We start from the raw sequence: 57,671 nt of genomic DNA, 5'->3' as shown, positions 1-57,671 counted from the left end.
TTATCTTTTTTAAATGAAAGCCCCGCTTCTTTGAGGAGCGATCTCATGATGGGCAAGGATGCTGGTCCGATTCCATGCATATTCAATATTTCCTTCTCTGTATAGTTTGAGAGCTTTTGCAACGTATCAATCCCTTCGTGAACTAATGCGTTTCTTGCAGGAGAGCCTAATTTCGACAGGAAGCCAAATTCGGGCTTATTCTCTGCGTTGCAGATCGGACACGTTGGGCAATCACTGGTTTTATAATATTTATGTCCCTTTTCACAAGTTCTTAGATTTGCTCTCTCAGTCATAAATAATACCTCCGACTACTTTCTACACTCTGTTTTAGAGATCGGATTCTACTCATTGATCGATCTTACTCTCTTGTCATCAAGACGACGGTCTCAACGTGGAACGATAGCATCAGATTGATGTCTGGTCTGTATTTTACGTTTTGTCCGTTCTCGGGAACAAGTCAATAGTGGTTTTTATGGGGTGTTCTGTTCGAGGGAACAGTTCTATTGTTTTTATTCATTCGCGGGAATAAGTCAGTACATAGGGTTAAAGTCCTGTCATCTACGGTGGCAAAGTAAATACTTATTGCTAAAATACACCGCTCAAATCAAATCGTTAAAAGATGCACCGCTTTTGCACAATTTCTCCCACATTACTTTTATGTCTTTTCGGTAAGTCTCAAAATGACCAGCCTTCTTTTTCGGCGAGTTCGGTCACGTTATAGCACGGGATATTGTACGCCGCGCATATTTTAGGGATTTTCTTTGGCGAGTCTTTGTTTTCCTCGGTAATCACGGCAATCCGATACTTCATTGCGGTCGCAATGAGGAAGGCATCACCGGAAGACTTCATGTTCGTAAAGTTCAACAATTCTGGGTGTTCGTTCACGATTTTAGTGACATTATGTTCAATTCCAGCATCAACGTCTAAAACGGTGCATTGTTGAATCCAAGGTTTCAGAGTGTCGTCCTCGACCTCATCTTTGATTTCAGAGCATAAAACGATTTCCGATGACTTAACCAACTCATCAATCTTTTGCCACAGGGTACTGTACACGCTGCGACGGTGAGGCTCGTCCGCTTTTTGGGAAAGAATCGAACATGTGTCAATTATATAGCGGTAGGGCGGTGGTATCAGAGTCATTTGCTCTGAGTACATATTGTTTACCATCTCGCCACCTCCGCAAGGAACTTCGGAATGTGTTTTTCTTTTATCCCAAGAAAACCTGAAACTTCCTGTTTACTGAAATACCCGTCGCTATAACCCATTAGCAGAATACGGCAAATCGCCGGGCTGGTCTTGTCAATTGCTTCTCTGCTGACGTTTTTAGGAATTGACTGTCTTCGCCCTTCCTGCCGGGCCATTTTTTCTGCTTCTATCTGCTGTACAAAGTTTTGTCGGATTTCGTTTGCAAAAGTGTCATACTCGTCCTGAGTAAACCGCCTTGTGTCGAGTAGTCTCCTAATAACGACTTCTTTACTTATGCTGAATCTACCCGCCATAGTTTCTACATCATCCAAGGTGATTGAAGTGATTTTCTTTGCGGACAGATACGCGTTTAACGAGTCTGTAGGAACAAGCACCTCACCAGCCACAGCATTGCAAAACACCTCTTCCGTTGCGGAAGAAAACGACGAAACCATCTCATTGCAGAGTGTGGACTGGCGCTTTAGGATATGAACCAACTCGTGGATTATTGAAAACGTCTTGGCTGGATACCTGTCATTTTCGTTAACGCCAATAATCGGAGCGGTTTCATTGAAGATTGATATACCACGAACAGTTTCTACATCAACGCCTGTAAAACAGTGAACGAAGATGCCCTTGCTCTCAATTTTTTGCCGCACATAAAGGTAGAACTGTCGTGGAGAGGTCAGCTTAAACTGGTCATCCAATTTAATACCGAAAAACACTCTTATGGTTTTTGCATATTCAATAACGCTGGCGTTGTCGGCAATTGCAGGCAGCGACAGCGGTAGTGCTTCAATTATCATGTCCGATTCTGAAGAAACCAAAAAATCGTGGTAGCGAATGAGTTCAACAACCGCAAGGTTCAAAGAACTATCGTCCATCGCTATATCATAAGGTAGTGTCCGCAAGTTCCTCAAGGCAGGTAACTGTTTAATGGGCAAGATATTCTTATTCATATACAGCCCGGCAAAAGGGACCTTCAGAACCTTCGCAAGCCCCTTAGCCTGATTTATTGTCGGATAATCGGTGTTTGAAGTATCCAGCCACGCGCTGACCCTTTCCTCTGTCTGCCCTGTTCTCTGAGAAAGGTAAGCAACCGTGACGCCTATCTGTGAGCAGATAAAGCTAAGGGTCTCCTTATTAATATTTGCGTCGGCTCGTGCCATCGGTAATCCTCCCTTCTCCATGGGTTATTTGCGCATTTGGTTAAGATGCAACCCTGTTCCGCATAGTAACCATAACAGCCTCCGTTTAGCTATCAAGATTGGGGCGCACTATGTACAAAGAGTCAGCGTCAATTCCTCCTTTCAAAAATAATTCCGGGGTGTTTTGTTCTGTCGGGCTTTCGAGCATTAAGGCGCCTTTGGCTTGTTCAAATGCCTTTTGAACAGGAAGCCCAAACCCCAGAGACGAATAAAACTGAGCAGCAAAAGCTACCGCTGCAGTATCTCCAATGGAAGCTGTCATGCCAATAGCGGCATCAACATATTCCGTAACAGCTTTTGCTTGCTCATAGGAAAAGCAGGCGTTGAAAATGAGCAGGCGAATTTTATCCGATGAAGTCATTATGGTCTGCGCAATGGCTTCCTTGGTGACATACTTTGCTGTGCCATCAGCGTTTTCAAGCACCAATTCGCCTATGTCTGTACCATGACCGCTAAAATGGACGACATCAGGGTTGAGTTCATTGATCGCCTGCAAAATGTCAAGCGGTCGCACAGCCCATCGGCTTTCAAAGACGATAGAATCCCTGTGTGCGGATTTGCGAATCATTTCTTGAATTGAACGGACCTCCTCGTCCAAACGAAGTTGACTTGTCCCGCGAGGATTGGTCGCAAACAGCAATACCGTAATCTTTTCTGGGACATACTTAAGTTGTTCGATTTCGTATGTGAGCTGCGATTGAGTAAAACTATGTTGTTGTAAAGATTGGTTAACCTTTCTCATCTGCTGCTCACTCGCCTTTAAACGGGCTTTTTCCTCTTTATCTCGTTTAGTATAGATTTTATCTTGCTCTTGCCTGACTCTTTTCTCTTCGGTGGCAATTTCTCGTTCTTTGGCTGCGATTTTACTATCTATTAGAGCGATGGCTTTATCTATAGCCGCAAGAGATTTCTCATGACGCTCGATTTCAGCTAATTTTGATTTCTGTGTAGAGGCTTGTTTCGTTCTTGCTATCGATTGCTTTGCAGATAATATCTTAGATTTTAGCGGTTGAATTTTTCCGCTTTCTTTTGCCCTGTCGGAAGACAATTTGGCGAGTTCCTGCCTTTTCCTCGCCAAATTATTTCTGTAGGTATCAATCTGGGCCATATCTTTTCCTCCTTTGGAACCTTTTGTAATTCTATCTATTCCACACCCAAAGCCTTAAATACAGCCTCCTGCGGAGTGCTATAGAATATCAAGCTATTGCTCCCCTGATTAAACCTTGCGCATATTAAGAGGCATATTTTGTGGTTTTTGAATGGAAGAACCCCCTGATTTTATTAGGACGCAATTGCACAGTTTTTAAATGAGATCGAACATTATGTTCAAGCTCCTCATCGCTCCTGGGACTTGGTTTTTTACTTATGCCACGTTTGAGATCGCTGTTGAGCAATTCATCAGGATTGTACTCTGGAGCATACGGTGGCAGGTAGAATAGAGACTGCTGAATGGGTCCGGAACATAGTGTTCAAGCCACTTTTAACTGGTTTCTGGTATAATAAAATTATAAGTTTTCATTAAATTTCAGCATTTTTGCTCGTATTCAGGAGATTTTTATGGGTTTTAAGAAGAGAAATCGTCAAATTTCGGTGTTTGAATACCCAAGTGGTTTCCATGGGGTCAGCATTGATCCCTCCAATCGATGGGTGAAATTATCCCATCAAATGCCCTGGGATCTCATCGAAGAAATCTATGCCACTAAGTTCAATGGGTCCCGTGGCAACCGGGCATACTCATCCAGACTGGCCTTTGGCGCTCTTTTTCTCAAACAAGCCTTGAATGTCTCTGATGCGGATTTGATTGAGCTGGTTCGTGAAAATCCATATCTTCAGTTATTCCTTGGATTCGAAGAATTCTCAAGTGAATTGCCCTTTGATACCAGCTTGATGTCTTACTTCAGGCAACGCTTTCCAGCCGCAGAAATTTGCCAAATCAATGAAGCCATTATTGCTCAGAATCCCTTAAAGAAACCATCGTCCAATGATGATAGTGATGATGATTCGAGCGGCGGCCAATCGGGGGAAAGCGATCCCCAAGGCTCTGAGTCAAGCACTTCTTCGGTCAATGACTTGGTACAGACAAACAGCGGTACGTTGATCCTGGATGCTACCTGTGTTCCACAAGACATCCACTTCCCGACGGATATCCGCCTCCTGTATGAGGCGGTCTGTTCAGCCATGCGTCATCTAGAAATAACACGAGGAAAACCCATTACCAAAACTCAGAAGTCATTGTTGAATCATGCCAGACAGGCTTATTTGAGCATCTCCAAATCGAAAAAAAATACTCCAGCCCAGTTCCGAGAAAAACAGGGTATTCTCTTGAGATTGCTGAAACGCTGCCTGGGATACTTTGACTCACCAGCCATGAACAAACCCATCAGCCCAAAGACGATGGATGCACTCAAGACACTGTCTTTGATTCATGATCAGCAGTTTGAGATGTGGAAGTTAAAAATTAACCGGATCGAACGTCGAATTGTCAGTGTGTCCCAGCCCTGGGTAAGGCCTATCAAGCGGGGCAAGGCATCCGTCAACACCGAGTTTGGTTCGAAAATTGCCCTCTCAACGGTGGATGGGTATGTGCGAATGGAGTATTTTTCGTATGAAAACTTCAATGAAGCCCTGACCTTGCAAGAGAGTGCTGAGCGTTACAAAGAAAGAACAGGATCATATCCTGAAAGGATCCTGGCAGATAAGATATATCGAAACAAAGCCAACCTGGCATTCTGCAAAAGCAAGAATATCCGAATGAACGGTCCGGCACTTGGCAGACCCCCAAAGGATCCTCAGGTGCGCCAGCAGCAGCGAGCAGCAGAGGTCCAGGAGGCTGGCGATCGCAATATGGTGGAAGCCAAAATCGGAGAAAGCAAACGGAAGTATGGTCTAGACAGAATTATGGAGAGAACACAGCAAGCCACTGAGGTGATGATCTGTGTTAGTTTTGTTGTGATGAATTCCTTCCGCAACCTAAGGAAGCATCTTGCTTCTTTTTTTGACAAAAACCAAGTCTTCAATTTCTACATATCTTTCGAGGTTTATGCAATTGCTTCCTGAAAAGTAGCAATTATTCATAACCCTCTAGAATAGCTCAATTTCTTCCTTGATGTATTTCTCAAAGGCTGGCTGCATCCAGAGCATGTCGCGGGTCGGCCGTTGCATCTACAACGGGCCGATGGAAGGGTTCTTGGGTATCCTGAAGTGTGAGATGTTCTACCTTAAGACCTTCCACACTTACGAGGAACTCAAGCAGGCGGTGGATGACTACATCCGCTTCTACAACACGAAGCGGTACTTGAGAAAGTACAAAGGTCTGGATCCTCTTGAGGTGAGGAACCAGGCACTGGCTGCATGATCTTGTTTTGGTTATTTCACTGTCCACTTGACAGGAAGCAGTTCAGAAGCGGCTTTCTTCTTTTTTTGCCTTTTTGTTCAACTGTATTTTATGCGATTTTTCCAAGGGTTATGCAAAGATAAGCTGAAACCAGAATTAATCAGAGGCCCCTAACTACTTGGAAGATTAATACCCCAACTAATGTATCCATTCATCCTTCGGAATGATGAGAACTCAGTTAGTTATTGTTTTTGTCTTTTTTCTGTATGATGTTATTTTTTAATCAATATATTTTCATTATGTGACTCTAAATATAAATTTAATTCTTGTTGTTGAGTTGTATTCTCATATTCCGCAAGATTGAAATAAAAAATTTCAGTTTCTTTATTATTTATAACTCCATACATATAAAATTCTGTAGTTGGGTGATATGATATTTGAAACAATATGACATTATTTTCTCCCTCACTTTCTCTAAGTAAAGGTTTTTTAGTGTTATTCTCGAAAGTTCCGACTTCAAAAAAATCGACAGGGAAATTCTGTGTGTTATTAATTTTGATCTGAACGAGGTATTGTATATTTCCTCCTTTGGAGGTATGAGGGCTTGAGATATTTAAACATGAAGTAAAAAGTGATAATAAGATTAAAAGATAACTTAAAAAAACTTTAGAATGTCTCATGATTATTCTCCTATAGTTTTTAGGGAAACAATAACTAGGCCTTGTTTGAAAAATCGACCCGCATGATCACTGCAACAGGATCATGATCGAGGCAAGGTAAACAAAGGCCAGAAAAGACTGGTCCTGTTTGTCATATCGGGTCGCGATCCGGGGAAACCACTTCCTTTACGAAAGGTTAGCATATTATTGCTCCCCTGATTAAACCTTGCGGATATTAAGAGGCATATTTTGTGGTTTTTGAATGGAAGAACCCCCTGATTTTATTAGGACGCAATTGCACAGTTTTTAAATGAGATCGAACATTATGTTCAAGCTCATCATCACTCCTGGGACTCGTTTTTTTACTTATGCCACGTTTGAGATCACTGTTGAGCAATTCATCGGGATTGAATTTCTGGGGCATACGGTGGCAGGTAGAATAGCTCAATTTCTTCCTTATGCTTTTCTACCCACACCATGACTTTTTTAGCATGATGAACCCGCAGATTATCGAGCACCAGGAACACTTTCTTTTTGCTGTCATGCACCAACCGCCGCATAAAATCAATCAGTTTGTCGGCGTTCATGTTGTCTTTATAGAGGACGAAGCGCAATTTTCCTCGATTGGAAATTGCTGAAAGCATGTTGATCTTGATATGCTTTGCTTCGGTTCGAACCACAGGCGTTTGACCGATCGGCGCATACCCACGCAAGCAAGTTGACTGGTTTTGCAATCCGGTTTCATCTCCAAAGAAAATCTCTGCATTCTCAGCCTCTGCTCGTTCAGTAATGCCAGGAAACTCTGTTTCGACCCAATGCTGCACCTTCTCTTCGTCTTGCTTGTAGGCACGTTTCATCGGCCGCTGGACTGAAAATCCCCACCGCGCCAAGTAGACCCCTAAAGTAGATACAGGCAGGCTGATTTTATACTTTTCATAAATGAGCTCTGCAATGGTTTTTCTGCTCCACATGCAGTCTTTGAACTTCAGTTGATCGGGCGTCTTATCAACCAGAATCTGCTGAATTTCCTTCTCCTGGGCAGGAGTGAGGGTTCGTTTGGCGCCTTCTCGGCGACCGCGCTTTTGGGGCTTTATCCCGGCGATTCCGCCTTCCTTGTACTGTTTTTTAGTGTTCTGGACGTGCCGTAAGCTTACATCTAAGATTTCCGCTATTTCCTCGTTTGATTTGCCCTTTTCTGATAGTCGGATGATGTTCTTGCGAATCTGATATTGCTCTTCCGGACTAAGCCGTACTGCTTGGGTTTTTAAATCATTATTCATAAGATTATCATATCAAAAATTATCAAGAAACGCAAGGTTTATTTAGTGAGTCAATATCTAAATCGCTCTGTCACGTTCAAAATCATGCCTTTGGACTTTTTTCCTTGAGCCGATATTTTCACGATTTCTATTCATCGGATTATTGAGCTCAAACCCCGGAAAGCCTTTATTTACAGGCTTCTTATTACACTTACTTGTTAACCCTTGACATCAATACAACCGTCTCAACGTGCTGGGTCTGTGGGAAATTGTCATAGGGCTGGATGTGTGCGGGGTGAAAGCCGAAGGTGCACAGGATCTTCGCATCACGGGCCAGGGTGGCGGGATCGCAGGAGACGTAGATCAGGCGCCGAATGCCGGAGTGGCCGATGGCCTGGAGAAGGGATTCGTCACAGCCTTTCCGGGGGGGATCCACCACCACAAGATCGGGTTCTCGGGATTCGGTCATGAGCTGCTGGATCAGCTCTTCTGCTTTGCCGTGGATGAACTCGACCTGGGGGAGGTTGTTGAGGGTCTTGTTATAGTTGGCATCTGCGATGGCTTCGCGGACGATTTCTACGCCGGTCACGCGGGCGGCATGGCGCGCAAGGTATAATGCGATGGTCCCGGCGCCGCAGTACAGGTCGAGAACATGTTCGTCTCCGTTTGGCTGAGCCAGCTCCACGACTTTGTCGTACATGCGCCGGGTCTGCTCCGGATTGACCTGGAAGAAGGAATGAGGAGAGATGCGGTAGCGAATATCGCCGATGGTATCCTCGATGGTTGCCTCGCCCCAGACCGTGTGGTTGATTTCGCCCAGAACCCGATTGGTTACGGCGTCATTGAGGTTCAAAACAAGTCCCCGGATCTGAGGTACGGCCAGGCGCAAATCACGAACCAGTTCTTCCAGATGAGGCACTTCCGCTGATGTGGCCACCAGAACAACCAGCATCTGGCCGGTATAGCGCGCTTCCCGGATGAGCAGGTGCCTGACTGCCCCGGGAATGATCTCGTCTTCCCGGTCCAGTACCGCAATATTCCGTTCTTTGATCCAATGGCGCACGGCTTCGGCGATTCGGTCGGAGGGCTCGTTCTGGATCAGGCATTCCTTGATATCGATGATCTCATGAGAGCGTCCGCGGTAGAATCCCACCCGGACTTCTCCGTCTCGGCGTCCGATGGGCATCTGGACCTTGTTGCGGTAGCGCCAGGGCTGCTCCATGCCAATGGCCGGTTCCACGACGGGATCGGCCAAGCCGCCGATGCGCTGGAAGCAATCCTTTACCCGCTCCGTCTTAAAAGCCAGCTGCGCTTCATACGCCTGATGCTGCAGATCACAGCCGCCGCAGCGGCCGAAATACGGACAAGGCGGCTCCACCCGATCACTGGATGACACCAGTACTTCCTCCAGCCGGGCAAAGCCGTGACTGCGGTTGACCCGGACCACCCGGGCCCGGATCTTCTCCCCGGGCAGCACCCCGTTAATAAACAAAGGGAAGTCCTGAAGCCGGACGACGCCTTCCCCGCCGACACCCTGTGCCAAAACCTGCGTTTCAATCACATCATTCTTCTGCACGGGCGCGGTAAAGTCAGCGGCAGTTGGACTGCCGGGATGATTCCTGTTCTTTTTTTTCTGGCGGGCTGGCCGCTCCTGTGTTTGCTTCATTGGTTTCTCCCTGTATTGGTTCAATCATTTTGATTCCGTTCCCGGATTGTCACGAAAATTTCGTCGCCCGGTCCTTTTCCGATCTTCTGCCGGATTTCCTTGCGAATTCCGATGATGTGGCAGGCAGTGCCCATGCGGACCAGCTGTCCGTCATAGGGATAGCCGTCAAAGGTCGCATGGACCGCCACCCGGCCCTTGCCAAATTCCCGCCGTACATCCCAGGGGAATTCCACATAGGCCGCGTCCATCTCCGGATTGGGATGAATGATGGCCTTGAATTCATAGAGCCGGCTCATTCATCCCTCCGCCCGAACTTCATCTCCTGCCCGGCCTGATCATATTTCTTGCGCTTGGCGCTGACCTGTTCCATGGATAGGGCAAACACCCGGGTAAGAGCCATTCCCGAGACAGCAGCCGCCTCAAAGTACTTCATCTTGTCCGGCGTATATTTTTGGCAGATCCGCTCCAGAGCCCGCTTCTTCTCCGAATCATCGCTGACCTCCGTGATGGTTCCGCCCACCATGGCCAAGGCAAACTCCGTGGTGAACACGGAGGACACCAGCTGGCCCGTCTGCTCCGGATCTGCCAGCATGGCATCCAGCTGGGACTCCTCAAACAGTTCAGGTACCCTGACTCTGGATACAAACACGACCCAGGCGGCAGCGCCCTCCCTCACCCATTCCAATTTATGACCGGCCCTGGCGGTATGGAACAGCAGCCGGTCACCATCCCGCACCAGGGACAGGGGCAGTCCGTAAGGCAGATCATCCTTTGCCAGGGCCATCACCCCATAGGCTGCCTCATCGATGATCTCCAAAGCAAAGGCCCGATCCATTTCCCGGTCTTTTCGTCTCATGCCGCTTTCCTCCCTGACGCTGGATCCGGCAGCGGACTACACACTGAATCGATGGTTCCCTGCCTGCCTGATCCCTCTGATAATAAAAATTATACCATTGAAACACCCTCTGCATCCTTCGCCTCAAATTGTTTCATTGACAAGCCCACTCAATCCGCTAAGATTAAAGTATCGAATAAAAACTTAGGAGAATACTATGGAAAAACAACCTATGGCCTGTGATGTGGAGCTCGGGACCTGCGATGTCATGACCCCTATGTCTGATTCCGTTCCGGCAACGGAAGGATCGGCAACCATCCAACTGCCGGAGTCTTCCAAAGCGATCCAGATGATCTATGTAACGGATCCCCTCTGCTGCTACTGCTGGCAGGCGGAACCCGCTTTAAGAAAATTCACCGCCCTGTACGGGCAGCACTTTGATTCCCATATTCTCATGGGCGGACTCCTGGAGTCCTGGGATGGCTTCTCGGATGAAGGCAATGACATCCGTCAGCCCAAGGACGTCGGGATTCACTGGCGCGAAGCTGCCGCTCAGTTCGGCATGCCCATCGACGGCACGCTCTGGGACAAAGACCCGGTGCGCTCCTCCTACCCCGCCTCGATCCTGTTCAAGCTGGTTCAGCAGATTTCCGACACCTCCTCGCGGCGATTCCTGAGATCCATCCGCGAAGAAGTTATGGTGAAAAACCGCAACATCAGCCGGGACGATGTCCTGGCCAATGTCTTGGACCTGAACGACCGCAACGGCCGGAAAATGGTGGAAGACATGAAGACCACTGAAGCCCGCTCTCTGCTCAATCAGGACCTGACCCTTTCCCGCCAGCTCGGCGCTACCTCCTTCCCCACCGTGATCTTCCTGAAGGAAGGCACCGAAGGAATTCGGGTTGCCGGCCTGCAGGATTTTGAAACCTACGAGCAGGCTCTCCTGGACATCGCCGGCGAAGAGCTCGAAGCCGCCCCGCTGCCCGAACTGAAAGACATGTTCAAGCTCTCCCGCACCATCTTTTTCCGGGAGATCGAAGTCATGTATGACCTGGAACCCGAAGCAGTGGAAGCCTTCATTCAGCTCAACCTGCCGGAGGACAGCTACGAAATCAAGGAACATCTGAACAGCCGCTACATCGTTCGCAAATAGACCAGATCAACTCACGGCCGCCCGGCGGTCGCTACCCAGGAGGCTCTCATGACAAAGAAAATAATCACCATATGGCTTCTAGCTGGCAGCCTGGCTTTGTCTGCCTGTGCCGCGCCCGTGGCAAAGCCGCAGACAACGCCCCGCACCGGGCAGAGCACCGACACCGCAAAGAGCTCCGGCCAGACGGTAACCCTGGAGGAATACGACACCCTGAAGCAGGAATCGGACGAAACCATCTCTGCGCTCAAGGATGAAATCGCCAGCCTCAAAAAAGGCGCCGATGACAAGACGGCTCCGGATAACAGTGCCATTGCTTTCCGGCAGCGTCCGGCCGGCATGCTGTATTTCCCCGTCTTTACCCTGGATGCGGAGATGAAGACAGAAACCGCCGGTTATGTCGCCATCAAACCCCAGGCTACCCTGACCACCAAGCTGAAAGACCTGACCAGGGGAATCTCCCGGATTCTGTTTGAGAAGCGCGACATGGAAGTGGTCTCCATCAAGACCGTGAACAACAAAAAAATCGTGACCATCAACCTCAAGGGACAAAGCGAGTGGAACCAGGTATTCCAGGGAACCACCAACGGCGGCGTCAACAGCCAGGCCCTGGTGCTGAGCTACCTGCAGAAAGACTACCGCAACGGCTGGATCGACGGCGTCCGCTTCCTCATGGATGGACAGCCCATCGAACTGGAACATGCCCCGCTCCTGGAAGAAACTCAGTTCAGAAAATAAGTCCACATCCTAAGAACAAGAAAGCAGCCTGTGTCACGCGACACAGGCTGCTTTCCTGTTCATCTTATTTCATCTCATGTTTATCTTATTCATCTCATGTTTATCTTATTTCATCTCATATTCAGCTCATTAAAGTTCAGTACAGCTCATTTCAGCTCAGTTCATCTCAGCTTCCATCCGGTACGGCCTGCTCAGAGCCTTCAGCTGGTTCGCTCCCGGGATTATTTCAGCGAAACCCGGTAGCTCCGGTCGGACTGTGGTCCTTCCCGGAACTCGACCCGTAGATCGGGATTGGCCGTATCGCAATCCTCCAGGACCTGGAGCAGTGCCTGACCGTAGTCCGGCTGGTGCTCCAGAAGTGCCGCCGTATCGGACAGAATGATTTTCACAGGGGCACCGGGCTCCGTCAGCAGATCGTACAGGGCATCCAGATTCTTGCCATAGTAATCCGGAAAGTCCAGGGCCTCCCGCAGGTAGTGATGCGTGGCGGAACGGTCTGTCATGCGGGCCCCATCCAGGCGGATGATCCGGGTAATGCGTTGTTTCATCGGATGATTGTGATCCATCAATTCCCTCCTGCCGGTCCGGCCAGCTGTTCAAAGGTCTCGTAATGATCCCCGGTATAGAAAATCAGCCCGTCGTTGGAATAGACGATGCGCTTGGCGCCCCGGGAACCTCCACGGTAGTCAATGTCACATTCGTAATACTGCCGGCCCGATTTTTTCGGAAGAAGACCTTCATTGTTCCCAAATCGGTCCCCGCCGATGCTCATTTTCTTAGTGACCTTCCACAGGTTGCCCTTCGAAGCGACCCATCCCCGATCCCTGGCCTCTCCCTTCGTCAGGTAATTGGAGGGCAGTTTCCCGAACTGATAGAGATAGGCCGCTACTTCCAGTTTCGTGGTATAGCGTCCGTCCTCTTTGACCGGGACGGCTGCCAGGCCCGCTCCCAGAACCGGTGTCGTGTTTTGCGGCGTCGTGACCGCCTTGGTACCGGGACTGGTCTGCGCCTGGGTCTGGGCTTTGGTTTGAGCCCCAGTCAGAGTCGGTTTCGTCAGCTGAGTGATCGGCTTACTTAGATCCTGTTCGATCAGCCTGCCCAGCTTCTGGCAGCCCGTCAGGGAAAACGCCGCCACCAGCACCAGCAGGACCGAAATATAATGCTTCCATCGTTGTTTCATACTTAACTCCCCGGCAGAAATCTGCCGATTCATTCTTTTTCTCTATTTTACCACGTTTGGAATCATTCTGAATCCACCTTTCACAATGGGTGCAGCCGACGCTTCTTCAGCGGATCCGGATCTGGTCCGAAGAGAAGAACTCCAGGACATGAAAGAAAGCGGCAGCCGCAGCTCCCGGTTCCTCGTGGAACCAGATGCTGCGGTTGCCGCTGAGAGTGACTCGCGGATGATTGACTCGCTGAGAGTGACTCGCTGAGGATAAGGAAACACTGCTTCAGTATCTGATCAGGAAGCCAGTGAGCTGCCCTTTTCCACCATGGTGCGGTACACCGAAGCGGTGGCCATGAGCTGGTCATGGCTGCCCTGCTCAATGATCCGGCCGTCGGCCAGAACCAGGATCAGGTCGGCGTTGCGAATGGTGGAGAGCCGGTGGGCGATGATGATGGTGGTTCGTTCCTGGGAGATGGTTTCAATGGCCTGCTGGATCAGGATCTCCGTCTTGGTATCGATATTGGCAGTGGCCTCATCCAGGACAAAGATGTCCGGGTCATGGGCCAGGGCCCGGGCAAAGGACAGCAGCTGCCGCTGCCCCATGGACAGGGTGGCGCCGCGTTCCATCACGGGTTCTTCCAGTCCCTGACTGAACTGATCGATCATGGGGCGGGCATGGGATTTATCAATGGCGTCTTCAATCCGTTCCTGGGGAATTGAATCATTGAGGGTGATATTCTCCCGGATGGTGCCGGAGAACAGGAAGACATCCTGCAGCACGACGGCGACCTGACGGCGCAGATCCCGTTTTCGGATCTCCCGGATATCGATGCCGTCGATGAGAATCTGCCCTTTCTGTATGTCATAGAAGCCCGACAGGAGGGATATGATGGTGGTCTTGCCCGACCCGGTCTCGCCGATGATGGCGAAGGTCTCGCCCGGCCTTACATGGAAGCTGACATCCTTCAGGATCCAGTTCTCCCCTTCGTAGGCAAACCAGACATTGCGGAATTCAATGTCGCCCTTCATGCCCTTGAGCTCCTGTCCCCGGTCCAGCTCCTCCAGAATGGCGGTCTGATCCGTAATCTCGAAAATCCGGGTGGCGGAAACCAGAGCCGATTCAATCTGGGTGAAGGACTCCGCCAGGTCAGCCAGCGGCGCAAAGAACTGCCGCACATAGAGCGTCAGCGCAATGACATCGCCCAGGTTGACGCTGCCCCGGCGCAGCATGTTCATTCCCACAATCAGAATGACCGCAGTGGCCAGACTTTCGAAGACGTTGGCCGAGGGGCCGGACAGGGAATGCATTTTGAGCTGGATCAACGAGCGCCGGAAATACTCGTTGTTGAGATAGCTGAAGCCCTCGAACTTTTCCTTCTTGCCGTTGAACAGCTGCACGATCTTCATGCCCGAGATGTTTTCGGCGATGAAACCGTTGAGCCGGCTGGTAATGGCCTTCAGCTCAATCCAGTTGTCATGGATCATCTTGCGGATGTAGAAAATGACAAACAGCATGGGCGGAAGCACGATCAGCGACCACAGGGTGAGCTCGACATTCATCTGCAGCATGGCAAAGATGACGCCGGCCAGGAGAATGACGTCCTTGACCAGACTGACCAGAATGTCGGTGAACAGCTCCGACACTGCTTCCACGTCATTGGTGGTTCGGGTGATGAGCCGCCCGGCACTGGTTTTATCCAGGTAGCTCAGGGGAAAGAGCTGAATCGAGGTAAAGACGGTTTCGCGGAGCCTGCGCGCCACCAGCTGTCCGACCTTGTTGATCAGGAGCACCTGGAAGTAGAAGGCCGCCATGCCCAGGATCATGATGGCCATATAGATCAGCGCCATGCCCCACAGCGGGAGCCCCTGAGAGCTAACCAGACGGCGGGCTACCAGGTACTCGTCCGTGATGATCTTGATGAACCAGGGCTTAAGCAGCGTTGTCAGATTCACCAGCACGATCAGGATGCCGATCACAATGACCTGGACCAGGTGGGGCTTCAGGTAGCCGAGCAGGCGGACAAAGGCGCCGGAGCCATCAGGCGTCGGCTTCTTCGGTGTCTTTGATTCGGTCTTTGTACTGTGAGTTGTAGATGTCAAAGTAGAGTCCCCTCCTTTCCAGCAGTTCCTCATGAGTGCCCCGTTCCCGAATGGTGTGCTCGTCCAGAACCAGGATTTCGTCACAGGCCATGACCGCGGAGATGCGGTGGGCCACGATGACGGTGGTGCGGTCGGCCCGCAGCTTGCGCAGCCTGGCCAGAATTTTGGCTTCAGTGACCGTATCCACCGCCGACAGCGCGTCATCCAGGATCAGGATCATCGGATGGCGGATCAGCGCCCGGGCGATGGAGATGCGCTGCTTCTGGCCGCCGGAGAGATTAACCCCCCGCTCCCCCAGGATCGTATCATAGCCGTCCGGCAGCCCCGCAATGCTCTTGTTGATGTGGGCGTCCTTGGCCGCCTGGATCACCTGATCCCGTGTGTAGATGTCCTTAAAGAACCGGATATTGGCGTCAATGGTGTCATGGAACAGGAAGTTGTCTTGTGGCACATAGCCGATGTGGTCCAGCAGGACCGGCAGGGTGTAGTCGTTGATGTCCTGGCCGTCCAGGAAAATTTTTCCGTCAGGCACGTTGTAGACTTTCATCAGCAGGTTGACCAGGGTGGTCTTGCCTGACCCGGTCTCCCCCAGAATGCCCAGGGACTTGCCGTTGGGCAGGTGGATCGTCAGATCCCGCAGCACCGGCACCTCGGTTCCCGGATACATGAAATCCAGATCCACGATATCGATCTGCCCCGTCTTCATGTCCGCGGCCAGGCCGCTTCCGTCCGTGATTTCGTGGGGATAGTCCAGCAGTTCATCCAGCCGCCCCATGGAGGCCATGCCGCGCTGAATCACGTTAATGATCCGTCCGATGAACATAACCGGAATCAGCATCATGTTCAGGTAATTGGCCACGGCGGTGAAATCGCCCAGGCTGATGGTTCCGTTCACCACCAGGGGACCACAGACCATGAAGAACAGACCATAGCTCACGGCAAAGCCGGCCTGAACCATGGGGTTAAGCAATCCGGATACCCGAACCATGGACAGGTTGCGCAGGGCCATGGTCTGAGACAGATCCATGAACCGCTCCATTTCCTGATCTTCCTGGACGTAGGCTTTAATAACCCGGATGCCGTTGATGTTCTCATTGACCCGGTCCGAGATGGAACCGAAGGCTTCCTGCACCTTGCGGAACCGGGCCCGGATCTGCTTGCCCAACAACACCATGGCCACAACAACCACAGGAATCGGCGCCAGGATTTGGAAGGTCGTCCATCCCCCCAGGCGCTGCACCATGCCCAGGGTCGAGATCGAGATCATGGCAAAGCCGTTGATGGACATGATCAGGGCCGGCCCGAAGGCCATGCGCACCGCGTTGACATCGTTGATGTTGTAGGCGATCAGATCGCCGGTCTTGCGCTTGTTGTAGAAGGACTGGGACAGCTCCTGGAAGTTGGAGAACACCAGCGCCGACAGCTCCCGCTGCAGTTTGCGGGCATTTCCCACAATCAGATAGCGCCAGACATAGGCCCCGGCAAAGGAAATCAGCGCCACGGCGATGAGCGGATAGATAAAGCGGGACAGTCCGGCCCAGTCCGCACCGCCCGATGCCAGATAATCCGTCGCGTCCCCGACGTATTCCGGGTAGTACAGCCGGATCCGGGTGGAGATCAGCATCAGCGCGATACCCGCCAGATAGCTCCAGGCATTTTTACGGAAAAACTCCCGCAGAAATTTTCTTCCCATGTAGTTCACCTCTTTCATACACTCCCCATTATACCGACCCCTTCCAAGAGTATTCTGCAAAACCATACAGTTTTCCGAAAAGAGAAACACTAATTAAGAATCCCAACTTTGCGCCACGATTATCTTGAGTAGCTAGACGATGGGGAGTGCCACCCTCCTCTTTGCTCTCACAGAAGCCTAAGTGCGTTTTCTGCATACAGTTCATGTAGGATCTATCCAACCGATTTTCCCTCATTTCAGATTCATTGAGTTATGTGTTTCATTACCCCTGTGCTTCTTCAGCTTCTACACGTTCTAGATGCTCGTCATCTGAAAAGCGCTTCAGTCCTTCGCATCTGAGGACAGCCTTTGAGTTTCATCAGTTACCGTGACTTCATGCTCGGTATCCCACAGTTTATGTCCTCAAGGCCGTTACCAGCTTTCAACTGAGGTTTCTCACTACTATGACTTCATCTGGACACTGCACCCTTCCTGGACTCTTGCTTGCGCTTGAACCCAGATAAAGAAAGCATCGGATACAGTGCTTCCAAGAAGTTGCTCCGCATGAATCGATTAACGACCATCCAATCGCCATGACTCAGTCCAGCTATCGGACGTCTCGACTTTTCGAAGAATTGCCCAATCATGTCGCCAACACTGGTTCACTTTCGGTCCGTTCCCTATACCGCCATCAGCTTCCTTCAGACCTCCCCGTCACCTGTGACGCCCTTGCTTACAGCTTGTCTTCCTGTTAATAGGGTGAGAAGATTTCTTTCATACCATCAGCTCGGCACCATGCCCCGCATCCAAAAAGCAGGCCGGGATCATTGTCCCAGCCTGCTTATTAGGATACTCAACGCAGCCCACCGTCGGAAAAAATCAGGAAGAATCTACCGATATACATCTCTTTCCTAGACTCTCTCTCGCAATGTCCAGGAAGATACTACCTCACTCAGGCGTCCCGAAGACGACCGTTCTGGCATTGTCAAACTCATAGGAGCAGGTACTGAGGGCAATGATCGAATCGCCAGGAGTCCAGATCCCCTTTGCCTGAAGCAGCGCATCGTGCCAAATCCAGTTCATGAATGATTGCTCCCCCAGCTCATGGTATCGTTGCAGCAAGTCATTTCCCTCCCCGGGAAGCACCAGGACTGCAAATGCCTTGAACCTGAACGTATCTCCCTTGGTCTGAACCTGAATTACTGGAGTCTGGGCAAAGAAATCAGCATCCTTGAAACGTTCCAGATCACTGAACATGGTGCCATTTTTCAGATGGTGGCCATAAATCACACTGAGGCGATCCGTGAATCCTGCATTCCGGTGATCCAGGAAAATCGCCCCCATTTTATTGGGCTCACCAGTGATCAGGTGCTTCAGGTAATAGGCATTATCTTTTCCCTGAGCAACCGGATAGTCAATATTCGTTCCCGTCACCCGGATCCAGCCCATCGCATTAGGACAGGATTCGGATATCATTGCCAGATTACGCTGTTTTAGGGAATCCGAGGTATTGATTGTGCTGGCATCATTGGTTCCGGTACCGACACCGACGGCCATTTGAATTTGAGCGTAGGATTCGATTGCTGCCTGTTCATTCAAGTCCTCGAGCCACAATACCCCAGCCGATCCAATGATTCCCATCAGACATAGCGCCATCAGTATTTGGAGGATGTTCCGGGACAGATTTCGGGAATGAGGAGGAATGAAATCATGTTCGAGATTTTCAAAGCTTCCCCCCCTGATTTTCTTTTTGATTCTGTTCATAAGCGTCCTCCGATAGGTATCTGTTGATCCTTAAGGTGTGCGGTGCTGCAGCACGCGGCGTTCCGCCCATTATCTGTAACTTCAGTAATCATTCTCTTTTCGACGCTCTTGCATCCTGATGCCAGATCCACTGTATGAAAGAAAGGCAGAGTGGCGTGCACTCTGCCATGAGAGGGATCAATGCATGTTAAGCTTCATTCTTTCGCTTTCTGATCATAATCACACTCAGGAATCCAAGCGCTGCACTGAAGAAGATCAGTGACAGCTTGGCCGTCGAGCGAACCTGGTCTACTCCGGTTTGAGGAATGTTCCCTTCCTGCTCCGGTCCATTCGGATCGGTTGGGTCCGTTGGATCCGTTGGATCGGTTGGATCGGTTGGATCGGTTGGATCGGTTGGGTCCGTTGGGTCCGTTGGGTCCGTTGGGTCCGTTGGATCCGTTGGGTCCGTCGGGTCCGTTGGGTCCGTTGGGTCCGTTGGGTCCGTTGGGTCCGTTGGGTCCGTTGGGTCCGTTGGGTCTACCACCGTTTCGTAGTAGTTCGTGAACTCAATTCTAACATCTTGGTTCAACAAACCACTGGAATTTTCTGAGGTGGCCGTTGTATAGCCTTCTGCCGTATAGTCTTTTTCTTTGATTTCATAAAAAGTACCCTCCGGTAGTCCGTGGATTGTCAGATTTTCGTCATGAGTCAGCCAGATGGACTCTCCACTTTCAATCGTCCCTTCCTCACCGGTGGAATGTGTGGTGTGATACCGTCCTGGCGCCGTAAAGGTTACGATGAATTCGAAGGCTTTGGTCAGATTGCCGTCTCCGCTGACGATCTTGGCGACCGTGAGTTCATGAACCGGCTTAACCTTGTTTTTGGTATTGATAAAGAGCGCGGTCTTCGTTTCATCCTCAAGGACGACTCCTTCCCCGTCGGTGACTGTGGTGACGTAACCAGACTCGCTGTAGTCCTCTTCTTCCACCCGGTAGGCAGTTCCAGCCGGAAGATCTTTAATGAGGATGCTTTGTCCGTGAGCCAGTTCAATTACATCACCGTTCTGAACCGAACCATCCGGGCAGCCGAATCCTTCATAGTCATAATTTCCAGTTGCATCCAGGGTAATTCGGAATTTAAATTTGGCTTCCCGGTTCCCGTCATCTCCTGCTACCTGCTTCTCGATTTTCAGGTTTCCTCTGGGATTATGTCTGGTATTGGTAAAAATGGCTGCCTGTTCTGTATTGACTTCAATCAGACCCTCATTCCCGATGCTGGTGGTGACATAGCCCTGAGCTGAATAGTCTGCTTCGGTAATCCGGTAGGCAGTTCCTCCAGGCAATCCTTCAATGGTCAGCTTCTCGCCGTGGGCCAACTCAAAGGTATCGCCGCTTTGGATGCTTATCCCGCCGAGTCTGGAGTGAATTGCAGGATAAGTGCCTGACTGATCCAGTGTCAAGGTAAAGTTGAATGCCTGTTCCTGATCGGAATCGTTGCCGCTGACTTTCTTTTCGATGGTAAGCTTTCCCACCGAATTCGGAAGATAGTTGTAAATTTTGGTTCGCGGGCTTTGTTCGCCATCGATCCAAACTACGGGTACCCCCGCTTCGGTTCGCACAATCAACTGATGTGTTTTCTCTGACAGTTCGTAGCCCGATGGGGCCTGAATTTCACGGAACAGGTATTCTCCGTCCGGAATGACCCGGAATCTTAACAATCCCTTACCATCCGACGTTGCCTGACGCAGTAGAACCGTTCCATCCTTGGTATAAAGGCCAAAGACAGCTCCGGCCAATGGCTGGCCCTGTCCATTCTGTTTTGTGATTTCAATCCAGGCACTTCGTTTCATGGATGCCTCGCCATCCGCCTTGGTGATGGCATATGACTGAGATGATTCCTCCAGGTCTCCTGTCGCTCCCATCAGACGCACACTGTTAGTCACCGCTCCCGGTTCTCCGGTAACATCGGTGGTATACGTCAGGCGATATGCCTGAGAAGAATCTGGCAAGACAAAGGTCAGTTCCCGAGTGGATGGGTCATACGTCAGAGGTTCTTCCCTTTGCAGCGGAAGTTCATCTCCCTCCACATAGGATCCATCAGCCTGAAGAATCATTTTCTTTATTGAGACAGATCCTGTTAAGATCAATTGACCCGATGAATCCGTCCGAAGCTCAAGTCCACCTGGAATAGTATCCACAATTTTTGCTCCAGAGTGCTGTAAATCATAAGGCTGATAGTCCACCTGCCAGGAGAGTTCTCCGGCTTTGGTAATTTCAAGCGTTTTTTCAAGGACCTGGGAGTTAATGGTGACATTCTGCTGGACTGAAATTCCCGGTTCCCAGCGTTCTGAAATGAGCTTCAGCTGATTCTGCACTGTCACTGACCCATTGTCCTGGAAATATTCCTGAGCCAGCTCATCCTTTGGTCCGGCTTTCACCAAAATGACATAGGGCTTATCGAGGGATTCAAACCGGAAACTGGCTTTGTCTCCAGAAATATCGGCGACCAGTCCATCAACCTGGATTGGTCCTTCCCCGAGGGTTTTCACCGAGCTTCCTGATGAGGGTGCTCCCTGGTAAATCCGATAGTATTCACCGGGTGAAAGTTCACGGAACACCCAGCCTTCTGGCAGAACATCCGTCAAAGTGACCGCACCCAGGGACTCACCGGTTTCCCGTTCGATCCCAGAAACCATGAGTGCGTCGGCATTGACGCTGAGCCTGAACAGAACAGCCTGCTCCTGGTAATGAAACCCCAGGGAGGCATCGGTCGTGATATGGGAGTCAATCTGAGCATCGGGATCGGCAAAGGCTTCCCGCCGCAGCAGTTCCTTGGCTAGCATCCGGCTGGGATACTGCACCTGGCTGGTGGAGGCATTCACCAAATTCTGTCCGCTCCAGAGCTGGGCGGTGTTCCACACCTGGCTCGTTCGATTGCCCACCACGATGTCGGGATTCAGAACCTGACTCTGAAAGTGAAAGCTGCGTGACTGATTCTGAACAAATCCCCGAACTTCGAGAAGATCGGCGATGCGAACTCCGTCCCGGGTAATGGGATGCACAGTCAAAGTCAGGCCTTCCCCGGCAAAGGATCCTTCCACATAGCGCTGATCATACCGCGGAACCAGCTGCCCGGCCGCAAGTCCTGCCGGAAGTCCGACAGTCCCGGCAGGCGTAAAGCCTTGAGCGGACGGTCCGTACACCAGTAAATCATACACTGCGACATTCGGCACCTGCTGCCCCTTTAAGTCCACCGCGACTGTCCAGTCGATCCGCTGGCTGGCTGGATTGACCTTGCCGGATTTGGCAATCGCATTGAACCCGACAGTTACGCCCGCCTGATTCGAGGCGATACCCGAAGCAGGTCCATCTTCCCAAAAAATCTTTGCCTGGTTTCGATACTGCTTGGCGGATACCGAGTAATCTTCGTCCGGAACCTTCGTGACGATGGTCAGTCGAATCCGTGAATCAATTGACCCGATTGAGTAGGCTGATCCTTCAGGCACAATGGGCTGTTCTGCTCCCCATTCGCCATTTTCGAAGGCTTGCCAGTAAGCCGAGTCAAACGTAAGCCCTGTGGGGAGCGAATCCTGAATAACCACATTTCGCAGTGAAGCTTCCAGGTGATTGGCTACAATGGACCAGGTAATGGTCCGATTGGTGGGGTCATAGATCCCGTTGACTGGTCCGTCACTGGCTTTTCCTGATTTTTCAATCCATTTGGGTGTAAATCGAACCAGAGCTTCTCCCTTGCCAACGATTTCCTCCAAAGCATCTGACAGCTGCACCTTGTTCAGCAGTGTCTGCTCCCGGGAAGAGGTCCAGGCTGCATCCGGAATCCTGGTACGCAATGTGACTGTAATGGGGCTTGTTGACCCTACGGGGAATAAGTACGTCAGCTTATCCTCGTCCCACTGCGGAACCGCAGCCTGGCCGTTGACTTGGAAACTATCTGGGAGATAGCTGCCGACACTCGACAGGAACTCGGTCAGGGTATGGCCTGAGATGTCCACCGGACGGCCTCCCTGGTCCGCAGTCAGCTTGATGGTCCATTCCACAGACTGGTCGGACAGGTTGACCGCTCCGGATTTGACTACATTATATTCAACTGCCTGAGGAAGAACTACCACCTTGTAGGTCTTGTCGAGGATTCGCACGTCATGGGAACCCTCTGCTCCGGCGTCGCCGCTTTTATCATACTCCAGGTCAAGACCAAACCGGGCAGTGACGGTGTTGTATGTACCATCAAAGACTTCCGGATCACCGTCAAAGGTCACCAGAGCGTAGACCATGCCGTTTTCGTCTGTATCGATGCGGGCATGCCCTACCAGTATGTCCCCCATTTTCAAAGGGATCGTCTCTTCCGCCAACAGCCGGAATGAGTCACTCAGTTCAATACGGGCTGTATCCCCTTGAACGACAGGATTCGACGGCACAGGATCATCCCCCGCCACAGGAATTTGAAATGACACATCCACCCGTACCGGCTGATCGGCAGACAGCTCTCCGCCCTGAGGCACAAGATCGCCATTCTGTCGAACCACCGCAGTCAAATCCGTTAGAAGCGCTTCCTCCGATGCAGCCTGGGCAGTACCGGGAGTGATCAACAGTCCCATCAGGAACGCCACGATCAGACTCAAACTCAAAAATCTTCTTGTTCTTCTCATAAAATACCTTTTCTTCCTCCTGAAATTGCTCAAGTCCGCAGACTCTTGGCATGAATAATTTTAGAATCATTCTATCCATTCTATTATTAGCACAAGGGCTTAACGGGAATCTCTTCATTTTTTTCGGATCCATCGGAAAGAACTGACCTGCATTAAACAAGCCTCTCACCGGTTTGTGAAGCTGTCGGAATGATTTATCACGTTCCCGCCTTCATTACTATCAATTTGTTATTGTATAATGATTATGAGGTGAGATTTTTGAGAGAACTCTTAGACGGTTCCGCTCAGCGGATCATTCGAATATTGGAAACCCTACTGGAGGAAGATGGATCAATGACTTTGGACCGTCTGGCCCTGACACTCAATGCCAGTCAGAGAACTCTGGCGGATGATTTGAACCTGCTTCAGGACCGTTGGGGTAACCTGCTCCATCTGGAAGTTACCCGAAAAAACGGGATTAGCCTGCATAATCACAATATTTCTGCCATCGGAGTCGTGTGCCGCGACCTGTTCAACGAATCTGTCGGATTGCGCTGGCTGCGTGAACTGCTGTTCCATCCCAGACAAACAATGGAAACCTATGAAAAACGACTATTTGTGAGCAATTCAACGCTCAGGCGACTGCTGCCCAGAATTCAGAATGTCCTTAGCCAAAAAGGAATGACTATCGCTCAGGAAAACGGGAAGTACTGGTTCGAGGGAACGAATGAGCAAAATCTCCGAGATTTTGCCGCCTCGTTCCTGCTGGAACTGAACGGTCTTGACCTGTCCAACTTCGATGTCTCCATGGATCTTGATGTACTTGAAAGCATTATACGCTCCCTGCAGGAGCGCAATACCGACCCGCAGCACCACGAAACCCTGGCTCAGGATGATGTGGTATTAGCTTATCAAATGATGTTCTATCTGATTTCATTGGTCCGGGAACGAACCGGTTTCAATGTCCCGTCCACCTACCCGGCAGTCAATGAACTCACCTCACAGCAGCTGAACTGCCTGGCCAAATTCTTTCCCGATGTCCGACCGGCTCAGCTGGCTCCGATCCATGAACATCTGAGGTCGTTCTTTCACGCCTTTCCCGATCCGAAAGAGCAAGCATATGTCCAGGACGTTATCGAGACTTTTCTCTCCGGCCTGCTTCGTGACCTGAGACTCACCCCACCCCCACCCATTCGTACCAGATTAAGCTTCATCATGCACAGCATCCTGTGTAACCTGAAAATGCGTCCCTATAAAACATCTGAACTGTTTGATCGAATCTGGTATTTTTCCGAAAACATCCAACGACAGAATCCTTTCCTTTACGATACCACTCACCATCATCTGGAACTGGCTGCCTGCCGGCTGAATCTGGACCTACCGCTGCGCATCGCCGATGTTCTTTTCTGGATTTGTCTGACCTATCCGGATATTACTGCTGCAGCGCCTCCGCTGCGCATTCTGCTTCTGAATGATCTTGGCAACAAACATGCCCGGTTTCTCGAGACCCTGGTTCGGTTCCAGCTCAAAAACCGCTCCAGTGAAATCATCATAGATGCTAATCCCAGCAAACTCCACCTTAATCCAGATGATTGCATGTCCTATGATCTTGTGCTGAGCACCTGCCCCGAACCTCCCCCTCATCCTCGTTGCCTGATTCTGAGCGACTATCCGCAGGATTCCGAATGGCATGCCCTGCATTCTCTGTTGCGTGAAGTCCCGGAACGGCAAGCCTTTCATCCGGAATTACCCTTAGCCTGATGCGCCCGTTAGTTAGACTTCAATTCTTGCATTCGCTGAACCGATCATCACTTCTCAAGGATCCAAAACCCACATCGCCTGGTTCAAGGGGGCGCATTCCATCCGGTTCAATCGATTATTCCAAGATAGCCCTTAATATGTTAGAAACAATAGATGCTCAAGCACTGTGGCACCATTTGCTCCCAAGGGACGGTGGGTGCTGCAGTGCTAAAGTTTTCCATTCTCCAAAGCATTGCCTGTTCTTAGGTCTTTTTTTGAACAAACCGCTTATCAGGTCCTGATCATTCTGTATCGGATCTTCAGTTTCATCAGACTTCTCTCCAATCGGATCTATGCTAGCCAGCGAAAGCCGGGACCATCGGCCCCGGCTTTCGGTTTGAATTGTGTTCTGTGATTCGGTCGGCTTATTTGGCTCCTGCCGCGTTCTGTCCGGCGATTCGGCCGAAGACGTTGATATCAGCCAGGGCATTGCCGCCCAGACGGTTGGTGCCGTGAATGCCGCCCGTGACTTCTCCGGCTGCGTACAGACCGGGGATGGCCTTGCCGTCCTGATCGAGCACATGAGCCTGAGCATCGATGGTGATGCCGCCCATGGTGTGGTGAACGGTCGGGACACGGGCTCCGGCATAGAACGGAGCGGTGTCGAGCTTTTTGTCGAACAGCGTCCGGCCGAACTCATCCTTGGCGCCGTCAACGGCCTTGTTGAAGTCCTCAACGGATTTCACGAAGGCAGCGGGATCCACGCCGATCTTTCCAGCCAGCTCTTCCAGGGTTTCGCCCTTGAAGGCGCGTCCGGCCGCGACCAGATCATCAATGGATTCGTTGAAGTTGTTGATGGTGTCGCCGGTGGGATAGGAGTTCTTGTCGACGATGACCCACATGTAGGAGTCCGTCTGTTCCATCAGCGCCTTGGTCATGACATCGCGCCGGGCCCCTTCATCCACAAACCGCTTGCCTTCCTTGTTGACGAAAATCCGGTTCTGCACGCCCTGCTCAATGTTGCCGCTGAGGGATCCGGTCTCCGGATCGCCCATGGGCAGAAGCTGAATGTATTCCATTCCGGTAAAGCCGGCATTGACCTTTTCCGCCATGGCGATTCCGTCGCCGGTGGCTCCGGTGTGGTTGGTGGTCTTGATGTTCGTCAGATCCGGCCACAAGGAAGTATTGTACTTGTTGCGCATTTCCACATTGGCACCAAATCCGCCGGTGGCGATGATGACGCCCTTGGAAGCCCTGACGGTGACCTTGCCGGTCTTGCCCTGAGCGATGACGCCAACGATCTTGCCGCCTTCCATGACCAGATCTTCGGCCTTGGTATCCAGCAGCACTTCGATGTCGGCCTTGTTCTTTTCGATGTAGTCCTCATAGGTCTGGACAAATCCGGTTCCCAGCGGTTTCTCTGGCTTGTGCGCCCGGCTCCACAGACCGCCCAGAACGGTAAAGATATAGTCTTTGAACAGCATGCCCTTGGCTTCCAGCCACTCGATGGTGGGATAGGTGTTTTCACACAGGACATCGATCAGCTCCGGATTGCCCTTTTTGTCTCCGCCCAGATAAGTCTGCAGCTTGTGCATGGAGGGGGAGTCAAACAGTGTGGTCTTCTTGGAATCCGTGAATTCCTTCCATTCCTGCTTCAGGGTTTCCTGCCAGGTTTTGACCTTGGCATCGTCAAAGGTCATTTCCAGAATGCCTTCCACCGTCTTTTTCTCCAGGTCAGTCATCGTCAGAGCTGCCTGGCGCTTGGGATCCGCCGCATTGTAGGCCGCTCCGGAAATGATGGTGTTTCCACCCAGTCGGGACATCTTTTCCAGAACAATGACTTTCGCGCCGTTTTCATGGGCTGACATGGCCGCCGATAAGCCGGCGCCGCCGCCGCCAATGATCACGACATCCGTCGTCTTCTCAACATCGCCGGTTGTCCCCCCGGGTCCGGCCGTCTTGTTCTTGAGAGCTTCAATGTCTGCGCCGGCACTGGTCAGGGCAGCCGTTACCGCTTCCAGGATTCCTTTGCTGGAGTAAGTCGCGCCGGACACCGCATCCACTTTCAGGGTTGTGCCGGACTTGATCAGCGCCACGATGCTCTCAATGGCCTTATCGCCGACACCCTCCGTCTCCGTCTGCTCCACCTTGATATCCGTAATCGCCGTCTCCGACAGCGTTACTTCCACCTTGATCGGTCCGTGGAAGCCTTCTGCTTCTCCCTTGTAAGTACCCGGCTTGAACTTAATCTCACCGGTTGGGGCGGTCGTTGCCGGCGGGGTGGTTGAGGGAGTAGTGGTCGCCACTGCTGTGGTAGTCGGTGCCGCTGTTCCAGCCGGTGTGGTGGTAGGTGGTGTTGTCGTACAAGCCGCCAGACCGGCGGTCATCAGACCAGCCACCATCAGGCTCATCATTCGCTTTTTCAGATTCATCTTCTTTCCTCCTTAACACGACCGAATATGATATTGTTTTCACGTATAATTATACATTTGTCATAACTTCAATTCAACGAAAAGACCTTATTTGATAAGTTATGTCAATGTTTTTTTCAGAACCTATTAAAAATTTAGCATCCCACTCTCATGAATACTATTGCATGCCCCAACCTCCATCCCTCCCCTCCATCCATAAGAATTCCGCCCGATGATTCGGTCCCTCCGTTCCGCGAATCGGTTCCCTGTGAACCAGATCCTTCGTTCCGTGAATCAGGAAAATGATGATAAATAAAAAAAGCACCCGGGTTGGGTGCTTTTTTCAGGGTGAATAGAATCAGTTGCCATTGATTCGACTTCGTACTAACAGAATAACAAATGGAGAACAAAGATTCGAGAGGTAAATGTAAATCTTTTGATAACATTTTGTTATATTTTTGTTAACGATAGGATTTAATCTTGATTTATCGTTGCTACGACTCACTTTTTCTTGATTTCAGTTCAAATGTTAATTTTTTATGAATGAGCGCTGCTCTTGCCGCTGGTGACGATGCCCACCTTGCCGTCCACGGTGATCATGGTGCCGTCCTTGAGGCGATGGGTGGCTTCGCGGGCAGCGTACACAATCGGGATCTCCATCTTCAGTACTTCGATGGTGACTTCCGGGCTGATGGATTCCGCTTCCACGACGACGCCTTCGGCTTCATGCAGATGGGGCAGGTAGTCTGGAATCAGATCATGGACGACCAGGATGGAACCCGCTTCTACGCGATTTTCCGCTTCCAGGGGAGAGTGCACGATGGTGGCAATGCCGGAGACCTGGCGCTTGATGGGCTCGAGCCCCTTGCCTTCCAGGAGGACATCCCCGATGATGTGGATCTTCATCATGTTGGTGGAGCCCTTGAAGTTAACCGGAATGCCGGCGGAAATGACAACCAGGTCGCCGTCCTGAACAAAGCCCTGAGCTTTGGCTGCGGCTGTCGTCTTTTCGATCAGTTCATCGGTGGATTCAAAGGTCTCGGATACGATGGGATAAACACCCCAGGTACAAGCCAACTTGCGGGCCACTGCTTCCACAGGGGTTACCGCAATGATGGTGGACTTGGGCCGGAACTTGGCAATGTTGCGGGCGGTTGAACCGCTGGTGGTTCCGGTAATGATGGCCTTGGTTTCCAGCTTGTTGGCGGTGGTGCAGACCGCGGCGGAAATGGCGGACTGAACTGTATTGGTCTGGTTTTTCAGCAGCTGGGTCAGCAGGTTATTGTAGTTGATCTGAGACTCAGTGGCCAGGGCGATATCCGTCATGGTCTGAACCGCTTCCACCGGCCATTCGCCGGAGGCAGTTTCGCCGGAGAGCATCACGGCGTCGGAGCCATCCATGATGGCGTTGGCGACGTCTGAAACCTCAGCCCGGGTCGGACGAGGATTCCGCACCATGGAGTCGAGCATCTGAGTGGCCGTGATCACCGGTTTTCCAGCCGCGTTGCATTTTTCAATGATCATTTTCTGGATCATGGGCACCCGCTCGATGGGAATTTCCACCCCCATGTCGCCACGTGCCACCATGATGCCGTCAGAGTACTTGATGATCTCATCAACGTTTTCCACGCCTTCTTCATTCTCGATCTTGGAATAGATGTGGATGTGGGAAGCATTCAGCTCATGGAGCACCTTGCGGATCTCCAGAACATCGGAGCCCTTGCGGATAAAAGAAGCGGCGATAATGTCCACGCCAAACTCCGCGCCAAAGGCCAGGTCTTTCTTGTCCTGTTCGGTCAGCGCCGGCAGATTGGTTTTGACACCGGGCAGATTCGAGCTTTTACGGTTGCTGATCTCTCCGGTGTTGCGCACAATGGTTTTCACCTCATTGCCGAAAATCGCAGTAACCTCCAGATCAACCAGACCGTCATTGAGCAGAATATGCTTGCCCGGTTCCATGACTTTGGCCAGATCCTTGTAGGTGACGGCAAAGCGGGTTTCATCCCCGAGGAAATCCTCACCGCCGACTACCGTAACTTCCGTGCCTTCCTGCAGGATCACCTTGCCGTTCTTGAAGTCCCGGGCCCGGATCTCCGGTCCCTTGGTGTCGAGAAGGATGGCGTAGTTGAGATGCTTCTCCCCGGCTACCTTGCGCACCCGCTCCATGGTGACGCGATGGGAGTCATGGTTGCCATGGGAAAAGTTATGGCGGGAAACATTCATCCCCGAATCAAACAATTTTCCGATCATTTCCTCGGAATCCGTTGCCGGTCCGATGGTGCAGACAATCTTGGTTTTTCTTAACATAGGTTCTCCTTCGCTTCTTAAGATATTTCCTGGGCGATGGTCAAAAGCTTCTCATCAAAGACATTCTCCATATCAAGGGCTTCGTGGATATCCATATCGATGATGTGATTATCCCGAATTCCGACGACCCGGCTGGTTTTCCCTTCCATCAGCAGTTCCACTGCCCGATGGCCGAACTTGGCCGCCAGGATGCGGTCCGCCGAAGAGGGCGCTCCGCCGCGCTGGATGTGACCCAGTACCGTGATCCGGGTCTCCAGACCCGTCACTTCCTCGATTTCTTCCGCCATTTCCTTGGCTCCGCCTACGCCCTCCGCCATGACGATGAGGTAGTGGTGCTTGTCCCGGGAACGCCCCTCCAGGATCAGCTTGACGACATCATTGACCGAATAAGGCTTCTCCGGAACGACCACCAGCTCGGCGCCGCCGGCAATGCCGGCATAAAGCGCGATGTCGCCGCAGTGCCGGCCCATGACCTCTACGATGGAACAACGCTCATGGGAGGCAGAGGTATCCTTCAGCTTGTTGATGGCTTCCACCACTGTATCCACGGCGGTGTCAAAGCCCAGGGTAAAGTCGGTGTAGGCCAGGTCATTGTCGATGGTTCCCGGAATGCCGATGGTATTGATGCCCAGTTCCGACAGCTTGGCCGCCCCGTGGAACGAGCCGTCGCCGCCGATCACTACCAGTCCTTCAATGCCGAAGATCCGCAGGACCTGAGCAGCCTTTTCCTGGACCGCCCGGTCCTTGAAGGTTTCCAGCCGAGCCGTCTTCAGGATCGTTCCGCCCTTGTGCACGATGTCCGAAACCGAGTTCCGGTCCATTGGCTTCAGCTCACCATTGATCAGTCCGTAAAAGCCCCGCTCCACGCCCATCACCTCGATGCCGTTGTGCAAAGCGGTCCGCACCACCGCGCGGATGGCAGCATTCATTCCGGGCGCATCGCCCCCGGAGGTCAAAATCGCTATTTTCTTCATTCGTTTTCCTTTCCTCTGTCAGCCGGCGGCCCCCGGCACCGGGCAGTTTTCCCGCCCCGATGTTCCTGAATGGTTATGCCGGATATTACCTCATATCAAGTTTATTGTATCGCATTCGAAGACCCCATCTCAACTGCAAAGGTGTTAACAATCCGCGGGCAAACGTCTTCATGGCATATCACGCAAAAATATTCTTTTGATCTTTCCAATATCACGCAATAAAATTCGTCCTTGTCCCCTCCAAAAAGAATAAAGCGGCCAACGCCGCCGATCATACCTTAGGTGTCCCTATGCTCTGGTGTTAATCAGAGCTTTTCTATTGTTCAAATGCCATTCCGATCCCGCTTATTATGATCTTCAACCTGCAACAGGAATCAACGTCAACCTGAAGGGATTGGTTATTGAGACTACTGATTTCAGGCCTATATTTTTAGCATGAAGGATAATTTTGACTCAGTTGACCGACTGAACATAAATCGAGTCCCCAGCCCGATTTCGGTATGGGAACTCGAATACAGGAAATAATCATCGTAAGTCCTACTTCAGGACTACATTGTCCTTGCCGATTTTCTTCTCCAGCAGCTCCAGAATATTGGTGTCAAGGTCCAGGCACTGCCGCTCGGGCAGCTGATAGCTTTGCTTTTCACTGGCGGCGTAGATAATCACCGGCGTCGAGCCCTGATGGGCTGTCAGCAGGGGGGATAATCCGGCCAGGATTGCCCTGGCTTCCGCTAAGTCATGGAAGCGCAGATAGAGCTTGCCCTGAGCTCCCTCCTTCCCTTCCTTCTTGCTTGGCCGGACCCGGCCCGGCTGAACGCCAGCCCTATCCGCTCCGGAAGCTGTCGGTGAGGCCAAGTCTTGGCCATTCACCGGCTGGCTGGTGCTCCTTTCTCCCTTTGCCGAACCCTCATTGACCGATCTGCCGTTGCCTGGACTGCCGTTGGCTGAGTTGCCATTGGTCGGGCGAGAACCGGCTGAAGGCCGGCTGCCCGGTTTCTCCGTGGGGGGCGTGCGCCGCTGACTGCGACCGTTGCCGAACCGGTCCAGATCCGGACGCATCTTGAACTGAGGCAGCTTGCCCTGCTCGATCAGGCTCATTTCCTCGGCAATGACCTTAGTATTCTCATCTTCCCGGACCTGGAGCCGGCCGGAGACGGCAATGACCAGATCCTCCTGGAGGAAGCTCTTAAGCAGGTCATACGTCTTGGGGAAGACAATCAGTTCGACTTCGCCGGTGGGATCCTCCAGGGTGGCGAAGGCCATCATGGCATTGTTCCGGGTGATCTTGCGGGTGATGGAAGTCAGGATGCCGCCCATGGTGACGCGCTGACCGTCGTGCAGCACCCGGTCCGAGGCCATCTGACTCTCGGCCTGCAGCGCCGCCTCGTCCCGGACATCATCCAGGAGGTCATTGGCGATGATGTCCTGGACGAAGATGGTGCACAGGGCATCCAGCTCCGCCGCGTATTCATCCAGGGGATGACCGGACAGATAGAGACCGGTCATTTCCTTTTCCATGAACAGCCGGTCCTTGAGCGGGAACTCCTCAATCTGAGGCAGGTTGATGGCAAAGCCGTCGATGTCTTCGGTGCCGTCCCCGGCTTCGGAGCCGAAGAAGGACATCTGGCCCTTGATCAGCCGCCGACGCTCACTGGAGAAGCTCTCCAGAATCCGCTCATAGACGGCCAGCAGGCGGGACCGCTCTACTCCCATGGAATCGAACGCCCCGGCTTTGATCATGCACTCGCAGGCCCGCTTGTTCAAGCCGGCTTCATCCAGCTTGCTCATAAAATCATGGAAGGAAGTAAACTGCCCCTTCTTCTCCCGGGTCTGGATGATGGACTCAATGACGGAAAATCCAAGGTTCTTGATTCCGGCCAGACCGAAACGGATTTTATTGCCGCTGACGGTGAAGCGGGCACCGGACTCGTTGATGTCCGGCGGCAGCAGCTCGATGCCGATGGACTTGGCGTAGCGGATATAGAAGCTGGCCTTTTCCGCCGAGCCGATGAAGGAATTGAGCATGGCGGCGATGAATTCCACCGGGTAGTAGCGCATCAGGTAGGCCGTCTGGTAGCCGATGACGGCATAGGCGGCGGCATGAGCTTTGTTGAAGGCATAGGAGGCGAAGTAGGACATCTGATCAAAGATCTTCTGTGCGGCCTCGTCGGAAATGCCGTTGCGCCGGGTTCCCGGTACAATCACCCGGCCGTCTTCCACAATGCCCTCAATGAAGTTCTTGCGCTCCTGTTCCATAACATCGTGCTTCTTCTTGCTCATGGCCCGGCGCACCAGATCCGCCCGGCCCAGCGAATAGCCGGCCAGATCCTGAACGATCTGCATGACCTGTTCCTGGTAGACCATGACGCCGTAGGTGACATCGAGGATATGCTCCAGCTCCGGCGTCAGGTAGCTGACCTTATCCGGATTCTTCTTGCTCTCGATGTAGCGCGGAATTTCAGACATCGGACCCGGCCGGTACAGGGATATTCCGGCGATGATGTCCTCCAGGCTCTCCGGCTTGAGTTCTTTCATAAAGGAAGTCATGCCGGCAGATTCCAGCTGGAATACTCCGACCGTCCGACCTTCCCCGATCATGTCATAGACCTTGGGATCGTCAAAGGGCAGCGCATCGACCTGGACCTGGATGCCGCGGTTTTGCCGGATCATGGTCACGGCATCCTGCATGACGGTGAGGGTGCGCAGCCCCAGAAAGTCCATCTTGAGCAGTCCCAGTTCCTCCAGGGTGCCCATGGGGAACTGGGTGACAATGGCTTCCTCGTTGCGCTGCAGCGGGACATACTCCACCAGGGGGCGGCCGGAAATCACGACGCCGGCGGCATGAGTGGAGGAATGGCGCGGCAGGCCTTCCAGGCGCAGGGCAATGTTGATCAGCTCCGTCACCCGGGGGTCGGTCTCATAGGCATTCTTAAGCTCCGGATTCATCTCCAGCGCCTTCTCAATGGTAATGCCCAGAACGGTGGGGATCATCTTGGCAATCTGGTCCACCTCGCCGTAGGGATACATCATGGCGCGGCCGACATCCCGGATGCAGGCCCGGGCCGCCATGGTCCCAAAGGTTATAATTTGGGCCACGTTGTCCTTGCCGTACTTGTCCACCACGTAGTCAATGACTTCCTGGCGCCGTTCATAGCAGAAGTCCGAGTCAATATCGGGCATGGAGATCCGCTCCGGGTTCAGAAAGCGTTCAAAGATGAGATTGTACCGGATCGGATCGATCTTGGTAATATTCAGGGTATAGGCGATGATGGACGCGGCGGCCGAGCCCCGGCCGGCGCCGGTGGCGATGCCGTGGTCATCGGCAAATTTGATGAAATCCCAGACAATCAGGAAATAGTCGACATAGCCCATCCGCTCGAGAATCCCCAGCTCATAGGCCAGCCGCTCAATCAGAATCCGGCTGTTGCCCGAATCCAGGGCATCCATCCGGGCCATGACCGCTTCCGACATCGGCAGATCCCGGAACTCGGCAAACACCGGATACTTGCGGGTCAGGCCCTCATAGCAGCGCTGCTTGAGATACCGGGCATGGTCCGTCCCCTCCGGCAGGTCAAAGGCCGGAAGCCGGGACACATGGAACTGGTAGTCAAACTGACACTGCTGGGCGATCTTCACCGTATTTTCCAACGCTTCGGGCACATGGGCAAACAGCTCCCACATCTGCTGCGGACTCTTGAGATAGAACTCCGGCGACGGATACTTCATCCGGTCCGACTCATCCACGGCGGCCGCGGTCTGAATGCACAAGAGGACATCATGGCTGCGATGGTCATCCCGGGCCAGATAGTGCACGTCGTTGGTAGCCACCAGCGGGATGTCCAGTTCGCGGGCCAGTTCGATGTTCAGGGCATTTACCTTTTTCTGCTCGGCCAGGCCGTGGTCCTGCAGCTCCAGATAGAAGCCGTCCCGGAACGCATCCCGGTAGAAGATTGCCGCGGCGCGGGCCTTCTCCGGGAAGCCGTGATTCAGATTCTCCTGAACCTCACCGCCCAGGCAGGCAGACAGGGCAATCAGGCCCTCACTGTGACGGGCTAGAAAGGCGTGGTCCACCCGGGGCTTATAGTAGAAGCCCCGGATCGAGGCCTCACTGACAATGCGCATCAGATTCTGGTAGCCCGTTTCGTTCTTGACCAAAAGCACCAGATGATGAATGGTGTTGTTGGCCAGGGTGCGATCCTCCATATTGCCTGAACAGACATAGATTTCCGAACCGATGATGGGCCGGATGCCTTCCCGCTGACAGGCCTTGTAGAACTCCACCGTACCGTACATGGTTCCATGGTCGGTGATGGCCAGCGCCGGCATGCCCAGTTCCCTGGCCCGGGCCACCATTTCCGGAATCTTTCCCGAGCCGTCGAGCAAAGAAAACTCGGTATGGGCGTGCAGATGCACAAAGGGATATTGTTTTTCAGTTGGTTGTTGGTTATTCAGAATCTCAGTCATATCAGTCTCTTTCTCGCAACCCGGTTGCGTGGTCGGACGGGGAAGTCACGTCTTGTCCTACTATTTTACCATCATTCCCGCCCAAGGGGAAAACCTTCCGATTTCAGTCCGAAAAGCAGCAGACACGACTCGTCCTGGAAGGTATCGCCAGCTTTTCCTCCCCCGACTGCGGATCCCGACCTCTCCTTGAGAATGCCAGAGCTTGAAGTCTGTATTCTCGGTTTGAAATCCTCCTGCACCAGGACCAATCTGGATTCCCAAATGTACCTCCTGTCTGCGCAACATGGTAAGATATGAATATCAGGAATCGCTGCGGCGATGGAATTCAAAGAAAAAAAGTACCCAAAGCATGTCTTGTTGTTTCCTCTGAACTTAATATTAAGCGGAAAAAGAATGATCCGAGTATGATCCGAAATTGATCCGAGTATGATCCGAAAATGATCTGCGAATGATTTGAGAATGATCTGAGAATAAGCAGAATGAAGACCATCGAATCCATCTCATTGACCGGGGTGATAAAAAATGAACGTGAAAGATACCGCCAGACGCTGGGGACGAAGCGAGAAGGTCGTTCGAACGTACTGCCAGGAAGGCATTGTTCCGAGCGCGGAGAAAAAAGGCAGGTTCTGGGACATTCCACAGAACGCGCCGGCACCGCCTTTAACCAGACACGGGCTGGTGCTGCTGCTCGAGAGCATCCTGCTCCAGGCTGACGGAGCCGCTGTGAATGTCCGTCGGATCGGTTATCCAGAAATCGAGGTGGTCCTGGGCTACCGCTATCTGTCGGATCAGCTCTTTATTTCCGGATTCAGCGAAACGGAGCCCATTGAAAAGGCTCTGGCACAGGCAAAGTGCACCCAACGCGGACGAAAGCTCATTGCCGCACACGAGGAGTCGAAAAATAAGGGCAGGAAAATGATCGCGGGTGAAATCGGAATTAACGCGGGCAAGCCGCATATCCTCGGAAAGTTTGAGAAAGACGATTCCTAAGACACTCAGACAATTCAGATCCCCGAGAAATGGGAAGATTAAGAAAAGTCCTGGACATTGTCCGGGACTTTTTTGAATGAGCTGTTTTATGAGGATGACATCGAAATTTCAACCGAATTCCTCAAATCACCACAAAGTTCAATAATCCTCGCGTATCTGTTTTTGGGTCACGATTGATCAACGGATGCCTGTTGTTTTGTCTCAGGTAAGGACGCGGGCTGATCTCCGATCAGCTGGTAAAATCGGCAGCGGCTGATTTGGCCAGCAGGGGCCGGATGTGTGCCAGAACCTGGTTCTGGTGATAGTCACAGATCTGGTAGGCTTCCATTTCTTCCCGGGAATCAAACCGGGTGATGAGGATGACATCGAAATTTCGGTCGGATTCGACTTCATTGATTCCGACTTCAATGTCCCGCAGTTCCGGAATCCGGCCCTCCATGGAGCGCAGAATTTCAGCCAGGCGCGGGATATCCTGGCGGTCCTTGACATTCATCATGACGACATGAGTAAACATAGCATTTCCTCCTGCAGGATGGATTTGGTTCGACAAGGGTTTAGTGGACGGCTGATACCATGCCCAGGGCGACGCACTCACTGTCGCTGTTCATGACGCGGACCTCCACCTTGGAATGGCTTTTGGAGGTAAAGACCAGCTCCAGCTCGACGCTGAAATAATGCTCAGGCTGAATTGGTTTGATGATGTTCATGCTGATGTTGTCGATCTCGGTGTAGAGATTGCGGTTCTTCAGGATGATGGAGGAACATTTGACCATGATCATGGATAGCAGACTGCGGGACAGGGTCCCCAGGGGATCCAGCATTTCGCCGGTGACCCGGCCGGAGAAGATGAACTTGCCGTTCTTTTCCTCATAGCTGAAGTGCTCGATGATGCGGTCCTCCAGGGATTCCACGGTCTTGTGGGACATCCAGCGTTCCTTCAGCCCCTTGAGCACGTCGCCCCGGGAGATGATGCCCAGGAATTTGTCCCCTTCGGTGACCGGAATCTGTTCCACATCTTCCCATTCCATGATATGGGCGGCATAGGCCACCGTCGTTCTGGGATTGACCTGAACCGGCTTTTTCATGTACTTGCTCAGGGGTTCCGCGCCGTCCTTTCCCAGGACATCGCGGGGAGTAATCATTCCCACCACTTTGCCCTTTTCATCCACCACCGGGAACCGGTCAAAGCCGGTTTCTTCCGCCCGGCGCTTCCAGTCGTTCACTGTCTCGTAGTCATTGAGGGAGACCGGCGCGGTCTTCATGATGTCGGACACATAGAGAATGCGCTGCCGGATCAGGTTCTGGGACAGAGCCTTGTTGATCAGTGCGGCGATGGTATAGGTATCATAGCTGGAAGAAATGACCGGAATGGACAGACGGTCTGCCATTTCCCGGATCTTCTCGGTGCAGCCGAAGCCGCCGGAGATCAGGACACCGTTTTCGTTCTTCAGGGCCATATTCTGCGCCGCTTCGCGGTTACCCACAATCAGGATGCCACCAGGTGTGATGTATTTTTTCATCGCGTCGAGCTCCATGGCTCCGATGACGAACTTATAGATCGGCTTTTCAATGCCGGCTTCTCCCCCCAGGAGCTCGCCGTCCACGATCTTGAGAACTTCTTCGTAGGTCAGATTCTTGATCTTCTTTTCCTTGGGCGATTCCACCCGGACGGTGCCCGCCCGGGGCAGGGTCTTGAGGTAGCCTTCCTCTTCGCATTCCTTGATGGCCTTGTAGGCCGTTCCTTCGGAGATCCCCAGCTCCGAAGCGATGGAACGAACCGAGATCTTTCGACCGATCTCCAGGTTCTTAATATGATTCACCACGAGATGAACTTTTGCCATTGATTTCCCCTATCCTTTCGATTTCCTCTTACCCTTCGATCTCTTGAGCGATGGTTTCTATTTTTCTCAGGCGATGATTGACGCCGGATTTCCCCACCGGCGGTTCCATCATTTCACCCAGTTCCTGCAATGTGGCATCGGGATAATTGACCCGCAGCTCCGCGACCTGGCGCAGAATATCCGGCAGCCGGTCCAGTCCGATGGTGCGCTGGATCAGCCGAATGGCATCCATCTGCCGCACCGCGGCATTCACCGTCTTGCTCAGATTGGCTGTCTCGCAGTTCACCAGACGGTTGACGTTGTTGCGCATCCCCTTCATGATCCGGATGTTCTCCGTTTCCAGCAGCGCTTGATGGGCGCCCATGACATTGAGCAGATCCACGATCTGTTCGCCTTCCTTGAGATAGACCACGTAGCTGCCCTTGCGGCTGATCACTTTGGCGGTCAGGTCATAGGAAGCCAGAAGGCGGACCAGCTCACTGCCGTAGTGCTCCGAATGGGTGACAAATTCCAGATGGTACTGTTTCTCCGGATTGGAGATGGAACCGGAACCTAGGAACGCGCCTCTCAAATAGGCCCGCTTCAGGGTATCGGTGCGGATCCAGCGTGCCGGAATGGAATCATCGATCATCAAATGCTGGCCCTGTGTGGACAGGATGCCGGTTTCAAACAGCAGTTCCTTCAGATCCTTCACCTCATCAAAGCTGATGAAATAGAGGTTTTTCTTTTTCATGGTCGCCCCCCGGCTGACCATGACCTGAACGGCCGGATCCACCAGTACTTTCAGCTGCCGGGTTAAAAACCGGGCAGTACCGGCATTCTCCGTCGCAATGCGGAAACCGATTCCCTTCCCCGGCAGAAGCGACATCGTGCCGGATACTTTCATCACGGCAGACAACAGGGCCATGAATTCCGGCCGGGCCATATCCAGCTGCTGGATGATTTCTGATTTGACTTTCGCCGAATAGGACATTCGCTTCTCTCCTTCCTTTGGAATTGTTACAGCTTGCGCTGATTCCGAATAATACAGACTCACCACAATTATAACAGATTTTGTGCTTTTTTTAGCAAATAATGCGGGTGCTGTGTCACAAAAACTTCAAGCATTTCGCAAAAAAACAGATGCATTCACAGCCCCTGGCTTCATTTTTCCATGTTCGGCCCGAAAATAGTACACCCGTCGGCCTTGCCGCTCAGGCCGTTGCTCCGGCAATGGCTGGCGCACAAACAGAATGGCACAGAATCCCTGTACATCAGAAAGCAGTGCCCCAATAGAGCAAAGGCAAGCCGGGCGGCCTGCCTTTGCGGTGGATTGATTCAATTTAACGTTCGAATCTATTCCCTGGATTCGGCATGATCATCACTCTGCAGCCGGACGATCTTGCGGGCTTCGGCTTTCACCATTTCCTCTTCCAGGAGCTTCTTCTCATTGGCCAGCAGATAGCCCAGGGCCGTGAGGGAATGCTTCAGCTCATTGTCCTGCATGATGGTGTGGAACAGGGTATTGGCCAGTTTTTGGGGATCATGCCGAATCTGACGGCCAATCACCTTGAGGAGATCGGCTTCTACGATTTGAACGCCCAACGCCTCCACTTCCCCGCGATTCAGGGTAACTTCCTTGGCGCCGCTGTCCATATAGTTTTTGATCGCAACAGCATCTGACAGGGGCTGATTGTTGACCACCACATAGTCGATGGTTCCGATGTCGGAATGCTCCAGAATCTTCTTCAGGTGATCTGCCACCGTCAGTCCGTCGGTCTCTCCGGGCTGTGTCATGATGTTGCTGACATAGAACACAATGGCATCCGATTCCCGGATCGCCCGGGCCACTTCCCGGATCAGCAGATTGGGCATGACGCTGGTAAAGAGCGAACCGGGTCCCAGAATGATGGCCTGCGCCTCCCGGATGGCGGAAACTACGCTCTGGGGAGTCCTGGCATCTTCCGGGTGGATGGACAGACGGTCAATGGGATTGTCCGCGGTCACCGCGTGACCGATATTGGATTCGCCCTCAATCATGGTGCCGTCCGTCATGCGGGCAGTCAGGCGCAGGTCTTCCAAGGTCACCGGCAGCACCTTGCCGGTGATGGCCAGGACCTCCGACATCTTGCCGACCGCGTCCTCGAAGTCCTCGGACATGCCGTTCATGGCTGCCAGAAACAGGTTGCCGAAGCTCTGCCCCTTCAGGGTTCCTTCCTGGAAGCGGTACTGCAGCAGTTCTTCCATGACTGAGTCGGTGTTGGCCAGCGCCACCAGGCAGTTGCGGATGTCGCCCGGAGGCAGCATGCCCATTTCGGTGCGCAGCGTCCCCGACCCCCCGCCGTCGTCGCCGACGGTGACGATGGCGGTCAGATTGCTGGTATAGTATTTCAGGCCGCGGAGCATTGTGGACAGGCCGGTTCCCCCGCCAATGGCCACAATCTTCGGACCTTTCGTCTGCATTTTCTTCTCATAGAACAGGTTGTTGATTTCCCGGGAATCCAGATTGACATGGAACATGCCCTCCCGCACCAGCTTGACGAAGTTTTTCATCCCCTCATTCACGCTGATATAGATGATCAGAAGACCCGAGAAAATCAGAAAGCCAAAGTAGATCATGTAGCTTCTGGAAAAAAAGCGGTTGTCCAGGATCTCCGTGATCCCCAGAATCACAAGCAGGAAGCCAAGGGTGGCAAACAGCACCCAGCGCTTCAGCCCCATGCCGAACCGGGTCAGGTCCTTCAATGTTTTGATGATCAAGTTGTTCACCTCTTACAGCCGGTGTTTACGGGCCACGTCTTCCTCCGAGTCGCGATGGAACGAGGCAGCATGGAAACCCTGATAGCGCAGCTGGCGCGTGATTTCTTCGGTGATGGCGACGCTGCGATGGCGTCCACCGGTACAGCCGATCCCCACGATGAGCTGCTTCTTCCCTTCCAGAATATAATGGGGAATCAGGAACTTCAGCATATCCAGCACCTTGGTCATGAATTCCTTTGTCACATCATTGCCCAGGACAAACTGGCGCACGGGCTCATCCTGTCCCGACAGCGGACGCAGTTCATCAATGTAAAATGGATTTTCGATAAAGCGCACGTCAAAGATCAGGTCGGCATCCACCGGCACGCCGTACTTGAAGCCGAAGGATACCACGTTGATATTGAGGCTTTCCGAAGCCTCCTGCATAACATAGCGGTTCTTGATCTTCTCCTGGAATTTGCGCAGGGGCAGGCCGGTGGTATCAATGATGAAATCCGCCCGGTCCTTGATGGGCTGCAGAATTTCCCGTTCCTTCTGAATGCCGTTGAGCAGACGCTCCCGGGAAGAGAGCGGGTGCACCCGCCGGGTTTCCTTGAAGCGAGTGACGATCTCTTCATCTTCGGCGTCCAGGAACAGAATCTCAAAGGCGATGTTCTTGGCTGCCAGATCATCGATGGATTCATCGATGCCATGGAAAAACTGGCCGGACCGGATGTCCATCACCAGTGCCGCATCCGTGATTTTACCCTCAGCCGAAGTCAGGACATCGATGAACTTTCCCAGCAGATTGGGAGGCAGGTTGTCCACCACATAATAGCCCAGGTCCTCAAATACCTTGACAGCCTGGCTTTTTCCTGCACCGGACATTCCGGTGATGATGACGATTTTCATTCGGTTTACCTCCCATGATTTTTCTCCCTTCATTATATCAGAAGAAGAGACCGCTGATTTGCGGGCATCCGGCAATAGTCCTGAGGATCTGGCATGGTACACTCTGAAATTCAGATTTTGTCAGTTTTTTCCATCTCCAGGCTGAACGTTGAACGCTGGTGGTTGTAGGATACAATCTCTGGCCGTCTCCAAGCCTCCAAGTGGAAGCTGGACCTTTAATTTTGTCGTTAGTGTAAAGTTACTGTAGGTCGAAAATGAAAGAGAATAAGCCCAAGTGCTAGAATGTTAGTAACAACCAAAAACAAACTACACGAAAGGACTTATTCTCATGCCTATCTTAACAGATTTCAACTCAATGTTCACCTCTCTCAGACAAGGTTTTGATTCAAGAATGGCAAGCGGTACCCTCACCATGGATCAGGTGGTCCAGGAGACTCACGAGCTGACGGATCGGATTGCCCGTGAGCAGATCCAGGATTATGTTCAGGTACTCGATGAGCGCCTGAGGAACTCACAGTTACGGAAAAAAGACTACACCATCGAACGGCGCTATCAAACAAAAACCATCGCTACTACAGCCGGACCTGTGGTCTTTGGCCGGACGTACTTTCGGGATAAAAAGACCAATCACCATGTGTGTCTGGTGGATCGTCTTCTGGGCCTTGAGCCCCATCAGAGAATCAGCCGGGAACTAGCCTCGTGTCTTCTCTCCAGTGCTAAAGATATTTCTTACCAGGGGACGGTGGAGCGCTATGCAAGCAGCGGAATTACCAGCCGCACTACGGTAATGAATCTGGTCCATCGACTGGGGAACATTGAGTCTTCTGAGGGACCCCTGCCTCAGAAAAAAGTGGCATCTCGGATCTATATTGAGGCCGATGAGGATCATGTAGCTATGCAGGACGGTTCCAATCAGCAGATGCGGCTGATCTACGTCCATGAGGGGCAGCAGAGTGTCGGGAAGAGACGCAAGGCCTTAATGGGTGTACGTCGATTTGCAGGCTTCTACAAGGGCAACTCGGATGAACTGTGGTACGAAGTGTTCGATTACCTGAACTCGGCTTATGAAGTGGATAAGATCGAGGAAATCTCCTTATCAGGGGATGGGGCGTCCTGGATCAAGATGGGTGCCCAGATTCTGCCTCGATGCAAGCTCTATCTGGATAAGTTCCACCTGGAAAAGGCCCTGCGCCAGGCGGCAACGCCGATTGATTCCTACAAAGGGACAAAGGATGAATATTACTGGTACCTCAAAGACGCCATCAGCATGGACTCCCTTGAGGACATCAACACATTCTTCGAATCAGCAGCGGGATTGCCGCTTAAAAAGACCCAGGAAAAGAAGTTAGGCGAGATGCAAACCTATCTTGTGTCCAACTGGGAATCGATCCAGAACGCGGCCAAGTCGGGCTATCAGGGCTGCAGTGCGGAAGGGCATGTCAGTCATGTGCTTTCCTCACGGTTATCTTCACGCCCGATGGGGTGGAGCACAGTAGGTGCTGAGAATATAGCGCGCATGCGAGTTTTCGTCCTCAATGGCGGGGATCTCATGGGCTACTTCGCTGCCAAAGAGAAAGAAAAGAAGAAGGAAGCCCGACTTTTGAGGCTGGAAAAACGGATCGTGAAGAAGAGCCGGGTCTACCCAGTAAAACAAGGTTCAATCAGCTATGCAACGCCTCATTTTGGGTGGTATAAATCGTAAAACCCGGGCTACCTGGAATCCGCACGGCAGGCCTATTCAATTTTTGAACCGAAAGTAAGTTGACACTATCAATTTTGTCTTGGATGGTTGGCACTATGACATAGTGACTGTAAAATAATAAAGTGGCAGAACTCCCTTCTAGGAAGTTCTCATACTCTGAAAATATTGGGAGGGGATTCTTATTAAAAAATATAAAGTCACAAGAATTATAAAAAACTATTTATCGATTGGAACGATATTTATAGCAATTTCAGCATGGCAAGGAGGATTTGCTCCTGTTGTAGTATACTCAGCTATTTCACTATTGGTTATTTTAAAATTAAAAAAACTAGAAGGTAATATTATTGATTTAGATTCGAATAAGTAACTAGTACAAATAATCATTTGCTGCATTTGAGAAATGTTTATAAAGGTATAAAATTGAAATCACATCACAATCGCTAAATTTTATGCAAAATAATATTCCAACTCCGTTAATAGAGTTGGAATATTATTATTTTATATCCAGTGTAAGAATAGCTGCCCAAATAACCAGTATGATTGTTATACTTGTAAGCTTCCAAGTTTGTTTTCATCTTAGTTACCATCAACTGGAGCTCCAGCTTGACCCGATGGCATCCGGCTGCTTTTCTATTCCCAATCACAAGAATGTTTAAATTAGGTTACGTGAACAGGAAGTTTCTTAAAATCTAAGAGTTTTTTATCACACCCAATAAGATATCGAGATTGTTTTTTCTCTGAAATGATGGGTAAATCACAAAAACTGTGGGATTTTCCCAAGTTGACATGGAGCCTCTGTCGGCGTGGTTCCGCCAGCCTTGCCGCTAGGCTGCATAAATGCTGGGCTAGTCGGCCAGTCAGGCTACCACGTCGACCTCTCCGTGTAAACAGGGAAAATCATAATCCCACATAAAAAGTGATTGAGCCGAAAAGATTATTATTGATAGCGAAATAAAACTATTTTAATTGGTGTGAACGAGTTAGCGAATCACCTGATCTAACTCAGAATGAATTGGCTACACAAGTTTCTTTCTACTGGCAGAAACTCCTGCTTCATTATAGAATGAAAAGGAAATAGACATTGCCTGGAATACTTAAGTTAAGACTTCGGAGGACTTCCCATGTTTCGAAACCGACTCCTTGTTATACCGCTGCTGCTGCTCACCCTCACAGGGTGCGCCAGCCGGAGCAAGCCCGAACTCAAGCCGCAGATCTACACCTCGGCTCCCATCGCCACCAATCTGAGGACATCCACAGTCCCTGAAGGCATGTTTCCCTATGATAACCTGCCGGCCATGAAAAAAGCCCGGCTGGATCAGGATCCCAACCTGGGCGAAATCAATGCCGTTCCGATCCTGAGCCCGGTTCCCGACGGACTGAAGCCGGCCTATCGGGCCAATCCCGATGAAGTCCTGGTGGAATATCAGGATGAGCTGGCGAAGCGTACCATCCGGGTCTATGGTTTCTTTACCGAAGAGCCCACTTCTCTCCTGGAAGAACACATCCAGGAAACTTACTTCCATAACACCACCATTGTCGGCCGCAGCTTCTATATTCTGGCGGAATACAATCCCGACCAGGAACGGGAAGCTTATACCCTGGAAGGTCAGTGGTTCATCCACGTGTTCGCCTCCGGCATCGAAGAGGATGAGTTCAAGCGGCTCCTGGGCACCCTGAAGCTTTCCTCACTGGATTAGTCACATCTGGCTCGGAACCCTGTGGCCACAAGCCCGTCGTGCCATCACCGGCGGTTCGGGATCACAGCTGCTCAACCGCTCAACATTCACTGTTAAATGTTCAATGCGCAAAACCGGACAGCCGATCCCGCAGGATCGGCTGTCCGGTTTTTTGCAGCTTCCTGGCGGCAAGTCCTCCGCCAAGGGAACGGGAGCAGGGTCCTAGAACTGAAAGCGCTTGGGGAAGAGTCCGAACAGTCCGCCGGTATGGATGAACAGAATGTTTTCGGCTCCCTGGAACCAGTGGCTGTCCTTCTCCAGTTCGGTCAGCAGGCCGCGCATGGCTTTTCCGGTGTAGACCGGATCCAGTACAATGCCTTCTGTCCGGCCGAAGGTGCGGAGAAACTCCAGCTCCTCGGCAGTGGACAGCGCATAACCCCGTCCGACATAACCGTCAATGAGCCGGATCTGTTCTGCCGGCAAATCAATGGGTCCCTGATACCCGGAAAATTCCTGGGTGATGGCCAGAATCCGGTCCCGGAAATAGGCCGCATCCCCGGCAATGGGTATACCGGTCACCTGCCGGCCTGAACCCAGTGCCGCATTCCCCAGCATCAGTCCGGCACAGGTCCCGCCGGATCCGACGGCGCAGACCACATGGTCAAAGGTAATGCCCAGGGTTTTTTCCTGCTCCATAATTTCCTGCCAGGCAGCATAGTAGCCAAAGGTACCGATGCCATTGGACGCACCGACCGGAATCAGGTAGGGTGTCCGGCCCTGCGCGATCAGAGCGGCCTTTGCCTGCTCCATGATCTCCGACAGCCGCTCGGCGTAGTCCCTGGCGGACACAAACCGAATCCTGGCTCCCAGAAGATCATCCAGCAGATAGTTGCCATCCAGCGGCTGCTTCTCATCCGCTGCCAGGATCAAGTGACATTCCAGCCCCAGTCGGACGCAGGCTGCCGCTGTTGCCCGGGCATGGTTGGACTGAATGCCGCCCGTGGTGACAATGGTATCGGCTCCTTGCGCCAGTGCTTCGGCCAGGGCAAATTCCAGCTTGCGGACCTTGTTGCCGGACAGCTCCAGCCCCGTCTGATCATCCCGTTTGATCCACAGATTGCGCCCCAGCCACTGGGAAGTATTCTCCAGAGGATCGATCCGGGTGGGCAGATTCGCCAACTTCAGCCGAGCTTGTGTAATATCCTTCATGCTCTCTCCTTCTTTCGTCACGAAATTCTAACGCTTTGTTCACGACACGTTAATGATAATGACTATCAATAAAATCCAGGCCATGGTATATTAGAAGTACAGAAAATAGCAGTTCGCACAACCGATATTTTCATATTTCCCCCTTACACGATTAGTACATTTCCCCTGAGAGCAGTTTCCCCGACTGCTCTTTTTTTCGTCCATCAGACCATCTCAGTCTTTCAGGTCATTACTGTCAGATCTGTCATTGCTGTCATTCATACAACATCATTATAACCCACAATACAGAGCACATGTCGAGCGCTGAACACTGGCCGACAGAATCGGGTTCAGGGTTGTCTGCGCCGGATTTTAGCAGTCCGAACCGAAAAAGACCCGGAAGTCCGGCGCAATGTAGCGCCGGTCTTTCGGGTCTTGGGTGATTTCATGGACTTCGTAGGTGCTGGATTTCTCAGGGGCATCGACTGCCTCTGCGTTTTTCCCAGATGCCGTTTATGATGAGGGCTTACTGTTTTTTCACCTGAGCCGTCGCTTCCGTTGCATCTGCTGTTCCGGATGCCGGGATGGTCAGAAGAATCGATGAGATGGCCAGCAGAACCATGATCAGGTTGAACAGCAGCGCGATGGCGGCGGCAAATCGAACTACAATGTTGTCAACCCGGCCGAGGAAGAGTCCTTCGGCAAAAACTATGTCTCCATTGGTCAGACCGGTAAAGAGAGCGGCGGAGATGGCGATGCCAAGCGCCGCGCCCAGGGAAGAAGACATTTTATAGATTCCGGCTGCGGATCCAGCCTGCTCAGCCGGCACGGTGGACAGCGCCGCATCCGTCGAGGGGGTGGCATAGAAACCCAGACCGGTGCCGAACAGGGTGAAGCCGATGGTGGCGACGATCCGATACTGACTGGCCAGGAGAAAGGTGAAGGTCAGCAGCAGAATGCCCAGGCCGGTGATGGCGCTGCCCAGGAGCATGGGACGGCGGGGTCCCCATTTCTGAAGCAGCTTCTCACCGATTCGGATGGTGATCAGAATCGCGATCAGATAGCCGATGGTCAGAAGGCCCGCTTCGAACGAAGTCATTCCGGCTCCGATCTGTACGAGGGACAGGGTGACCATGAGGGTACCGGCGGCGGAGTTGAGCAGGAAATTGGACAGGGTTGCTCCCCGGTACATCCGGTTGCGGAACAGCCCAAAATCGATGAAGGGCACCGATGCTTTGCGCTCGATGATGAAGAACGCACCCAGGGCAGCAACGGCGACCACGGCCAGTCCGATTACTGCCGTGCTGGTCCAGCCCAGACTGGCGCCCTGGCCGATGACCAGGTTCAGTGCCACCATCCCCAGCATGAAGGTCAGAATCCCCGGCACATCATATCCCCGGGCTGATCCGGAAGACGCCTGCCTGCTTTCCGGAGTGCCCTGGATCAGTGTCAGGCTCAAAAGGGCCGCCGCGACGGAGATCCAGAAGATCCAGCGCCAGCCGATGGTGGTCGCCAGAAGACCGCCAAAGAGCGAGGTCAGTCCGGAACCGCCCCAGGAGCCCATGGAGAAGTAGCTGATGGCTCGCTGCCGGTCGGCTCCCTGGTAGTAAGTCTTGATCAGAGCCAGCGTGCTGGGCATGATGCAGGCAGCCGACAGTCCCTGAATGACTCGGCCAAGAATGAGGAAAGCGGCGGTTCCGGTGGGTGACAGCGCGATGAGGGCCGATCCAATGATGCTCAGCGTCAGTCCGATCCGGATGATCCGGACCCGGCCGATCCGATCACTGATGCCGCCCAGGACGACGATAAACATGCCGGAGAACAGCGCGGTGATGCTCACCGCCAGGTTGCTGCTGGTCATATCGATGCCAAGGTCGGCCCGCATCGTGGGCGCAATGTTCAGAGTGGTCTGAGCAAACAGAGAAAACGTGAGAACAGCCAGCACGATTCCGATGAGCAGCTGATTCGTGCCCCGGTATTCCCGGGCTGAGGTTTTATTTTGCTTCATGTGCATCTCCCTATCTTTCTTGATTGGATTTCAAATGGTGCGATGAATCAGAGTCCGATCCGTTCAGGCAGCCGTCTGGTCCATCTGGCACGGATGGCTGCTAAGCTTTGGCTTTGGCAGGCGGTACCGTCGCCAGGATGGAAATGATGGCAACCAGGACCATGAAGAGGTTAAACAGCAGCGCAATGGCAGCGGCGTAGCGAACGGCGATATTGTCCTGCCGGCCCCAGAACAGCCCTTCCAGAAATTCAACGTGGCCATTGCTCAGCACGGTAAACAGCGCGGCGGAGATCGCAACGCCAAAGGCCGCGCCCAGCGAGGATGCCATTTTGTAGATCCCGGAGGCGGAACCGGCTTTCTCCGCCGGCACCGTGGACAGGGCCGCATCCGTGGACGGTGTGGCGTAAAAGCCAAGACCGATGCCGAACAGGGTGAAGCCGATGACGGCCAGAAAGATATACTGGCTGGCAAGAATGAACGTGAAGGACAGGAGGAAAATGCCAAGACCGGTGATGGCGCTGCCCAGAAGCATCGGCTTGCGAGCCCCCCATTTCTGGAGGAGCTTCTCCCCTACCCGGATGGTCAGAAGGATCGCAATCAGATAGCCGATGGTAAGCATACCCGCCTGAAACGATGACATGCCGGCCGCGATCTGGACCAGGGACAGGGCAACCATGAGCGTGCCGGCGGCACCGTTCAGGAGAAAATTCGACAGCGTCGCCCCGGTGTAGGTTTTGTTGGCAAACAGTTTGAAATCGATGAAGGGAGCGGCGGACAGCTTCTCGATCCGGAAGAAAACTGCCAGGGCGGCCAGAGCCAGAACCCCCAATCCCAGGGTGAGCGGGCTCACCCAGCCCAGCCGGGCACCCTGGCCGATGACAACATTCCAGGCGACCATGCCGACCATAAAAGATAAAATGCCGGGGAGATCCACACCTTTCCCGGACTGGGAACCCTCGCTGTGGCTTTCCGGAGTACCAGCCAGCAGGACATAGCTCATCACCGCGACCAGAATCGAAATCCAGAAAATCCAGCGCCAGCCGATGGTGGAAGCCAGAATGCCGCCGAACAGAGAGCACAGACCCGATCCTCCCCAGGAACCAATGGACCAGTAGCTGACCGCGCGCTGGCGTGCCGCTCCGGAGTAATAGCTCTTAATCAGCGCCAGGGTGCTCGGCATGATGCAGGCAGCGGACAGGCCCTGAATAATCCGTCCGGCAATGAGAAACAAGGGAGCGCCGGAAGGTGACAGCGCAATCAGCAGTGATCCCAGAATGCTCAGTCCAAGACCGATCCGGGTAATCCGGAGTCGGCCGACACGGTCGCTGATGCCCCCGAAGACAACGATGAAAATCCCGGAAAACAGCGCGGTGATGCTGACAGCCAGATTGCTGCTGCTCACGTCAATGGCCAGATCCTCCCGCATCGCAGGCGCAATGTTAAGCGTAGTCTGGGCAAAAAGCCAGAAGGTAATGACGCCAAGGACGATGCCCAGCAGCAGCCTGTCATTGCCTTCGTATTGTTTCGTAGATGTATTTGCAGTTTCCAAATCGAACGCCCCTTTAACTTTTGTTTATTCGAATAAGCATTATACCATTTTTTATTTGTAAATTCATCACCTTTTCGGTAACAGCCAAAGTTTTTTTGAATCATTCCAAGTGATATTTCCATTTCTTTCTGAACGGTTCCGCTGCCGCTGCTTCCGTCTGGTCTCGTCTGAACCTGTCTGTCTCCGCCTGTTTCTCTCTGTGCCAGACTGTACCCGACTGTACCCGTCTGTCCCCATTTACTTCTCTCTGTCCCGTCCGGATTCCACTGCCCCCGACTGATTCCATCCGGCTGCTGTTCACCCATCCCGTCAGAGGCTGGATCGGTTCCATCGATATCTCCGGGGGCATGAACTGTTAAAAAAAGACACCCGCAAGGGCTATTGCCCGAGCTGGTGCCGATGGTCTGGTTTCCGGTTGTATTTTTTATTCCAACGCAGCATTGCCCGCTCAACGGCGGGCAATGCTAAGTGGCTCTATTTGGTCCGCAAAGACTCGGGATGGTCCGTAAAACCATGATAATCCGTAAAGACCCTGATGATCCGCCAGATCGTGGATAGTCCGGGGGCTGGATGACTGGCATAGAAGATAGCGGATCAGTTCTGCTTGAGATCTTCGCCAACGATCAGAACTTCCGGATCCAGCTGGATCTCGTAGAGGTCCCGTACCGTCTTCTGGACGAAGGCGATAAGCTCCAGCACATCCTGAGCGGTGGCGTTGTTCTTGTTGATGATGAAGCCGGAGTGCTTGTCGGACACTGCCGCGCCGTTATGTTCATAGCCTTTGAGTCCGGCGTCCTGAATCAGTTTTCCGGCATAGTGGCCAACGGGCCGCTTAAAGGTGGACCCGGCGGATGGATATTCCAGTGGCTGCTTGTCCTCGCGTTTTTTGGTCAGGTCGGCGATCCGGGCCTGGATCGAGTCATAGGATCCCGGGGTCAGCTTCATGCGGGCCTGAATGACGATATCCCCGCGGGTCTTCACCCGGGAGGTCCGGTAGCCCAGTTCCAGCTCATCCCGGGTCAGCACCTGCTTCTCCCCCTGCGGGGTGACGATGGTGACGGATTCCAGAACATGGCTCATCTCCCCGTCATAGGCACCGGCGTTCATAAAGACGGCGCCGCCCAGGGTTCCCGGGATGCCGCAGGCAAACTCCAGTCCGGACAGGTGATGAGTCAGGGCCAGATCGGATAATTTTTTGAGCTCCGCGCCGGAATCGGCAATGATGCAGTCCCCTTCTACCCGGATCTGATTGAGCTGTTCCAGCTTGATCACCAGTCCTCGGATTCCGCCGTCGCGGACCACCAGGTTGGAGCCGTTGCCGATAATGAAACAGGGAATGTCCTCCTGACGCGCCTGGCTCAGGATGCATTCCAGTTCCGACTGGGAAGAGGGCAGGACCATAATATCGGCCGGTCCGCCCAACTTGAAATTCGTGTGGTTTTTCATCGGCTCGTCAATCAGGATTTTCTCCTGGGGAAGGCAAGCCTCCAGCCGTTTGGCAAATTCTAAATATTGATTCATGTTAACTCCAACTTTCATACTAGCCGGGGAGGCGGCAGCCCCTGAGGGACCGGCCGTCCGCTCACCCAGTGCAGGGTTTTCTTTGGATCAGGGGTTCCCTGCATCCTGTTATATCTTACGGCAATCTGCCATAACACTTCAATCTATTATATACCAGAGTGACCTGCTTCGGAAATAGTCCGGCGGATCTGTCTTGTCCAAATTGCCTGAAGAAGGCTCGAAAGCCTGATGAGGTCTAGGTTTCCGGATCCGGCCGCTGAGCCCCGGACTCCGACTGCTCCCAGTTTATTGCTTCCGGTTCGGCCTCCGGCACTATCCGGTCCGTTTCATTTTTCGGAAGATCCCGGTCCGGCCCGGCCGGATTCTCCGGAGACTCTGCCGGATCAGTTAGTCGTTGACTGCTGTCGCCTTCTGGTATCGGCGGATCGAAAAATGACCGAACCGCCAGAGCCGCGCGTTTGTCCATGGCCGGAACGGACTGCAGCTCCTCCAGGGAAGCGGCCCGGATGGCCTCAATGCTGCCAAACTTCAGCAGCAGATTCTTGCGCCGGCGCTCGCCGATGCCCGGAATGTCGTCCAGCACGGACCGGATCTGAGTCCGCTTGCGCAAGGAGCGGTGGTAGGTAATGGCAAAGCGGTGGACCTCGTCCTGAATCCGGGTGATGAAATGCAGCACATTGCTGTAGCCGCTCAGATTTATTTCCTGATTGCGGTAGATCAGCCCCCGGGTACGGTGGCGGTCATCCTTGACCAGTCCGGCCACCGGGATTTCCAGGTTCAGGCCGCGCAGCACGTCCTCCGCCAGGGACACCTGGCCCTTGCCCCCATCCATCAGGATCAGGTCCGGGAAGAAGGAGAACTTGCCCTGCCGGATTTCCAGTTCGGAATCCTTCATTCGCTGAATTTCCTCCAGGCCGCGCTGGAAGCGCCGAACCATGATTTCACGCAGGGAGTCGTAGTCATTGGGTCCCTGAACGGTTTTGATCTTAAAGCGGCGGTAGTCGGACGACTTGGGCTTGCCCTCCTCAAACACCACCATGGAGCCGACGCTGTCCACACCGGCGATGTTGGAGATGTCGAAGGACTCAATGCGGTGCGGGAATTCCTCGAGTTCCAGCAAAGCGGCCAGGGATTCCAGGGCTTCCTCGCCCAGGGCGGTTTCCTTGAGAATCTTGCCCTTGAACGCGGACAGCGTGACTTCGGCGTTGCGCCGCACCAGCTCCACCAGACGCTTCTTGTCGCCCCGGCGGGGAACTTCCAGCCGGACCTGAGTGCCCTTCTTCAGGGTCAGGAACTGCTCGATCAGCTCCGGCTCCTCCACTTCCTGGGAATAGATGATCCGGGGGATATAGGCAGTCTTGCCGTAGAAGGATTCCAGGAACTCGCCCATCAGAGACTCGGGGGACTGATCCAGGGTATCGGTCACAATGAAGTGCTCCCGCCCCTGAATCTTGCCGTCGCGCTGGAAGAAGACCTGAATGCAGGTATCGGTCTCGTCCTGGAAAAGCGCCACATAGTCCTCGTCAGACTCCTTCTGGGCAAAGTAGATTTTCTGCTTTTTCTGCACCTTGTCAATGGCCAGGTACTGGTCGCGCAGCCGGGCGGCCCGCTCAAAGTCCAACGCTTCCGCAGCTGCCTCCATGTCGCGCTTGAGCTGCTTTTTCATGCCGGGATCGCCGCCGTTGAGCAGCTCCATGATTTCCTCGATCATGGCGCCGTATTCCGCCTTGGAAATATAGCCGGCACAGGGCGCCTTGCACAGGCCCATGTGGTAGTTGAGGCAGGGCCTGGTATAGGGTCCCCCCTCCAGGATGGTCCGGCTGCAGGTCCGGATGGGATAAATGGCCTTGATGGACTCCAGCGTCTCATACACGGAGTTGACGTCGGTGAAAGGACCGAAGTAGCGCGATCCGTCCTTGGGCGTCTGGCGCGTCATGAACACCCTGGGGAAATCTTCCTTCAGGGTGATTTTGATGAAGGGAAAGCGCTTGTCGTCCTTCAGGTTGATGTTGTATTTGGGCAGATGTTCCTTGATCAGGTTCTGCTCGAGAATCAGCGACTCAATTTCCGAGTCGGTGACGATGTATTCAAATTCCGCCACATGGGACACCATGAGGCGGGTTTTGGTATCCAGCCGCTGGGAATTTCGGAAGTACTGGCGAACCCGGTTTTTCAGGATCTTGGCCTTGCCGATATAGATGATCTCGCCCCGGGCGTCCTTCATAATATAAACGCCGGGGGAGTCGGGCAGGATTTTCAGCTGGTGTTCAAAATCAAACATAGACGGGACTCCTTGCGAGAATAATCGTTCAGCGGCTGTTCCAGTAGTTCAGGAGATCCCTGACCACCGGAATGGCCTGCTGGGCACCGGTGTTTTCCTTGACGTCCGCCAGATCCTCCATCACCACCGCAAAGGCGATGCGGGGATTCTTCTGCGGGGCAAAGCCGATGAACCAGGCATGAACCCGGGTGCCATCGGACACTTCAAACTGAGCAGTGCCGGTCTTGCCGGCTCCCGAATTGCGGTCCAGGGAGCGGTAGCTTGAGCCGCCGGACTTGACGTTCTGGATCATCATGGCTTTGACGGTGGCGGCGACTTCCTGGGACAGGGCCTGCGTCAGGACCGGCTCGCCGGCCTGAGACACCACCTTGCCGTCCTTATCGGTAATCTGTGAAATCAAGGCTGGCGCAGCCAGCTGGCCGTCATTGGCTACTGCCGCGGCCACCATGGCCATCTGCAGCGGGGTTGCCGCAACCGCTCCCTGACCGATGGCGGTGAGGGCCTTATCCCCCTTGGCGTATTCGCCCAGGGTCGGAAACACCGACTTGCGGGCCTTCAGCCCCTGCATTTCAATGGGCTGATTGAAGCCCAGGGCTTCCGCCGTCCGGCGCAGCTGCTCGTTGGTCAGCTCGATGCCGAGGCTGCCGAAGATGTAGTTGGAGGAATTGGTGAAGGCGGACTGCAGGTTCATTTCCCCGTAGACGTTGTTGTTGAAGTTGTTCAGGCGCGATCCATCCGGGAACTCAATGTAGCCTTTGTCCTCAAAGACGCGTTCCCGGAGTCCGGGCAGATACTCCAGGCCGGCGGCCAGGGTGATGGTCTTCATGGTGGAACCCGGGGCGAACACCGAGTTCACCGCCCGGTTGATCAGCGGCGCTGTGGCGGCGTAATCCTTGTCCGAATTGACTTTCTTCATGACTTCGTCCAGTCGGGCGGCGGAGAAGCCGGGACTCGAAACCATGGCCAGAATTTCTCCGGTTCTGGGATCCAATGCCACCACGGAACCCTTGCGGCCGTCCATGGCCTCGTAGGCGGCCTTCTGCAGGCCGGAATCCAGGGTCAGGTGCAGGGACTGGCCGACCTGCTTCTTGGTGACGCCCTCTTCGGGATTCAGCAGGGATGAGAGAAAATCAAGGGTCAGGAGTTCATCCACGCCAGGCTGCTTGGACAGGATCTGATCCATGGTGGATTCCAGGCCCGTGACGGAATACTTGGCGGAGACATAGCCCAGGATATTGCCGTAGGGCTCGCCGCCCGGGTACTCCCGGGTCTGGGTACCGTCCTCGTGCAGCACGCTGCGGGAGAGGACTTTGCCGCTGCGGTCGAAGATGGAACCGCGCAGCACTTTGTTGCGGGCCTCGGCATTGCGCCGGTTGCCGGCATCGGTGCGCAGACTCTCGGCCCGGGTGACCTGGAAGTATCCCAGGTAGGACATCAGGCCGATGAACATGGCCAGTATGACGGCCGCTACCCGCTTGATGTTGCGGTGCAGCAGGCGCCGCTGCGCCTCAAAATCGACCTCATAGCGGGCTTCCAGATCCAGGTCGGACAGATCGGCCGGCGGAGTCGATTCGCCTTTGGCCGTTCCCTGCCTGGAAGCCGGTTGATCCGGTGCGTAGACGAAGGAATCGAGATCCGCCGAGCCGGCGGACTGCCCGGGATAGACAAAGGTCTCCGGGGTCAGGTCCTGCGGAGCGGTCGACTGGTTCGGGACAGACGGCGAACTGTATTTTCGATTGCGATGAAAGAATGACATTTAGGCCGCCTCCTCTGATGTTTTCTGGATGATGCCCAGGGCGAAAAATACCGTTAGCATTGATGTTCCGCCATAGCTGATCAGGGGCATGGTGATGCCGGTCAGCGGAATGACGTTAAGCACGCCGCCGACGATGACGATGGCCTGCATGGCGATCATGGTGGAAAAGCCGACGGTCAGGAGCGAGGAAAAGATGCTGCGCACATTCAGGGCTACCCGGATGCTGCGGTAAAACATCAGGAAATAGATTATCAGAATGCCCATGCTGAAGATGACGCCGAATTCCTCCGCCAGAATGGCGAAAATATAATCGGATTCGCGGACCGGAATCAGGGACGGGCTGCCCTGGTAAAGCCCCCGGCCCAGCAGACCGCCGGAAGCGATGGCATACAGGCCCTGAACGATCTGATAGCCGTAGCCGTTGCGGTCACTGAACGGGTCCAGCCACATCCGCACCCGGACCTTGATGTGGTCAAACACATAGAAGCTGGCCACCGCTCCCACCGAGCCGATGCCTAAAGCGGCCGCCACATACTTCAGGCGATTGGTGGCGACATAAAGCATGGTCAGGGCGATGGATGCAAAGATCAGGGCAGAGCCCAGATCCTTCTGCAGCACCATGAAGCCCAGGGTTACCGCCACGACAATCGTCGGTTCGATCAGACTGCGCAGATCCCGGTACTTGCGCAAGGCGCTGGCCATGTAAAGAACAAAGAAAATCTTGCCGAATTCACTGGGCTGAAAGGAAACGCCTTTGATAAACACCCAGTTCTTCGCCCCGTTGATTTCCCGACCAAACAGCATGGCCATGGACACAAACACCAGCGTCAGGATCAGATAGAGGTAGCGCAGGCGGGCAAACCGCTTTAAGTCGGGCAGGACGATCACAATGCCGCAGTACAGCGCGACGCCCAGGATGAACCAGAGCACCTGACGGATGGCCAAGGCCGAGTTGACCCGATAGATCATGGCGATGCCGATGACCGAGAGCATGGTGGCAAAGGATACCAGGTATTTGTCGCCCTGGCTGAAAAAGCGCTGGACGATCAGATGGGCGTACCAGATGAGCACGCACAGAACCAGCCCGATGATCAGGGCTCCGGGGTCCATGGGACGTGCCGCGATGGCGATATTGGCGAACAGAGCCATGGTCAGGAAATAAACCGACCCGGCCAGGCCGTTGCGTTTTGGCTTCATATGCAAGTCCTCCTAGTTGATGACGCGCAGAACGGTCGAACCCAGGGTGATCAGGTCGTTGACCCTCAGGTAGGTTTTCTGTTCCAGCCGGTGCTGATTCAGTTTCGTTCCGTTGGTGGTATCCAGATCCTCAATGACATAACGCCCCTCATGCACAAAAAAACGCAGATGATGGTACGAAACGTACGGATCATGGAGCACCACCGAATTGTCGTCCTTGCGCCCCAGCGTCATGCCGCTGCGCAGCGGAATCACCGTGCCTTTGCGCAGCTTCGGATCGGCCCCGCTTTCAACTACCTCCAGCGCCCACTGCACCTGGGTTGGCGTCAGCGGCTGGCGGTCCGCCGCATCCACGTCCCGCTTCATAAGACGCAGGGCCCGAAAAATAAAAAAGTATAATGTCAGGATAAAGATCACAGAAAAACCCGTGGCGATAATACCCGTCAGATCCATGTCCAATCCCCCCTTTCTCACTCAATGGTTGATAACACGATATCGCATTGACATGAAAAGAAAATTAATCTTTCCAAAGCTTCAATGCCTAACCCTCAGTCTAGCAAAAATCCCCGGATAAGAAGTTAAAATCCGGTAAAGAGCGATCAGCCCATTCGCAACGCCATTCATCGTGTCCTTCATAACTCCCCCATGTTTGAAGCGAGTCCTTCCCCCAGCAAATCCTCCTGTCATCCAGACGAACCGGTCGAACCGGACTGCCCGCCGGATAACAAACAGCTTTCCTAACATGCCGGCTTTGGGCATGATAAGAAAGCTGTTGAAGAATGAAAGAGTATGTCCTTCCGAGCAGGCAGTGAATCCTTCGAAAAGGCAGATCCGCTACCGAGCAGAAACTGTCGTTGCAGTTCAGTCGTACCAGGAGCTGTTTGAGTTAAGGCATTGAACATCCTGGGCAGAGTGGGCTGCCTTGGGATCAGGAGCGCAGTGGTCAAGGGATCAGTGATCCTGGCGGGTGGAGATGTCGGGCATGATTCTGACAGGACGAGGTCTCTGATTATACAGCCACAGGTTGCACACGATCAGAAATGCCAGGTATGGAAGCATCATGAGGCT

The 57,671-nt window shown here is 53.0% G+C and carries 40 protein-coding genes and 1 pseudogene (2 of these 41 cut by a window edge); 8 read left to right on the top strand and 33 right to left on the bottom strand.

The features are described 5' to 3' along the window. From NQU17_00450 to NQU17_00435, 4 genes are all read right to left on the bottom strand, one after another. On the bottom strand, window positions 1-293 hold the 5' portion of the coding sequence (locus NQU17_00450) for an RNA polymerase alpha subunit C-terminal domain-containing protein (protein UUM12068.1). The gene continues 4 nt to the left of window position 1, outside the view; only the first 293 of its 297 coding nucleotides appear in the window; it begins with the start codon at window positions 291-293; its stop codon lies off the left edge, out of view. Window positions 294-675: 382 nt separating this feature from the next. After that, window positions 676-1,167 carry a DUF4411 family protein gene (locus tag NQU17_00445; GenBank protein ID UUM12067.1) on the bottom strand — a complete coding sequence of 164 codons (492 nt, stop codon included), beginning with the start codon at window positions 1,165-1,167 and terminating at the stop codon, window positions 676-678. Next, window positions 1,161-2,354 (bottom strand): ImmA/IrrE family metallo-endopeptidase, encoded by a 1,194-nt coding sequence (locus NQU17_00440; GenBank protein UUM12066.1) that lies wholly within the window; start codon window positions 2,352-2,354, stop codon window positions 1,161-1,163. The genes NQU17_00445 and NQU17_00440 overlap by 7 nt, the downstream gene beginning before the upstream one ends. An 85-nt stretch (window positions 2,355-2,439) precedes the next feature. Continuing rightward, the gene (locus tag NQU17_00435; GenBank protein ID UUM12065.1) at window positions 2,440-3,501 is read right to left on the bottom strand and encodes a CHAT domain-containing protein; all 1,062 of its coding nucleotides are present in this window, start codon (window positions 3,499-3,501) and stop codon (window positions 2,440-2,442) included. A gap of 449 nt (window positions 3,502-3,950) precedes the next feature. Here NQU17_00435 and NQU17_00430 point away from each other — a divergent pair, with 449 nt between their 5' ends. Together NQU17_00430 and NQU17_00425 are read left to right on the top strand one after the other, a co-directional pair. Beyond that, window positions 3,951-5,450 carry an IS5 family transposase gene (locus NQU17_00430; protein UUM12064.1) on the top strand — a complete coding sequence of 500 codons (1,500 nt, stop codon included), beginning with the start codon at window positions 3,951-3,953 and terminating at the stop codon, window positions 5,448-5,450. Between the two features lie 49 nt (window positions 5,451-5,499). Further along, on the top strand, window positions 5,500-5,748 hold the full coding sequence (locus NQU17_00425) for an IS3 family transposase (protein UUM12063.1): 249 nt from the start codon (window positions 5,500-5,502) through the stop codon (window positions 5,746-5,748). A 251-nt stretch (window positions 5,749-5,999) separates the two neighbouring features. Here the strand turns inward: NQU17_00425 and NQU17_00420 are convergent, their stop codons facing one another. The 5 genes from NQU17_00420 to NQU17_00400 all read right to left on the bottom strand — a co-directional run bounded on the left by NQU17_00420 (window position 6,000) and on the right by NQU17_00400 (window position 10,167). Next, window positions 6,000-6,407 carry a hypothetical protein gene (locus NQU17_00420; GenBank protein ID UUM12062.1) on the bottom strand — a complete coding sequence of 136 codons (408 nt, stop codon included), beginning with the start codon at window positions 6,405-6,407 and terminating at the stop codon, window positions 6,000-6,002. Window positions 6,408-6,784: 377 nt separating this feature from the next. Next, entirely contained in the window at window positions 6,785-7,666 is an 882-nt protein-coding gene (locus NQU17_00415; GenBank protein UUM12061.1) for an IS630 family transposase, read from the bottom strand. A gap of 190 nt (window positions 7,667-7,856) precedes the next feature. Beyond that, the gene (gene rlmD / locus NQU17_00410) at window positions 7,857-9,311 is read right to left on the bottom strand and encodes a 23S rRNA (uracil(1939)-C(5))-methyltransferase RlmD (protein UUM12060.1); all 1,455 of its coding nucleotides are present in this window, start codon (window positions 9,309-9,311) and stop codon (window positions 7,857-7,859) included. A 20-nt stretch (window positions 9,312-9,331) separates the two neighbouring features. Further along, window positions 9,332-9,607 (bottom strand): DUF1905 domain-containing protein, encoded by a 276-nt coding sequence (locus NQU17_00405; protein ID UUM12059.1) that lies wholly within the window; start codon window positions 9,605-9,607, stop codon window positions 9,332-9,334. Then, the gene (locus NQU17_00400) at window positions 9,604-10,167 is read right to left on the bottom strand and encodes a pyridoxamine 5'-phosphate oxidase family protein (GenBank protein ID UUM12058.1); all 564 of its coding nucleotides are present in this window, start codon (window positions 10,165-10,167) and stop codon (window positions 9,604-9,606) included. The genes NQU17_00405 and NQU17_00400 overlap by 4 nt, the downstream gene beginning before the upstream one ends. Before the next feature lie 196 nt (window positions 10,168-10,363). On the opposite strand from NQU17_00400, the gene NQU17_00395 reads away from it, so the two are divergent. Further along, window positions 10,364-11,302, top strand: coding sequence for a DsbA family protein (locus NQU17_00395; protein ID UUM12057.1), 939 nt, complete (start codon window positions 10,364-10,366; stop codon window positions 11,300-11,302). A 48-nt stretch (window positions 11,303-11,350) separates the two neighbouring features. After that, the gene (locus NQU17_00390; GenBank protein ID UUM12056.1) at window positions 11,351-12,037 is read left to right on the top strand and encodes a hypothetical protein; all 687 of its coding nucleotides are present in this window, start codon (window positions 11,351-11,353) and stop codon (window positions 12,035-12,037) included. A 221-nt stretch (window positions 12,038-12,258) separates the two neighbouring features. On the opposite strand, the gene NQU17_00385 is transcribed toward NQU17_00390, so the two are convergent. The 6 genes from NQU17_00385 to NQU17_00360 all read right to left on the bottom strand — a co-directional run bounded on the left by NQU17_00385 (window position 12,259) and on the right by NQU17_00360 (window position 23,389). Then, complete coding sequence (locus NQU17_00385; protein UUM12055.1) at window positions 12,259-12,603, bottom strand: barstar family protein; 345 nt, start codon at window positions 12,601-12,603, stop codon at window positions 12,259-12,261. Further along, entirely contained in the window at window positions 12,603-13,217 is a 615-nt protein-coding gene (locus NQU17_00380) for a ribonuclease (GenBank protein UUM12054.1), read from the bottom strand. The genes NQU17_00385 and NQU17_00380 overlap by 1 nt, the downstream gene beginning before the upstream one ends. Before the next feature lie 285 nt (window positions 13,218-13,502). Next, window positions 13,503-15,308, bottom strand: coding sequence for an ABC transporter ATP-binding protein/permease (locus tag NQU17_00375; GenBank protein UUM12053.1), 1,806 nt, complete (start codon window positions 15,306-15,308; stop codon window positions 13,503-13,505). After that, entirely contained in the window at window positions 15,247-17,001 is a 1,755-nt protein-coding gene (locus NQU17_00370) for an ABC transporter ATP-binding protein/permease (GenBank protein UUM12052.1), read from the bottom strand. Before NQU17_00370 ends, NQU17_00375 begins: the two co-directional genes overlap by 62 nt. Window positions 17,002-17,928: 927 nt before the next feature. Then, window positions 17,929-18,744, bottom strand: coding sequence for a class B sortase (locus tag NQU17_00365; protein UUM12051.1), 816 nt, complete (start codon window positions 18,742-18,744; stop codon window positions 17,929-17,931). Between the two features lie 187 nt (window positions 18,745-18,931). Continuing rightward, window positions 18,932-23,389, bottom strand: a complete 4,458-nt coding sequence (locus tag NQU17_00360) for a SpaA isopeptide-forming pilin-related protein (GenBank protein UUM12050.1) — start codon at window positions 23,387-23,389, stop codon at window positions 18,932-18,934. 258 nt (window positions 23,390-23,647) lie between these two features. Here NQU17_00360 and NQU17_00355 point away from each other — a divergent pair, with 258 nt between their 5' ends. Beyond that, window positions 23,648-25,129 (top strand): helix-turn-helix domain-containing protein, encoded by a 1,482-nt coding sequence (locus tag NQU17_00355; protein ID UUM12049.1) that lies wholly within the window; start codon window positions 23,648-23,650, stop codon window positions 25,127-25,129. Between the two features lie 404 nt (window positions 25,130-25,533). Here NQU17_00355 and NQU17_00350 read toward each other — a convergent pair whose 3' ends face one another. The 4 genes from NQU17_00350 to NQU17_00335 form a co-directional block, all read right to left on the bottom strand. Further along, window positions 25,534-27,540 (bottom strand): flavocytochrome c, encoded by a 2,007-nt coding sequence (locus NQU17_00350; GenBank protein ID UUM12048.1) that lies wholly within the window; start codon window positions 27,538-27,540, stop codon window positions 25,534-25,536. 516 nt (window positions 27,541-28,056) lie between these two features. After that, the gene (gene pyk, locus NQU17_00345; protein UUM12047.1) at window positions 28,057-29,826 is read right to left on the bottom strand and encodes a pyruvate kinase; all 1,770 of its coding nucleotides are present in this window, start codon (window positions 29,824-29,826) and stop codon (window positions 28,057-28,059) included. 17 nt (window positions 29,827-29,843) lie between these two features. After that, window positions 29,844-30,800, bottom strand: a complete 957-nt coding sequence (gene pfkA, locus NQU17_00340; protein ID UUM12046.1) for a 6-phosphofructokinase — start codon at window positions 30,798-30,800, stop codon at window positions 29,844-29,846. Window positions 30,801-31,337: 537 nt separating this feature from the next. Continuing rightward, the gene (locus NQU17_00335) at window positions 31,338-35,264 is read right to left on the bottom strand and encodes a DNA polymerase III subunit alpha (GenBank protein UUM12045.1); all 3,927 of its coding nucleotides are present in this window, start codon (window positions 35,262-35,264) and stop codon (window positions 31,338-31,340) included. A 522-nt stretch (window positions 35,265-35,786) separates the two neighbouring features. Here NQU17_00335 and NQU17_00330 point away from each other — a divergent pair. Continuing rightward, entirely contained in the window at window positions 35,787-36,254 is a 468-nt protein-coding gene (locus NQU17_00330) for a hypothetical protein (protein UUM12044.1), read from the top strand. Between the two features lie 229 nt (window positions 36,255-36,483). Here the strand turns inward: NQU17_00330 and NQU17_00325 are convergent, their stop codons facing one another. The 5 genes from NQU17_00325 to rapZ all read right to left on the bottom strand — a co-directional run bounded on the left by NQU17_00325 (window position 36,484) and on the right by rapZ (window position 41,725). After that, complete coding sequence (locus NQU17_00325) at window positions 36,484-36,768, bottom strand: Dabb family protein (protein ID UUM12043.1); 285 nt, start codon at window positions 36,766-36,768, stop codon at window positions 36,484-36,486. Between the two features lie 40 nt (window positions 36,769-36,808). Beyond that, window positions 36,809-38,095 carry a DRTGG domain-containing protein gene (locus NQU17_00320; protein UUM12042.1) on the bottom strand — a complete coding sequence of 429 codons (1,287 nt, stop codon included), beginning with the start codon at window positions 38,093-38,095 and terminating at the stop codon, window positions 36,809-36,811. Between the two features lie 28 nt (window positions 38,096-38,123). Beyond that, on the bottom strand, window positions 38,124-39,068 hold the full coding sequence (whiA, locus tag NQU17_00315) for a DNA-binding protein WhiA (GenBank protein UUM12041.1): 945 nt from the start codon (window positions 39,066-39,068) through the stop codon (window positions 38,124-38,126). Between the two features lie 362 nt (window positions 39,069-39,430). Beyond that, window positions 39,431-40,834, bottom strand: coding sequence for a YvcK family protein (locus tag NQU17_00310; protein ID UUM12040.1), 1,404 nt, complete (start codon window positions 40,832-40,834; stop codon window positions 39,431-39,433). 12 nt (window positions 40,835-40,846) lie between these two features. Beyond that, window positions 40,847-41,725 carry an RNase adapter RapZ gene (rapZ, locus tag NQU17_00305; protein UUM12039.1) on the bottom strand — a complete coding sequence of 293 codons (879 nt, stop codon included), beginning with the start codon at window positions 41,723-41,725 and terminating at the stop codon, window positions 40,847-40,849. Window positions 41,726-42,053: 328 nt separating this feature from the next. Here rapZ and NQU17_00300 point away from each other — a divergent pair, with 328 nt between their 5' ends. Beyond that, a complete protein-coding gene (locus NQU17_00300; GenBank protein UUM12038.1) occupies window positions 42,054-43,427 on the top strand; it encodes an ISLre2 family transposase in 1,374 nt (457 codons plus the stop codon). Between the two features lie 1,121 nt (window positions 43,428-44,548). Continuing rightward, window positions 44,549-45,124, top strand: a complete 576-nt coding sequence (locus NQU17_00295) for a hypothetical protein (protein ID UUM12037.1) — start codon at window positions 44,549-44,551, stop codon at window positions 45,122-45,124. 201 nt (window positions 45,125-45,325) lie between these two features. On the opposite strand, the gene NQU17_00290 is transcribed toward NQU17_00295, so the two are convergent. From NQU17_00290 to NQU17_00250, 9 genes and pseudogenes are all read right to left on the bottom strand, one after another. After that, window positions 45,326-46,312, bottom strand: a complete 987-nt coding sequence (locus NQU17_00290; GenBank protein UUM12036.1) for a D-cysteine desulfhydrase family protein — start codon at window positions 46,310-46,312, stop codon at window positions 45,326-45,328. Between the two features lie 505 nt (window positions 46,313-46,817). Continuing rightward, window positions 46,818-48,299, bottom strand: coding sequence for an MFS transporter (locus NQU17_00285; protein UUM12035.1), 1,482 nt, complete (start codon window positions 48,297-48,299; stop codon window positions 46,818-46,820). 100 nt (window positions 48,300-48,399) lie between these two features. Next, on the bottom strand, window positions 48,400-49,848 hold the full coding sequence (locus tag NQU17_00280) for an MFS transporter (protein ID UUM12034.1): 1,449 nt from the start codon (window positions 49,846-49,848) through the stop codon (window positions 48,400-48,402). A gap of 594 nt (window positions 49,849-50,442) precedes the next feature. Next, on the bottom strand, window positions 50,443-51,369 hold the full coding sequence (murB, locus tag NQU17_00275) for a UDP-N-acetylmuramate dehydrogenase (protein UUM12033.1): 927 nt from the start codon (window positions 51,367-51,369) through the stop codon (window positions 50,443-50,445). A gap of 427 nt (window positions 51,370-51,796) precedes the next feature. Further along, window positions 51,797-53,650, bottom strand: a pseudogene (gene uvrC, locus NQU17_00270) (excinuclease ABC subunit UvrC). Between the two features lie 28 nt (window positions 53,651-53,678). After that, window positions 53,679-55,406 carry a penicillin-binding protein 2 gene (locus NQU17_00265; protein UUM12032.1) on the bottom strand — a complete coding sequence of 576 codons (1,728 nt, stop codon included), beginning with the start codon at window positions 55,404-55,406 and terminating at the stop codon, window positions 53,679-53,681. Beyond that, the gene (locus NQU17_00260) at window positions 55,407-56,603 is read right to left on the bottom strand and encodes an FtsW/RodA/SpoVE family cell cycle protein (GenBank protein ID UUM12031.1); all 1,197 of its coding nucleotides are present in this window, start codon (window positions 56,601-56,603) and stop codon (window positions 55,407-55,409) included. 12 nt (window positions 56,604-56,615) lie between these two features. Further along, window positions 56,616-57,056 (bottom strand): FHA domain-containing protein, encoded by a 441-nt coding sequence (locus NQU17_00255; protein UUM12030.1) that lies wholly within the window; start codon window positions 57,054-57,056, stop codon window positions 56,616-56,618. A 498-nt stretch (window positions 57,057-57,554) separates the two neighbouring features. Further along, on the bottom strand, window positions 57,555-57,671 hold the end of the coding sequence (locus NQU17_00250; GenBank protein ID UUM12029.1) for a hypothetical protein. The gene runs 855 nt beyond the window's last position; 117 of the gene's 972 nt are visible here — the last part of the coding sequence; its start codon lies beyond the right edge, outside the window; it ends in the stop codon at window positions 57,555-57,557.

Source organism: Clostridiaceae bacterium HFYG-1003 (assembly GCA_024579835.1).
Lineage (GTDB): Bacteria > Bacillota > Clostridia > Clostridiales > Clostridiaceae > JG1575.
The sequence above is the reverse complement of the archived record's forward strand: the minus strand, read 5'-3'. Positions and strand labels throughout refer to the sequence as shown.

Excerpts from the sequence above, each read along its gene's own strand:
- NQU17_00350 (UUM12048.1), bottom strand. The coding sequence starts at position 27,540 with ATGAATCTGAAAAAGCGAATGATGAGCCTGATGGTGGCTGGTCTGATG.
- NQU17_00290 (UUM12036.1), bottom strand. The coding sequence starts at position 46,312 with ATGAAGGATATTACACAAGCTCGGCTGAAGTTGGCGAATCTGCCCACC.
- NQU17_00400 (UUM12058.1), bottom strand. The coding sequence starts at position 10,167 with ATGAGACGAAAAGACCGGGAAATGGATCGGGCCTTTGCTTTGGAGATC.
- NQU17_00255 (UUM12030.1), bottom strand. The coding sequence starts at position 57,056 with ATGGATCTGACGGGTATTATCGCCACGGGTTTTTCTGTGATCTTTATC.
- murB (UUM12033.1), bottom strand. The coding sequence starts at position 51,369 with ATGAATCAATATTTAGAATTTGCCAAACGGCTGGAGGCTTGCCTTCCC.
- NQU17_00385 (UUM12055.1), bottom strand. The coding sequence starts at position 12,603 with ATGGATCACAATCATCCGATGAAACAACGCATTACCCGGATCATCCGC.
- rapZ (UUM12039.1), bottom strand. The coding sequence starts at position 41,725 with ATGAAAATCGTCATCATCACCGGAATGTCCGGTGCAGGAAAAAGCCAG.
- NQU17_00390 (UUM12056.1), top strand. The coding sequence starts at position 11,351 with ATGACAAAGAAAATAATCACCATATGGCTTCTAGCTGGCAGCCTGGCT.
- NQU17_00300 (UUM12038.1), top strand. The coding sequence starts at position 42,054 with ATGCCTATCTTAACAGATTTCAACTCAATGTTCACCTCTCTCAGACAA.
- NQU17_00370 (UUM12052.1), bottom strand. The coding sequence starts at position 17,001 with ATGGGAAGAAAATTTCTGCGGGAGTTTTTCCGTAAAAATGCCTGGAGC.
- NQU17_00260 (UUM12031.1), bottom strand. The coding sequence starts at position 56,603 with ATGAAGCCAAAACGCAACGGCCTGGCCGGGTCGGTTTATTTCCTGACC.
- NQU17_00360 (UUM12050.1), bottom strand. The coding sequence starts at position 23,389 with ATGAGAAGAACAAGAAGATTTTTGAGTTTGAGTCTGATCGTGGCGTTC.
- NQU17_00405 (UUM12059.1), bottom strand. The coding sequence starts at position 9,607 with ATGAGCCGGCTCTATGAATTCAAGGCCATCATTCATCCCAATCCGGAG.
- NQU17_00365 (UUM12051.1), bottom strand. The coding sequence starts at position 18,744 with ATGAACAGAATCAAAAAGAAAATCAGGGGGGGAAGCTTTGAAAATCTC.
- NQU17_00395 (UUM12057.1), top strand. The coding sequence starts at position 10,364 with ATGGAAAAACAACCTATGGCCTGTGATGTGGAGCTCGGGACCTGCGAT.
- NQU17_00295 (UUM12037.1), top strand. The coding sequence starts at position 44,549 with ATGTTTCGAAACCGACTCCTTGTTATACCGCTGCTGCTGCTCACCCTC.
- NQU17_00265 (UUM12032.1), bottom strand. The coding sequence starts at position 55,406 with ATGTCATTCTTTCATCGCAATCGAAAATACAGTTCGCCGTCTGTCCCG.
- NQU17_00445 (UUM12067.1), bottom strand. The coding sequence starts at position 1,167 with ATGGTAAACAATATGTACTCAGAGCAAATGACTCTGATACCACCGCCC.
- NQU17_00335 (UUM12045.1), bottom strand. The coding sequence starts at position 35,264 with ATGACTGAGATTCTGAATAACCAACAACCAACTGAAAAACAATATCCC.
- NQU17_00420 (UUM12062.1), bottom strand. The coding sequence starts at position 6,407 with ATGAGACATTCTAAAGTTTTTTTAAGTTATCTTTTAATCTTATTATCA.
- NQU17_00430 (UUM12064.1), top strand. The coding sequence starts at position 3,951 with ATGGGTTTTAAGAAGAGAAATCGTCAAATTTCGGTGTTTGAATACCCA.
- NQU17_00435 (UUM12065.1), bottom strand. The coding sequence starts at position 3,501 with ATGGCCCAGATTGATACCTACAGAAATAATTTGGCGAGGAAAAGGCAG.
- pyk (UUM12047.1), bottom strand. The coding sequence starts at position 29,826 with ATGTTAAGAAAAACCAAGATTGTCTGCACCATCGGACCGGCAACGGAT.
- NQU17_00320 (UUM12042.1), bottom strand. The coding sequence starts at position 38,095 with ATGGCAAAAGTTCATCTCGTGGTGAATCATATTAAGAACCTGGAGATC.
- pfkA (UUM12046.1), bottom strand. The coding sequence starts at position 30,800 with ATGAAGAAAATAGCGATTTTGACCTCCGGGGGCGATGCGCCCGGAATG.
- NQU17_00325 (UUM12043.1), bottom strand. The coding sequence starts at position 36,768 with ATGTTTACTCATGTCGTCATGATGAATGTCAAGGACCGCCAGGATATC.
- NQU17_00415 (UUM12061.1), bottom strand. The coding sequence starts at position 7,666 with ATGAATAATGATTTAAAAACCCAAGCAGTACGGCTTAGTCCGGAAGAG.
- NQU17_00425 (UUM12063.1), top strand. The coding sequence starts at position 5,500 with ATGTATTTCTCAAAGGCTGGCTGCATCCAGAGCATGTCGCGGGTCGGC.
- NQU17_00330 (UUM12044.1), top strand. The coding sequence starts at position 35,787 with ATGAACGTGAAAGATACCGCCAGACGCTGGGGACGAAGCGAGAAGGTC.
- rlmD (UUM12060.1), bottom strand. The coding sequence starts at position 9,311 with ATGAAGCAAACACAGGAGCGGCCAGCCCGCCAGAAAAAAAAGAACAGG.
- NQU17_00285 (UUM12035.1), bottom strand. The coding sequence starts at position 48,299 with ATGAAGCAAAATAAAACCTCAGCCCGGGAATACCGGGGCACGAATCAG.
- NQU17_00440 (UUM12066.1), bottom strand. The coding sequence starts at position 2,354 with ATGGCACGAGCCGACGCAAATATTAATAAGGAGACCCTTAGCTTTATC.
- NQU17_00380 (UUM12054.1), bottom strand. The coding sequence starts at position 13,217 with ATGAAACAACGATGGAAGCATTATATTTCGGTCCTGCTGGTGCTGGTG.
- whiA (UUM12041.1), bottom strand. The coding sequence starts at position 39,068 with ATGTCCTATTCGGCGAAAGTCAAATCAGAAATCATCCAGCAGCTGGAT.